General features: G+C 57.8%; 50 protein-coding genes and 2 pseudogenes (2 of these 52 only partly in view). 39 read left to right on the forward strand and 13 right to left on the reverse strand.

Features of this window, described 5'->3' with window-relative positions:
- A protein-coding gene (locus ABOK31_RS29155; RefSeq protein ID WP_349962371.1) for a transporter crosses the window boundary here: on the forward strand, positions 1–234 show its 3' portion. It extends 561 nt beyond the left edge of the window; only the last 234 of its 795 coding nucleotides appear in the window; its start codon lies off the left edge, out of view; its stop codon occupies positions 232–234.
- 44 nt (positions 235–278) lie between these two features.
- On the opposite strand, the gene ABOK31_RS29160 is transcribed toward ABOK31_RS29155, so the two are convergent.
- The 4 genes from ABOK31_RS29160 to ABOK31_RS29175 all read right to left on the reverse strand — a co-directional run bounded on the left by ABOK31_RS29160 (position 279) and on the right by ABOK31_RS29175 (position 4,925).
- Complete coding sequence (locus tag ABOK31_RS29160) at positions 279–1,418, reverse strand: HlyD family secretion protein (RefSeq protein WP_349962373.1); 1,140 nt, start codon at positions 1,416–1,418, stop codon at positions 279–281.
- Positions 1,415–1,720 (reverse strand): DUF3302 domain-containing protein, encoded by a 306-nt coding sequence (locus tag ABOK31_RS29165; protein WP_349962375.1) that lies wholly within the window; start codon positions 1,718–1,720, stop codon positions 1,415–1,417. Before ABOK31_RS29165 ends, ABOK31_RS29160 begins: the two co-directional genes overlap by 4 nt.
- Positions 1,721–1,947: 227 nt before the next feature.
- The gene (locus ABOK31_RS29170) at positions 1,948–3,390 is read right to left on the reverse strand and encodes a DUF1254 domain-containing protein (protein WP_349962377.1); all 1,443 of its coding nucleotides are present in this window, start codon (positions 3,388–3,390) and stop codon (positions 1,948–1,950) included.
- A gap of 41 nt (positions 3,391–3,431) precedes the next feature.
- Positions 3,432–4,925 carry a DUF1254 domain-containing protein gene (locus tag ABOK31_RS29175; RefSeq protein WP_349962379.1) on the reverse strand — a complete coding sequence of 498 codons (1,494 nt, stop codon included), beginning with the start codon at positions 4,923–4,925 and terminating at the stop codon, positions 3,432–3,434.
- A 232-nt stretch (positions 4,926–5,157) separates the two neighbouring features.
- Between ABOK31_RS29175 and ABOK31_RS29180 the strand changes: the two are divergent.
- From ABOK31_RS29180 to ABOK31_RS29225, 10 genes and pseudogenes are all read left to right on the forward strand, one after another.
- Positions 5,158–6,370 (forward strand): annotated as a pseudogene (locus tag ABOK31_RS29180) (alpha/beta hydrolase).
- A gap of 187 nt (positions 6,371–6,557) precedes the next feature.
- Positions 6,558–8,204 carry an arylsulfatase gene (locus ABOK31_RS29185; RefSeq protein WP_349962380.1) on the forward strand — a complete coding sequence of 549 codons (1,647 nt, stop codon included), beginning with the start codon at positions 6,558–6,560 and terminating at the stop codon, positions 8,202–8,204.
- A gap of 68 nt (positions 8,205–8,272) precedes the next feature.
- A complete protein-coding gene (locus ABOK31_RS29190; protein WP_349962382.1) occupies positions 8,273–9,250 on the forward strand; it encodes a MoxR family ATPase in 978 nt (325 codons plus the stop codon).
- Positions 9,247–10,206, forward strand: a complete 960-nt coding sequence (locus ABOK31_RS29195) for a DUF58 domain-containing protein (RefSeq protein ID WP_349962384.1) — start codon at positions 9,247–9,249, stop codon at positions 10,204–10,206. Before ABOK31_RS29190 ends, ABOK31_RS29195 begins: the two co-directional genes overlap by 4 nt.
- Positions 10,206–10,730 carry a DUF4381 domain-containing protein gene (locus ABOK31_RS29200; RefSeq protein WP_350019312.1) on the forward strand — a complete coding sequence of 175 codons (525 nt, stop codon included), beginning with the start codon at positions 10,206–10,208 and terminating at the stop codon, positions 10,728–10,730. Before ABOK31_RS29195 ends, ABOK31_RS29200 begins: the two co-directional genes overlap by 1 nt.
- Positions 10,717–11,706, forward strand: a complete 990-nt coding sequence (locus tag ABOK31_RS29205; protein WP_349962387.1) for a VWA domain-containing protein — start codon at positions 10,717–10,719, stop codon at positions 11,704–11,706. The genes ABOK31_RS29200 and ABOK31_RS29205 overlap by 14 nt, the downstream gene beginning before the upstream one ends.
- A complete protein-coding gene (locus ABOK31_RS29210) occupies positions 11,703–13,250 on the forward strand; it encodes a VWA domain-containing protein (protein WP_349962389.1) in 1,548 nt (515 codons plus the stop codon). The genes ABOK31_RS29205 and ABOK31_RS29210 overlap by 4 nt, the downstream gene beginning before the upstream one ends.
- On the forward strand, positions 13,172–14,545 hold the full coding sequence (locus ABOK31_RS29215; RefSeq protein ID WP_350019313.1) for a BatD family protein: 1,374 nt from the start codon (positions 13,172–13,174) through the stop codon (positions 14,543–14,545). The genes ABOK31_RS29210 and ABOK31_RS29215 overlap by 79 nt, the downstream gene beginning before the upstream one ends.
- Positions 14,546–14,664: 119 nt before the next feature.
- Positions 14,665–15,630 carry a formylglycine-generating enzyme family protein gene (locus ABOK31_RS29220; RefSeq protein WP_349962390.1) on the forward strand — a complete coding sequence of 322 codons (966 nt, stop codon included), beginning with the start codon at positions 14,665–14,667 and terminating at the stop codon, positions 15,628–15,630.
- A gap of 11 nt (positions 15,631–15,641) precedes the next feature.
- On the forward strand, positions 15,642–16,655 hold the full coding sequence (locus ABOK31_RS29225; protein WP_349962392.1) for an HAD family hydrolase: 1,014 nt from the start codon (positions 15,642–15,644) through the stop codon (positions 16,653–16,655).
- A gap of 197 nt (positions 16,656–16,852) precedes the next feature.
- Here the strand turns inward: ABOK31_RS29225 and ABOK31_RS29230 are convergent, their stop codons facing one another.
- The 3 genes from ABOK31_RS29230 to ABOK31_RS29240 all read right to left on the reverse strand — a co-directional run bounded on the left by ABOK31_RS29230 (position 16,853) and on the right by ABOK31_RS29240 (position 19,987).
- A complete protein-coding gene (locus tag ABOK31_RS29230; protein WP_349962808.1) occupies positions 16,853–17,818 on the reverse strand; it encodes a transporter in 966 nt (321 codons plus the stop codon).
- A 120-nt stretch (positions 17,819–17,938) separates the two neighbouring features.
- Positions 17,939–19,651, reverse strand: a complete 1,713-nt coding sequence (locus tag ABOK31_RS29235; RefSeq protein ID WP_349962394.1) for a hypothetical protein — start codon at positions 19,649–19,651, stop codon at positions 17,939–17,941.
- A 126-nt stretch (positions 19,652–19,777) separates the two neighbouring features.
- Positions 19,778–19,987: a hypothetical protein gene (locus ABOK31_RS29240; protein WP_349962395.1), complete on the reverse strand. Its 210-nt coding sequence runs from the start codon at positions 19,985–19,987 to the stop codon at positions 19,778–19,780.
- Positions 19,988–20,265: 278 nt separating this feature from the next.
- Between ABOK31_RS29240 and ABOK31_RS29245 the strand changes: the two genes are divergently transcribed.
- The 11 genes from ABOK31_RS29245 to ABOK31_RS29295 all read left to right on the forward strand — a co-directional run bounded on the left by ABOK31_RS29245 (position 20,266) and on the right by ABOK31_RS29295 (position 28,288).
- Positions 20,266–21,057: a hypothetical protein gene (locus ABOK31_RS29245; RefSeq protein ID WP_349962397.1), complete on the forward strand. Its 792-nt coding sequence runs from the start codon at positions 20,266–20,268 to the stop codon at positions 21,055–21,057.
- Complete coding sequence (locus tag ABOK31_RS29250) at positions 21,054–22,991, forward strand: mechanosensitive ion channel family protein (protein WP_349962399.1); 1,938 nt, start codon at positions 21,054–21,056, stop codon at positions 22,989–22,991. The genes ABOK31_RS29245 and ABOK31_RS29250 overlap by 4 nt, the downstream gene beginning before the upstream one ends.
- 68 nt (positions 22,992–23,059) lie before the next feature.
- Entirely contained in the window at positions 23,060–24,127 is a 1,068-nt protein-coding gene (locus ABOK31_RS29255; RefSeq protein ID WP_349962401.1) for a hypothetical protein, read from the forward strand.
- A 16-nt stretch (positions 24,128–24,143) separates the two neighbouring features.
- Positions 24,144–24,341 (forward strand): hypothetical protein, encoded by a 198-nt coding sequence (locus tag ABOK31_RS29260; protein WP_349962403.1) that lies wholly within the window; start codon positions 24,144–24,146, stop codon positions 24,339–24,341.
- Positions 24,342–24,430: 89 nt separating this feature from the next.
- Positions 24,431–24,679 carry a DUF982 domain-containing protein gene (locus ABOK31_RS29265; protein ID WP_349962405.1) on the forward strand — a complete coding sequence of 83 codons (249 nt, stop codon included), beginning with the start codon at positions 24,431–24,433 and terminating at the stop codon, positions 24,677–24,679.
- Between the two features lie 129 nt (positions 24,680–24,808).
- The gene (locus ABOK31_RS29270; RefSeq protein ID WP_349962406.1) at positions 24,809–25,576 is read left to right on the forward strand and encodes a DUF2092 domain-containing protein; all 768 of its coding nucleotides are present in this window, start codon (positions 24,809–24,811) and stop codon (positions 25,574–25,576) included.
- Positions 25,573–26,193, forward strand: coding sequence for a hypothetical protein (locus ABOK31_RS29275; RefSeq protein WP_349962407.1), 621 nt, complete (start codon positions 25,573–25,575; stop codon positions 26,191–26,193). The genes ABOK31_RS29270 and ABOK31_RS29275 overlap by 4 nt, the downstream gene beginning before the upstream one ends.
- Before the next feature lie 150 nt (positions 26,194–26,343).
- On the forward strand, positions 26,344–26,769 hold the full coding sequence (locus ABOK31_RS29280; RefSeq protein WP_349962810.1) for a cysteine rich repeat-containing protein: 426 nt from the start codon (positions 26,344–26,346) through the stop codon (positions 26,767–26,769).
- Positions 26,766–27,353: an OmpA family protein gene (locus ABOK31_RS29285; RefSeq protein WP_349962409.1), complete on the forward strand. Its 588-nt coding sequence runs from the start codon at positions 26,766–26,768 to the stop codon at positions 27,351–27,353. The genes ABOK31_RS29280 and ABOK31_RS29285 overlap by 4 nt, the downstream gene beginning before the upstream one ends.
- A gap of 297 nt (positions 27,354–27,650) precedes the next feature.
- Positions 27,651–27,908, forward strand: coding sequence for a type II toxin-antitoxin system Phd/YefM family antitoxin (locus ABOK31_RS29290; RefSeq protein WP_349962411.1), 258 nt, complete (start codon positions 27,651–27,653; stop codon positions 27,906–27,908).
- Positions 27,905–28,288 (forward strand): type II toxin-antitoxin system VapC family toxin, encoded by a 384-nt coding sequence (locus ABOK31_RS29295; protein ID WP_169645997.1) that lies wholly within the window; start codon positions 27,905–27,907, stop codon positions 28,286–28,288. The genes ABOK31_RS29290 and ABOK31_RS29295 overlap by 4 nt, the downstream gene beginning before the upstream one ends.
- Before the next feature lie 404 nt (positions 28,289–28,692).
- Here ABOK31_RS29295 and ABOK31_RS29300 read toward each other — a convergent pair whose 3' ends face one another.
- On the reverse strand, positions 28,693–29,592 hold the full coding sequence (locus tag ABOK31_RS29300; RefSeq protein WP_349962412.1) for an AraC family transcriptional regulator: 900 nt from the start codon (positions 29,590–29,592) through the stop codon (positions 28,693–28,695).
- A gap of 174 nt (positions 29,593–29,766) precedes the next feature.
- Between ABOK31_RS29300 and ABOK31_RS29305 the strand changes: the two genes are divergently transcribed.
- The gene (locus ABOK31_RS29305) at positions 29,767–30,720 is read left to right on the forward strand and encodes an aldo/keto reductase (protein ID WP_349962414.1); all 954 of its coding nucleotides are present in this window, start codon (positions 29,767–29,769) and stop codon (positions 30,718–30,720) included.
- Between the two features lie 520 nt (positions 30,721–31,240).
- Here ABOK31_RS29305 and ABOK31_RS29310 read toward each other — a convergent pair.
- The gene (locus ABOK31_RS29310) at positions 31,241–32,395 is read right to left on the reverse strand and encodes a hypothetical protein (RefSeq protein WP_349962416.1); all 1,155 of its coding nucleotides are present in this window, start codon (positions 32,393–32,395) and stop codon (positions 31,241–31,243) included.
- Positions 32,396–32,669: 274 nt separating this feature from the next.
- Here ABOK31_RS29310 and ABOK31_RS29315 point away from each other — a divergent pair, with 274 nt between their 5' ends.
- Together ABOK31_RS29315 and ABOK31_RS29320 are read left to right on the forward strand one after the other, a co-directional pair.
- On the forward strand, positions 32,670–32,852 hold the full coding sequence (locus ABOK31_RS29315; protein ID WP_349962418.1) for a DUF3606 domain-containing protein: 183 nt from the start codon (positions 32,670–32,672) through the stop codon (positions 32,850–32,852).
- 66 nt (positions 32,853–32,918) lie between these two features.
- On the forward strand, positions 32,919–37,283 hold the full coding sequence (locus ABOK31_RS29320) for a hypothetical protein (protein WP_349962420.1): 4,365 nt from the start codon (positions 32,919–32,921) through the stop codon (positions 37,281–37,283).
- 177 nt (positions 37,284–37,460) lie between these two features.
- Here ABOK31_RS29320 and ABOK31_RS29325 read toward each other — a convergent pair whose 3' ends face one another.
- Positions 37,461–38,471, reverse strand: a complete 1,011-nt coding sequence (locus ABOK31_RS29325) for a CBASS cGAMP-activated phospholipase (protein WP_349962422.1) — start codon at positions 38,469–38,471, stop codon at positions 37,461–37,463.
- A 112-nt stretch (positions 38,472–38,583) separates the two neighbouring features.
- Here ABOK31_RS29325 and ABOK31_RS29330 point away from each other — a divergent pair, with 112 nt between their 5' ends.
- From ABOK31_RS29330 to ABOK31_RS29340, 3 genes are read left to right on the forward strand one after another with little or no spacing between them, the layout of a single operon-like run.
- Positions 38,584–39,708, forward strand: a complete 1,125-nt coding sequence (locus ABOK31_RS29330; RefSeq protein ID WP_349962424.1) for a CBASS cGAMP synthase — start codon at positions 38,584–38,586, stop codon at positions 39,706–39,708.
- Positions 39,701–41,386 (forward strand): ThiF family adenylyltransferase, encoded by a 1,686-nt coding sequence (locus ABOK31_RS29335; RefSeq protein WP_349962426.1) that lies wholly within the window; start codon positions 39,701–39,703, stop codon positions 41,384–41,386. Before ABOK31_RS29330 ends, ABOK31_RS29335 begins: the two co-directional genes overlap by 8 nt.
- Before the next feature lie 22 nt (positions 41,387–41,408).
- Positions 41,409–41,825: a Mov34/MPN/PAD-1 family protein gene (locus tag ABOK31_RS29340; RefSeq protein WP_349962427.1), complete on the forward strand. Its 417-nt coding sequence runs from the start codon at positions 41,409–41,411 to the stop codon at positions 41,823–41,825.
- A 28-nt stretch (positions 41,826–41,853) separates the two neighbouring features.
- Here the strand turns inward: ABOK31_RS29340 and ABOK31_RS29345 are convergent, their stop codons facing one another.
- Positions 41,854–42,507 (reverse strand): hypothetical protein, encoded by a 654-nt coding sequence (locus tag ABOK31_RS29345; protein ID WP_349962428.1) that lies wholly within the window; start codon positions 42,505–42,507, stop codon positions 41,854–41,856.
- On the opposite strand from ABOK31_RS29345, the gene ABOK31_RS29350 reads away from it, so the two are divergent.
- The 5 genes and pseudogenes from ABOK31_RS29350 (at position 42,494) to ABOK31_RS29370 (ending at position 47,301) form a co-directional block, all read left to right on the forward strand.
- Positions 42,494–42,964: a hypothetical protein gene (locus ABOK31_RS29350; RefSeq protein ID WP_349962430.1), complete on the forward strand. Its 471-nt coding sequence runs from the start codon at positions 42,494–42,496 to the stop codon at positions 42,962–42,964. The genes ABOK31_RS29345 and ABOK31_RS29350 overlap by 14 nt on opposite strands.
- Positions 42,965–43,152: 188 nt before the next feature.
- A pseudogene (locus ABOK31_RS29355) lies at positions 43,153–43,590 on the forward strand (aldo/keto reductase); the annotation flags it as partial.
- Positions 43,591–43,696: 106 nt separating this feature from the next.
- Positions 43,697–45,346, forward strand: coding sequence for a Mu transposase C-terminal domain-containing protein (locus ABOK31_RS29360; protein ID WP_349962432.1), 1,650 nt, complete (start codon positions 43,697–43,699; stop codon positions 45,344–45,346).
- A gap of 6 nt (positions 45,347–45,352) precedes the next feature.
- Entirely contained in the window at positions 45,353–46,231 is an 879-nt protein-coding gene (locus ABOK31_RS29365) for a TniB family NTP-binding protein (protein ID WP_349962434.1), read from the forward strand.
- The gene (locus ABOK31_RS29370) at positions 46,231–47,301 is read left to right on the forward strand and encodes a TniQ family protein (protein WP_349962435.1); all 1,071 of its coding nucleotides are present in this window, start codon (positions 46,231–46,233) and stop codon (positions 47,299–47,301) included. The genes ABOK31_RS29365 and ABOK31_RS29370 overlap by 1 nt, the downstream gene beginning before the upstream one ends.
- On the opposite strand, the gene ABOK31_RS29375 is transcribed toward ABOK31_RS29370, so the two are convergent.
- Together ABOK31_RS29375 and ABOK31_RS29380 are read right to left on the reverse strand one after the other, a co-directional pair.
- A complete protein-coding gene (locus ABOK31_RS29375) occupies positions 47,246–47,419 on the reverse strand; it encodes a TetR family transcriptional regulator C-terminal domain-containing protein (RefSeq protein ID WP_349962811.1) in 174 nt (57 codons plus the stop codon). The two genes, ABOK31_RS29370 and ABOK31_RS29375, sit on opposite strands and share 56 nt — an antisense overlap.
- 260 nt (positions 47,420–47,679) lie before the next feature.
- Positions 47,680–48,600, reverse strand: a complete 921-nt coding sequence (locus tag ABOK31_RS29380) for a LysR family transcriptional regulator (RefSeq protein WP_349962437.1) — start codon at positions 48,598–48,600, stop codon at positions 47,680–47,682.
- A 133-nt stretch (positions 48,601–48,733) separates the two neighbouring features.
- Between ABOK31_RS29380 and ABOK31_RS29385 the strand changes: the two genes are divergently transcribed.
- The 6 genes from ABOK31_RS29385 to ABOK31_RS29410 form a co-directional block, all read left to right on the forward strand.
- Positions 48,734–49,723, forward strand: a complete 990-nt coding sequence (locus ABOK31_RS29385) for an aldo/keto reductase (RefSeq protein WP_349962439.1) — start codon at positions 48,734–48,736, stop codon at positions 49,721–49,723.
- A 251-nt stretch (positions 49,724–49,974) separates the two neighbouring features.
- Positions 49,975–51,090 (forward strand): aldo/keto reductase, encoded by a 1,116-nt coding sequence (locus tag ABOK31_RS29390; RefSeq protein ID WP_350019314.1) that lies wholly within the window; start codon positions 49,975–49,977, stop codon positions 51,088–51,090.
- Between the two features lie 428 nt (positions 51,091–51,518).
- Positions 51,519–52,424, forward strand: coding sequence for an alpha/beta hydrolase (locus ABOK31_RS29395; RefSeq protein ID WP_349962813.1), 906 nt, complete (start codon positions 51,519–51,521; stop codon positions 52,422–52,424).
- A gap of 392 nt (positions 52,425–52,816) precedes the next feature.
- Complete coding sequence (locus tag ABOK31_RS29400; protein ID WP_349962442.1) at positions 52,817–53,386, forward strand: TetR/AcrR family transcriptional regulator; 570 nt, start codon at positions 52,817–52,819, stop codon at positions 53,384–53,386.
- 40 nt (positions 53,387–53,426) lie between these two features.
- Positions 53,427–54,623 carry an efflux RND transporter periplasmic adaptor subunit gene (locus ABOK31_RS29405; protein ID WP_349962444.1) on the forward strand — a complete coding sequence of 399 codons (1,197 nt, stop codon included), beginning with the start codon at positions 53,427–53,429 and terminating at the stop codon, positions 54,621–54,623.
- A gap of 9 nt (positions 54,624–54,632) precedes the next feature.
- Positions 54,633–57,671, forward strand: partial view of a multidrug efflux RND transporter permease subunit gene (locus tag ABOK31_RS29410; protein ID WP_349962445.1) — the 5' portion only. Its footprint extends 117 nt past the window's final position; 3,039 of the gene's 3,156 nt are visible here — the first part of the coding sequence; the start codon lies at positions 54,633–54,635; its stop codon lies off the right edge, out of view.

The raw sequence follows: 57,671 nt of genomic DNA on the forward strand, positions 1-57,671 counted from the left end.
ATCGGGCAAGGACGGACGATCTCGACCAATATCGACTTTTCGTACGACTGGGTGGCACACGACTACACGCTGCCCGTATCCCTTTCCTTCTCGAAGATCATGAAATTCGGCGAACAGACGGTGAGCGTGTCGGTCGGCGCGAAATACTGGCTCGAAGGACCGAAAGATGGACCGCAATGGGGCCTGAAGGCAGGGCTCGTCTTCCTTTTTCCGCAAAAGACAAGCGGGAGCTAGACGACACCCGCTCCAAAAGTGTTCTGTAAGCGTCCCATCCGCACCTAACGCTCGAAAACGAGATAATTCTCCCAAGCCCTGATCCTCAATAGGATCCTGCGGATAAACGCAAACTCGACCCAGTGATCGGTATAGACTGCAACCACTGCGGTGGCACCGCCGGGCAGATTGAAGCGTGAGACATCATCGACGATATCGACAATCAGCATCACCCGCCCCTGACCGAACGGAGGGCTTGGCGAAAGCAACGTGCCAGAGGGCTCAAGCTGCCCTTCGGCCATATATTGCAAGACATTTTCTACCTTGCCCTTGAAGACACGGCCGGGGATGCCGGCAAAGGAAATTTCCGCCTCATCGCCAACCCGCACCCGCTGCAGCGCAACCTGATCAAAGGACGCAGCAAATATCCTACGGTCCGTATGGATGAACGTCATAACCGGCTTTAAGGGCAACGAGACAGCCATCATCCCAGGATGAAGGAAGACTTGCGTGGCATAGCCATCGGTCGGTGCCTGGTAGACGCTCTGCTCCAGCTCGAATTCTGCTCTGGCAAGTTCGGCCTCCAGCTGGGCAACATTGGTGTCGACACCATCCACTTTGTTGTTGGCGACCAGTTCCGCCTGCTCGGCCTGCGCCTGTGCGGCCGCAAGCGACGCCTCCGCGGCAATGTAGGTGTTGCGCAAATCCTCGACCTGCTCGGTGGAAAATGGGGATCGTGTGGGATTTCGATTGGCGGCCGCGTGCCGCTCATAATCGTCCTTGGCCCTATCCCGGCTGGCAGACGCCGCGTTGACCGCCGCCTTTGCCGCCTTTAGAGCCGCCTGTTGCTCGGCGACAGCCTGTTCTGCCGCTACCAAAGCCGCTTTCTTGCGCTTCACAGCATATTCGAATGGGCGCGGATCGAGACGAAAGAGCACGTCCCCCTTCTTAACCGGCGTATTGGCCGCAACCGGCACGTCTATGACCTGCCCGTTGACAGTAGGGCTGATCGGCGTTGCATAAAAGTAGATACGACCGTCGGTCGAGAACGGATGATTGTAGCTCATCAGCACTATGATCCCACCGACCAGGAAGAAGCCGGCAACCACCGCCGTCGTAACAGTCCACTTTGTCAGGGGAACGCGCAGAAACCGAAACAGCACCACGCAAATGGCGATATAGATGAGGCAGAGCAGCGTCGTCATTCGACGGACGACCTCCGTGCCACTAACTGTTTTTCCAAATCGGCGACACGCGCCTCCAGCTTGGCATGGTCGGTGCCCCAGCCACGATCAGGACGATAGGCCATCGCCCAGATCCAGAGGAAGGGCCAGATTGCATGCAGCGTAAAGAGGCTGACCCATCCAGCCGCCATGATCGCATCCTGATGCGGATGGTTTCTCGACTTGGCGATCTCATAGGGAATGTCGTGGATCGCGATCAAACCATAGACGAATACCAAGATGACGAAGACGAGGATTGCAAGTGCGATATAATCCAGGATCATCTTTGCCGCTCCCGCCTTGGTTCCCGTTCTTGCACGGCAGTGCCGCTCTCAATCGGCAGACAGGACCATGGACCTGCAAGGTCCCATTGACCGATGACATCGCCGATTTGCAGCCTTGGCGCGACTTCGCGCCGGAAGCCACAGCGTCCCTGGCTTCCTGAGCGTTCCATCTCTTCACATGCCCGATCGCAGTGACATGCGACACATCCACGAGCCGACACGGCGGCCTATTTCACCTCGACGAAGTCAGCTGGCTTCCAGGTACCGTCGAAGGCGGGCTTGTCCGGGCCGTAGATACGAATGTAGGCAAACCAGCCTCGTCCGGGAACGGTCTTGATCCACCGGCCCTCCTGGCCCCGAGGGGCTGTCGGTCCGAAGTAAAGATCGACCGGATCGCTGCCCTTGACATCCTTGAGTTCGAACAGCGAGCGGAGCGCTGCCTTGCCCTGGTCCGTCTGAACTTCCGATCGGGTCTGCGCGTCATAGGCTGTGACAGACCAGAAGAGCTTGCCGGGAACAGGCTGCGGGATCGACAATTTGTAAGTCTTGCCACCATCAAGCCAGGCGCCCGATGCGTCACGCGCTCCAAGCCAATAGAGGGAGCCTGCGCCTGCGGTGCGGCGGAACATCGCCGGTGAGGTGACGATCGCCTGCGCAAACCAGCGATCGCGCGCTTCGAGATCGACGCCCGCCGGCGTCTCGAACTGGGCGCTGCCCGGCACCAGACCGACCCATTCCCATTTCCGGTCGGGCCAGGCGATCTTGTCGGCGCGCCGGCTGTCGAAGGCCGAAACAAGAAGCTGGTCGCGCCCGTCTTTCGCAGCCTTTTCGAGGATCGCTTTCATCCGATCGTTGGGCTTGAAGTCTTTGCCCTTTTCGATGCCGAGTGCCTGCAGCAATCCGTACATCGGCAGGAATTTTTCGACGATCGGCTCCTGCTGAATGATGTCATTCAACTTCTGCCAGAACTGGATATTGTCTTCCCATTTGAGAGATGTGCTATCCAGATCCATCTTGGTGGTATCGACGAACTTCAGTCTCTGCTGTGGATCCGCCAAAGGATAGACCTTGATCGCCTCGAGCGCTTTCAATGCCTTGTCCTGATCACCTCCGACAGGAAGAGCACGCACTGCGAGCAGGTTTTTGTAGGTCGGTGTTCGGCCAACCAGATATCCCTTCGGAATCTTGCCCTGATAGTCGGGGCCGACGATCAGGTGTTTTCCGCCCTTACCCGCATCCGGCCCCGGCAATCCCATATCGAGAACCCAGCCCTGATTGTGGTCGTTGACCAGACCGATATAGGCGCCCGGCGGCAACTCCACGACAATGGGTCCCTTGGAGACATCAAGAGTTGCCGAGCCGTAGGGCGTATCGGAATTCAGTGTAAAACCAACCTGTCGCGGGCCTGCAGCGGCGGCGCCCATGGCCTCATTGTCATTGATGCCGACGGCGCGATTTCCATTGAAGATGCCGTCGACCGACACCGTCGGATACCAGAAGCGATAGGCGACGAGCGCGCGCTCAAGGTCGGTGTCGTTTTGCGCCTTGGCACTCGTCTCCGCGGTCGGATAGCCCTGATCGAATTTATAGGTCGCAGCCGTCTCCTGGCCGAAAGCGGCCGAGGCAAGCACCGATGAAAGCAGGAAGGCGGTAACGAAGTTTCGCTTCATGATCGGTCTCCATTCGAACTTTGCGAAAGGGCTTGTTTGCGTCATTTGACTTCGACGAAATCTTCCAGCTTCCAGGACTTGTCGAACCATGGCTTCAGCGGCCCGTAGAGCCTGAAGATGGTGAACCAGGACTTGCCGGGGATCGTCTGTATCCAGTTGGGATTGTCGTTCGGCTTTTCCGGCGACAGAACGATATCCGTCGAGCCATCGGCATTCTTCTTCAGGTTCTTCTCACTGGAAAGGCTCGGGAATTGCTGATCCGTCTGCAGCATCGAACGTGTCTGGGTGTCGTAGACGACAAGCGACCAGAAGTCCTTGACCGGGACATTTGCTGGCACATGCAGACGATAGGTCTTGGCGCCGTCGAATGCATTTCCATTCGCATCGAGGTTTGCGGAGGCATATTGCGAGCCGATGCCGGGCATTGCCACGGCCATGGCGGGCGTGTTGACGGTCGCCGCGTAGTAGAACATCGTCCGGGCATCGAAATTGCGCGCGCCACCCTTCGTCAGCCACTGATAGCTGCCGCCGATGAAGGGCGTGTTCCAGTGACGATCCGAGTAGATGAGCGCTTCGCTTGCGCGGCTGCGGAAATCGATCGAGCGGGCGATCGTATTGCCGACGGCCACGGCATCGGTGAGTATTTTCTTCATCCGCTCGTCCGGTGCGAAGGGCTTGCCCTTGACCAGACCGATGGCGTTGAACAGGCCCATCATGTCGGGGCCGTAAGAATCCTCCGGCTCTTCCTGCACAATCTCGTTCAGCTCTTCGTAGAAGCTGAGATCGTTGGAATGAACCGTATTCATTTCGCGGCCAGAGAGCTCGATAAACTTTGCTTCATGCCTTTGCCCGGCCTGCGACAATGGATAGACGCGCATCTTCTCCTTGATGGTGTCGGCTGCGGTCTTCGGAGAGCCGTTCGTCATGAAGCCGCGGCCGAGAATGAGATTGCCGTAGGTCGGCGATTTGTACGTGAAGTAACCCTTGGGAACCTTGCCTTTGTAGTCCGGCGGAAGGATCAGATATTTGCCGCCCTTGCCCTTGTCAGGCCCGGCATTGCCGAGATCGGTCACATAACGGAACCAGAAATCGTTGACGACGCCGAGAACGTTCGGCGGGCTCTCGATGACGATAGGCCCGTCCTTCAGATCGATCCAGCTTGCGTAATAGATGCTCTCCGTGTTGGCAGTCAGAAAGAGCGACTTGGAGTCCATCAAATCCTGAAAGATCCCGATCGTACCGTTGACGCTGCCGACTGCGCGGTTGCCGTCGCGCAGCGCAACCATCGAAGCGCCCGGGATGCCGTTCAGAAACGCCTCGACGCCGCGGCTGAAGTCGAGCTGATCGTAAGCCCTTGCCGCTGTGTCCGCCGTCGGGACGCCATCGAAGAACTCAAGCTTGCCGATCCGGGTATCGACGCTGCCCGGCGTCGTAATCTGCGCGGGTATTTGCGTGGTCATCTTGTAATCCGCAGCCTGTACGGTACCGGTGAGAACGCAGATGAGTCCAGTTGCGGCAAATACGATCGTCTTCATGCATTCCCCCCGATTTATCGTCAAAACGTGGCCAAGCTTCCGGCTCTTGTCGAAGAACACTTGGGTTGGGCCGTATCGTCTGAGGGAGAGAGGAGACCAACCTACCTTTCGAGGTAAGTACGCAACGGTAAATGGTGGACGACGCCGCGTAAATTGATGTTCGTTTACAGTTGCGTACTTACGCGCGCGCCCGTGATTGCGGATGGTGTCGGCGATCAACGACGGAGCGCCCATGTATCGACGCCTGGCCATCGCGGCATTGCTCCTGCTTTCGGGCTGCGGCCATCCGTCTGGTGTGATGACACCGGTTGCGCTCAGTCCCGGCGCATTGAAGACCTCGCAGGTCGACATGCTGGTCGCAACGACCCGGCAGCCCTCCGGCAATCCGGCGACGCTGTTCAATGGCGAGCGCAGCCCAAAGCCCTATCTGACCGAGATCGCCGTCTCCATCCCGCCGAAGCGGGACCCCGGCACGGTACAATGGCCGAAGCGCCTTCCGCCCAATCCAGGCACCGACTTCGCCGTTACCCGCGTCAAGCAGATCGACACGGTCTTGAAAGGCAGGACGTGGTTCAAGCAGCATGTCGAGGATGGCCACGCCCTGGTCTTCGTCCATGGCTTCAACAACAAGTACGAGGATTCGGTCTTCCGGTTGGCACAGATCGTCCACGATTCCCGGATGAAGGCGACGCCGATCCTGTTTACCTGGCCTTCGCGCGCGAGCCTGTTTGCCTATGAATATGACAAGGAGAGCACCAACTACTCGCGTACGGCGTTCGAGCAGGCGTTGCGCATCCTGGCGCAAGATCCGAGCGTCAAGGAACATCACCATCCTTGCCCATTCGATGGGGACATGGCTTGCCATGGAATCCCTGCGCCAAATGGGCATCCGTGACGGTCACGTCAATGCAAAGATCCGGGACGTCATCCTCGCATCGCCGGATATCGATATTCAGGTCTTTGCCAAGCAATTCGTCGAGATGGGCAGTCCGCATCCCAAATTCACGATCTTCGTCTCTCAAGACGACCGTGCCCTTGCCGCCTCAAGCCTGATCACGGGCCGTGTCCAGAGGCTCGGCGCGATCAACCCGGCCGAGGAGCCGTATCGCTCACGGCTTGAGAAGGCCGGGATCACTGCGATCGATCTGACGAAGGTAAAGAGCGGCGACGGCATGAACCATGGCAAATTCGCCGAAAGCCCACAAATCGTCCAGCTTATCGGCCAACGACTGATGACGGGCCAGACATTGACAGATTCCAACGTTCGCCTTGGAGAGGGCGTCGCCGCCGTCATCGGCGGCACGGCAAGAACGGTGGGAACGGTCGCCGCCACGACGATTTCTGCGCCGCTCACCATCGTCGAGCAGCCGAAGAAACCCCGTTCGCAAACCGATCTCGGTGCGACTTTGACCGAAGATCCGGACTCGAAGCCACTGGCACAATGAGCTCACGGTATTTTACGCCCACATTTACGACCAACAGCACACCCATTTACCGTTACGTACTTCCGTGGCCCTCCATAAAGAAGAAGTCTTTTCCTTGCGTCGACTGACGACGATCCAGATGTGGCGGCATCCTTCCGCCCGACGACAGGGAGACCGTAATGTTCAACGACCGAATGAATAGGGGGGCATGATGACCTCTCTTCCCACGAAGCTCTTTTCCGCGACGATCGCCGTCGCAATGACGTTGACGTCGACGACGTTCCTGACGTCGGCCCATGCGCAGACGGCACCCGCTGGGACAACCGCGCCGGAAAATTCGGCGGGATCCGCCAGGCCAAACATCCTTGTGATCTTCGGTGATGATATTGGTCAGACGAACATCAGTGCCTATTCGATGGGCCTCATGGGCTATCGCACGCCGAACATCGATCGCATCGCTCACGAGGGCATGCTCTTTACCGACTACTATGCCGAGAACTCGTGCACGGCAGGTCGGTCCACTTTCATCACCGGACAGGCATGCCTCAGAACGGGACTGTGCAAGGTCGGCGCGCCCGGCGCCCCGGTCGGCCTCCAGGCTTCCGACATAACGATCGCACAGGCACTGAAACCGCTTGGCTACGCCACCGGCCAATTCGGCAAGAACCATCTTGGTGACAAGGATGAATATCTGCCAACCAATCACGGTTTCGATGAATTCTATGGCAACCTCTACCATCTCAACGCCGAGGAAGAGCCGGAACAGCCGACGTGGCCGAAGGATGACAAGGAGTTCCTGAAAGCCTATTCACCCCGCGGTGTCGTCAAGGCATCCGCCGATGGCAAGATCGAGGATACAGGTCCTCTGACAAAAAAGCGGATGGAGACGATTGACGACGAGACGACCGGCGCGGCGATCGACTTCATGAAGAAGCAGGTACAGCAGGGCAAACCCTTCTTCACATGGATGAACACCACCCGCATGCATGCTTTCACACATGTCAGGGCATCCATGCGCGGTCAAAGTGGCATGAACTACAACGAATATGCCGACGGCATGGTCGAGCATGACGGCGATGTCGGCAAGCTATTAAAAGCCCTCGATGATCTGAAGATCAACGAAAATACCATCGTGATCTACACCACCGACAACGGTCCGAACCAATGGTCCTGGCCTGACGCGGCAACGACACCTTTCCGTAGCGAGAAGGACACCAACTGGGAAGGCGCCTTCCGCGTGCCTGCCATGATCCGTTGGCCTGGTCATATCAAACCGGACCAGGTATCGAATCAGATGGTCTCCGGCCTTGACTGGTTCCCGACCCTGCTCGCGGCCGCAGGCGATCCCGGCGTCAAAGACCGTTTGCTGAACGGCTGGCAGCCGGATGGCGGCAAGACGACGTTCAAGAACCATCTTGATGGCTACAACCAGCTCGATTACCTGACTGGCAAGTCGGACAAGAGCGCGCGCACGGAATTCTTCTATTTCGATGACGACGGCAATCTCGTCGCGACGCGCTTCGACGAGTGGAAGGTTGTCTTCCATGAACAACCCGCTCCTGGAGGCTTTGCCGTCTGGCAGACGCCATTAACGACCTGGCGGGTACCGAAGCTGTTCAACCTGAGGATGGATCCCTATGAACGGGCCGACGTCGTCTCCGACCAGTACAACGATTGGCTCGTGCGCAGCGACTTTCTTCTCGTGAAAGCTCAGCTGAAGGCCGCCGCTTTCCTGGAAACCTTCATCAAGTATCCGCCGAGCCAGCGGGGAGCGAGCTTTAACCTCGAAGGCGTCCGAGCTCAGATCGACAAGGCCATCGATCAATCGTTCAAGGATCGCGGCATCGAAAAGTAAGAACCGATTGTGCGGGGCGCGCCAATGTGCGCTCCGCTTTTTTCCTTCCAACACGAAAAGTCTGTTCCATGGCCGCACGTGACGACATTCTCGCCCTTGGCAAGCGCATCGGCCAGTCCATCATCGGACAGGAAGGCATGGTCGAGCGCCTCCTGCTCGGACTGCTTGCCAACGGCCATCTTCTCGTCGAAGGCTTGCCGGGCCTCGCCAAGACCCGGGCAATCAAGAGCCTGGCGAAAAACCTCAATTCCGAGCTTTCGCGTGTCCAATTCACGCCGGACCTGTTACCGGCCGATATCACCGGCTCGGAGATTTATTTTTCCGAGGGCGGCAAAGGCGAGTTCAAGTTTCAGCAGGGGCCGATCTTTGCCAATCTGATCCTCGCCGACGAGATCAACCGCGCGCCTGCGAAAGTTCAGTCTGCGCTTTTGGAGGCAATGGAAGAGCGGCAAGTCACCGTGGGTGGCAAGAGCTATCGCCTGCCCGATCTGTTCATGGTCATGGCGACACAGAATCCAATCGAACAGGAAGGCACCTATCCGCTCCCGGAGGCGCAGCTAGACCGCTTTCTGATGCATGTCGAGGTCGGCTATCCCGACGAGACCTCGGAAGCAGCGATCATGCGCCTCAACCGCGATGAGGAAAATGCCGCCCACAGCAGCAACGCGGCCGTCGCGACGGAACGCCTCGACCCCAATGTAATCTTCGATGCCCGCAAGGAGATCGGGATGGTCACGGTCTCCGATCCGGTCGAGAAATACATGGTCGCACTGGTCTTTGCGACACGCTATCCGGACCGCTACGACAAGGACCTGGCAAAGCTGCTGCAGGTCGGCGTAAGCCCGCGCGGTATCATTGGTCTCGATAAGGTCGCGCGCTCGCGCGCCTGGTTCCAGGGCCGCGATTACGTGACCCCGGATGATGTCAAGGCCATCGTCAACGACGTGTTTCGCCATCGCCTGATCCTCTCCTATGAAGCCCACGCCTCGAATACGGCAGCCGACCAGGTAATCGATCGCATCACGGATCTGGTGGCGGTCTCATGAGGCCTGCCGAAAGAGCCGTTGAAGACGACCGGATTCACACATCGACCGACAGGCTCGTCGCTCTCGAAAGCCGGGCCCGTGATTTGAGATTCGTGCAGCGTGCCAAGAGCCATCAACAACTCTCCGGCCGCATGCAATCAAACCTGCGTGGACGCGGCCTGATCTTCGAGGAGCTGCGCGAATATCTGCCCGGCGACGATATTCGCTCGATCGACTGGCGGGTGACGGCACGCATCGGAAGTCCCGTCGTCAGGGTCTACGGCGAAGAAAAGGAACGGCCGACGACCATAGTGGTCGATCAGCGCATCAACATGTTCTTCGGAAGCCGCCAGTCGATGAAGTCCGTCACGGCTGCGGAAGCAGCCATTCTCTGTGCCTGGCGTGTTCTTGGCTCGGGTGACCGTGTCGGCGGCCTAGTCTTCAACGATAGCGCAGTCAGCGAGATCAAGCCGCATCGCAGCCGCAATGCGGTCATTGCGCTCGCGGACGCGATCGCCGAACAGAATGCCAGGCTCTGCGCGTCTTCTCCAGACGAGCCCTCCCCCTCAAGCCTCGACGACGTCCTCACGCGGCTTTCAACCGTCGCCCACCATGATCATCTGCTGATCATCGTCAGTGACTTTGACGGCCACGGCGACCGCACACGCGATCTGCTTCTCAGGCTTTCTAGCCGCAACGATGTTATCTGTCTGCTGGTCTACGATCCGTTTCTGTTGGAGTTGCCGAAACGCGGCGAGATCGTCGTCAGTGGTGGCGAGCTACAGGCCCAGCTTGCGCTTGACGAGAGTTCCGTCCGCAGCGCGATCGATGCATTTGCCCGCCAGCGCGGCAGAGGGCTGCGCGCCTGGCAACGGGAACTTGGCCTGCCGATGTTACCCATTTCGGCTGCGGAAGAAACGGCGCCGCAGCTGCGTCGTCTGCTCGAACAGGCCAATTGGCGACAACGGAGGCGATGATGGCGGAGGCAACGGTCAATCCAAACCGGATGGCAAATGTCGCGTTACGCTCGCTGCATGACATTTCCGTGCCGGAGCCGGTTTCCTGGATGCCACAAACCTGGGGCTGGGCCCTTGTTGTCGTCTGCATCCTCCTGGTTCTTGCTGTCTATGGCTTTCGAGCCTTCAGACGCTACCAGCGCAATGCCTATCGGCGCGAGGCGCTGGAGCTGCTGGTAGAGATCGCTGAGACTATCCAGGTCCCAGCAACACGCCAGCAGGGCATTGACGATCTGGCCGAGCTCGTCAAACGCACGGCGCTTGCCGGCTGGAGGCGTGAACAGGTTGCGCCCCTGACGGGGGCCAATTGGAATGCCTTCCTGGCATCAAGCGCGGATAATGACGAGAGTGTTGTCCTCAAGCGATTGTTCGACGACCTCGAATATCATGATGGAACACCCTTTCAGCACTTGCCTTCTTCGGAGCTTACGCAACTGGTGCAGGACGCCAGACATTGGATCGAGGGACATCATGTATCAGCTTGATCTGCCTTGGTTGCTTGTTCTTGTGCCTCTGCCGCTCGTCGTGCGCTGGCTTTTTCCTCCGCATCACGCCACGTCGCCGTCCGTCAGACTGCCATTCTTTGACGAAGTAGCAAAAGCTGCTGGCGTTACCCCGGCTCGTGGGTCGATCGCGGCGAGACGGTCACGATCGCAGATCATCGTCGAAACAATTGCATGGTGTCTGCTTATCCTTGCGCTTGCAAGGCCACAATTCATCGAGCCGCCTCTCGAGAAGCTGGAGCCTCAGCGTGACATCCTCCTGGCGCTTGATCTCTCGCAATCGATGGATACACGCGATTTCCCGGGTGCCGACGGCAAGCCTGAACCCCGTGTCGATGCGGTCAGACAGACCGTATCCGATTTCATTGAAAAGCGCAGCGGTGACCGGATCGGCTTGATCGCCTTCGGCGACGCCCCCTACCCTCTTGCACCCTTTACCATGGACCACGCCCTCGTGCGCACGCTGGTTGCGGGCCTGCTTCCGGGAATTGCGGGACCGCGGACCTCGCTTGGGGATTCACTGGGGCTTGCCATTCGCATGTTCGACAAGACGAACGTACCCGAGAAGGTCCTGATCCTTTTGACGGATGGTAATGACACGGCAAGTAAGATGCCACCGTTGAAGGCAGCCGAGATCGCCAAGGCAAAGGGCATTGTCATCCACACGGTTGGGATTGGCGATCCGAAAGCCACCGGCGAGGAGAAGCTCGACATCTCGACCCTGCAACAGATCGCAGCAAAGACTGGCGGGCGCTACTTTTTCGGCAGTGATCAGGCCTCGCTTGCCACGATCTACAATGTGCTCGATGCCATCACGCCGCAAGACCAGAAGCGGCTGTCCTGGCGGCCACGTGTCGAACTGTTTCAGTGGCCGCTCGCCATGGCGTTTTCCCTCCTATCAGGATGGTGCCTGCTCACAGGGCTTATTGGTCACGCCAGGCGGAGGGTGGCAACATGATCTCCGACCTCCATTTTCTGAGACCATGGTGGCTGATGGCGCTGATCGTGCCACTTGTGGTCATTTGGCTATCGTCGCGAACACTGGATATAAGGCGTCGCTGGAGCAGCATGATTGCGCCCCATCTACTCGACAAATTGCTGGTCGAACCCGATCAACGTGGCAATCTGAGACCCGCCTGGTTGCTTGCGATTGTACTTGGTCTCTCCATCCTCGGTCTGGCCGGTCCGACCTGGCAGCACGAAGCGCCACCTTTCCTCGCCGATACCGCGGCACTGGTCATTGCCGTCGACCTTTCGCCGACCATGGATGCCGTTGACATAAGCCCGAGCCGGATCGAGCGCGCAAAGCTGAAAATCCACGATATTCTGGCGACACGCCAAGGCGCCCGCACGGGCGTAATCGCCTATGCGGGAACAGCCCATCTGGTTGTTCCGCTCACCGACGACAATGCCCTGATCGAGACCTATACGGACGCCCTTGCAACCGGCATCATGCCGAAGCCGGGGAAAGATACGTCGGCTGCGCTCAATCTGGCCGGCGGGTTGATGAAGGCGGAGGGCGGCCCCGGAACCATTCTGCTGCTGACCGACGGGGTCGAGAAGGCAGCTGAGGCAGCAGCAAAGCAGATCGATAGTAATCTGCTGATACTGGGCTTCGGGACGGAGGCCGGCGGTGTGGTCGACTCAGCAGGTGGTCGTGCTTTTTCGCCCGATGGCGGAAAAAGGCTCAATTCGGCGCTCGACCTAGGCGCTCTGCGCGGCACCGCAACCGGGATGGGTGCAGAGGTGGCAACCATGACCGATGACGATGCGGATGTCCGGTGGATCGCTGAGAATATCCAAGCAAATTTCATCCGGCAAAATACCGGGAGCGGTGATCGCTGGCGCGATCTGGGATGGTGGCTTGTGGTGCCAACGGTGCTTGCATTCGCGCTCTCGTTTCGCCGCGGCTGGGTTGTCAAGGTGGCGATCGTAGTCCTCACCATGCGGCTTATCGTGCCGACGGAAGCCCGCGCCGCAGACTTCGCCGACATGTGGCTCACCTCCGATCAGCAAGGGCAACTGGCGTTCGAGCGCGGACAGTTCGAGCGCGCGGCAAGCCTGTTCAAGGATCCGAACTGGAAAGGCGTCGCGCTCTATCGGGCCGGCCGCTACCGACAGGCATCGCAAGCTTTTGCGATGTCAGACACAGCGGAGGCCTGGTACAACCAGGGCAATTGCCTGGTTCATACAGGCGAGTTCGACGAGGCAATCGCGGCCTATCACAAGGCACTGGAGAAGCGGAAGGCATGGCCGGAGGCTGAGGCAAATCTCGCCATTGCCGAACTCTTGAAAAAGAAACAGCAAGAGGACGACGAAGAGGCACAGGAACCGAACGAAAAACCTGATAGCATTCAGTTCGATGACAAGGGCAAGCGCGGCAAGGCTGGCATGATCGATATGGCCGAGCAGACTTCGGAGATGTGGATCAGGAACATCGCCGTCAGCCCAGCAGACCTGATGGCGCGAAAGTTTGCCCTCGAGGATCGCGGGGCGCGGTGATGAGATGGCTGCTATTCCTGTTACTATTGATGCCGGCCCCGGCCATGGCCGCCGATCCATTTGCCCGCGCGCGCATCGAAGACGCGAAGGCCGTCGTACCTGGTCAGCAGGTGCATCTGACGGTCGAGGTCCTTGCACCGAATTATTTCACCTCGCCGCCACAGTTTCCCCTGTTCGACCTGCCGGATGCCATGGTCACCCTTCCGGAAGAGCGCGCGCGTACTGCGGTGCAATCGATCGACGGGACGCAATATTCCATGATCGCGCATACCTATCTGATCGTTCCGCAGGCCACGGGGACATTCGATGTGCCACCAATTCGAATAGAACTTGGCTATTTTGGAGATGGTGTTCCGGTCGAGGCGGTGACAGCAACTCAGCCGGTCTCCTTTACCGTTGCAACCGGCACGAATGTTGCGGATGGGAGCACAGCCGTCGAGTTTGCGGCTCGTAGACTTGAGGTCACCCAGACCTTCGACCGTGATCAGGACCGGTTGAAGACCGGCGATACCCTTGTGCGTACCATTTCGGTGACCGCCGCCGATACCCAGTCGATGCTGATGCCGCCGGTCAACCTCGGTGTTGTTGATGGGCTTCACCAATATGTGAAGCAGCCAGCGCTTGCCGATAATATCGCTCAGGATAGAGGCACGGTGAGCCGGAGAACGGAAACCATCGCCTATACGATGACAGCGGCCGGGAGCTTCATGCTTCCGGAGATCAATTATCCCTGGTTTGATATCAATTCTCACATGTCGGCGGTTGCCAGTTTGCCAGCAAGGACAATCCTCGTGTCACCGGCGCCCGCAGCCACTGGAATCGCCCCCGCATCCCACCGTGAAATACGAGACGTCCTTGAAGAGCGGCGCGCCGTCGCCATTTGGATTCTTGGCATCTTATTAGTGGTCAGTGTCTGTTGGCGTGCACGCGACCTTCCGGAAAAAATCGCCGAGATGACGAGAAATGGCCTCGCGCGCATTTCGCAATCGCGCCGATACCGGCTCAGGCGTCTCAAATCCACAATTGCCTCGGCCGATCTGCCAAAGGTCTACGCCGCACTCCAGCAATGGAGCAGGTCCGAGGGCTATCATACACTTCATGCATGGGCGAATGCGCATCAGCCGGAACTGCGCGGGCATATTCAAGCGCTCGAGGCTAGGCTCTTTGGCGGAAGCCCAAATGATGTCGATCGAAAACGCATTGCAGCGCTTGTCGCAAGAAGACAGACACAACTCTTTGTGCGATCGTCGGGCCGACACCTTCCCGCGCTCAATCCGACCTCGAAGCCCCGCTAGCGGCATAATGGAGCACGTTTGCGGCCGGCTTACGTAAACGTTCCCGCGATTTACTGTTGCGTACTTACGTGTCGACATGAAGCAAAGCAAACATGGCCTCTCATCAACCGGAGGCGACGATGTCACTGGCGTTCGACGGCGTTGAGCAGGAAGGCATAGCCCCTGCCGGCATGATATGGATACCGGGGCAAACCTACAGGATGGGATCGGACAATCACTATCCTGAGGAAGCGCCGGCGCATCCGGTCAAGGTGGACGGCTTCTGGATCGATGAGACGCCGGTCACAAATCGCCGTTTCATGCAATTCGTCAACGACACCGGCTATGTGACGACGGCGGAAAAAGCGCCCGATCCCAAGGATTATCCCGGCGCTCTTCCATCAATGCTGCGGGCCGGTTCGCTGGTCTTTTCGCAACCCAAAGCGATCGACGGATCGGATATCCGGCAATGGTGGGCGTTCAAGTTCGGCGCAAACTGGCGCCGCCCGCTTGGAGGCCTGAGCGACCTTCGCGGAAAACTCGATCACCCCGTCATTCATGTCGCCTGGAGCGATGCCAGGGCCTATGCCGACTGGGCAGGACTGGATCTGCCGACGGAGGCGGAGTGGGAACTGGCCGCCCGCGGTGGACTGGATGACAGCGAATTTGCCTGGGGAGACGAGTTGCAGCCGGGTGGCGAGCTCATGGCCAACACCTGGCAGGGAACGTTTCCGACCCATTCGACCAAACCGAAGGGCCAGGAACGCACCACACCCGTCCGTTCGTTTCCCGCCAACGGCTACGGGCTCTACGATATGATCGGCAATGTATGGGAATGGACGGCCGACTATTGGACGACACGCCACCCCGAACCGGCGGCGCATTCCTGTTGCATTCCAAGCAATCCGAGGGGTGGCAACGTTGAGGCCAGTTTCGACCCTCGACAGCCGAATATAAAAATTGCGCGACGCGTGCTGAAGGGTGGCTCGCATTTGTGTGCCCCGAACTACTGCCGTCGCTACCGACCCGCCGCCCGGCATGCCGAGCCGGAGGACACATCCACGAGCCATGTGGGCTTTCGATGCGTGAGACGAATTAAAGCGTAAGGAGAGGTGCGATGAACAGAGCTCATGATAAGATCGAGGCGGCTCTCGCCTCCTTGATCGCAGGGTTTGCCTTGCTCCTGATTGGCGTGCTCCCCGCTCTGGCGCAGGAGCCATTGACATCATGGAACGATACGGCAGCCAAATCCCGCATCATCGATTTCGTCAAGGCGACGGTGACCCAAGGTGGTGACGGCTATGTCGCGCCCGAGGACCGGATCGCCGTTTTCGACAATGACGGCACGCTCTGGACGGAGCAGCCATATTACGTGCAGCTTGGCTTCATGCTCGACCGCGTCAAGACACTCGCGCCACAACATCCGGAATGGAAGACGAAGGAGCCGTTCAAGAGCATTCTGAATGGTGACCTGAAGGGGTTGGCCAAGGGTGGAGAAATGGGGATCGTCGAACTGGCCACGGCGACGCATTCCGGCATGACGACCGATCAGTTCAACAAGATCGTCACGGACTGGTTTGCCAAAGCGACCCATCCGAAGACCGGCAAGCCTTACACGGACATGACCTATGTGCCGATGCGCGAGCTCCTGGATTACCTGCGTGCCAACGGTTTCAAGACCTATATTGTATCCGGCGGCGGCGTCGAATTCATCCGGCCGGTTACGGAGCGCCTATACGGTATTCCGCCCGAGCAGGTCGTCGGCAGCACGATCGCCACCGAATATGCGATCGTCGGTGACGTGCCGGTCCTCAAACGCCTGCCTAAGATCGACTTCGTCGATGATGGCCGAGGTAAGCCCTCGGGTATCAACAAGTTCATCGGCCGCAAACCAATCTTCGTGGCCGGCAATTCCGACGGCGACTATGAGATGATGCGCTGGGTAACTGCGGCCAAGGGGCCGGGTTTCGCGATGCTTATCCATCATACCGATGCCGACCGGGAATATGCCTATGATCGCCAGTCGGTCTTTGGTAAGCTCGATAAGGCACTGGACGAGGCGCAACGCCGCAATTGGCTTGTCGTGGACATGAAGAGCGATTGGAAGAAGGTCTTTGCCTTTGAGCAATAAGGGCGGTCGAGCCACAAGAAACGATGGGCAATGAGGTTGCGATTGCCCGGTAGTTTTCGAGCTACCGGGCAATCGATATCCATCTGAAACATGGAAACGTGGCATCACTCTGGTGCCGCGTTTGCTTTTGGCCCAACCTGCAATCCGATGCCTGAGGCGCGGCAACCGCGCTCCAGGGAAGGCAGCACCCGGCCCTTTTACTGCGCCGATACCGGCTTGGTGATGGACAATGGCATGGACAGGGTGACAAACACGGCATCACCGTCTGCACGGTTCTTCGTATCAAATTCATGAAAATATTTCAGTCGGGCGGACACCGGCAGCTCTCCGACCTTGAAGTTCCAGCCGACCGTTGCACCGATCGCCATGGTTCGTCCCTTGAAATCTCCGAGCGTGGCTCCCTGTCCGCTGTCGCCGCTTACCTGCTGATAGTAGTAGCCAACCAGGCCAGCGTCGAACTGCTCATTGAAATGCTGGACCGCGGCCCACTCAAAATGAAGCTCGTTGCCGGTCCGATAATTCGTTGCGGGATTTTCCGCATTGAAGGTCATGCCAACCGTCCCCGAAAGATCGAGGCCAATGGCTGGATCGAGCCAGGTCATGGAGGCTGACACGTCCGCGCCCCAATGATGGAACGCAACATTGGCGATTTCGCCATCCTGATAGTCGCCGATCGGCACGTTGACCATCACGCCGGTCTGCCAGTGAAAGTTGCCCGCTTCCCAGCCCAATAGCCCACTGATAACGGGATCCCCAACGGTGAAGACTGTGTCCGTGACGTTGCCCCCAACAGTGCGGCCGCGAGGGCCGGTCAAGGTCACATCGGCCGATGTCTTCATCCAGCCGACCGGCAACGTTGCTGACAAGCCAAACCGCCCTCCTGCGACATCTTCCGGAAGTATCCACAAAATGGTCGGTAGCTCGAAGACCGCGTCGCCCCTGACGCCAACGGCCACCTTACCGCCTACCGGCAGAGATTTCCCCCCACCCAGATCGCCAGAGTAAATATAGATATCATTCTGAAAATAGACACCCGGTGGCGGCGTGATGCCCGCGGCAGGGCCTTTGGATCCGAGGAGATAGAAGCCAGTCCCATTTTCCGCTGCCTGGGTTGCGGCACCCGATAACAACAAGGAAATACTTGCAGTCACCACGCGGGTCATATGATACAACTTCATGCGTTTCCCCTCAAACACATCTACGCGTAGAACCCCTACAATCGACGGCAGGATGGGGCGGGTGGGCACTCCGTACAAGTACGCAACTGTAAATGTTGCGGTAAATTACGGCTGACCATTGCTGGCGACAGCAGTGAAATTAGCACCGGCCTTGGAAAGTCCGGTTTCGAGATCGGCCACGATCTGGGGCTGCATGCGCACCGTCGCCATTCTTTGATGAAAGAGACGTTCGAAGTCGTGATCGCGTCCCCTGGCGTCATCGAGACGAGCATTTGCATCCGGCGCGCCGAGCTGGCCCAAAGCTGCCGCTCTGACGGCGCGAACCATGAAGTCGGAGCAATTGACCTGTTCCGCCAGCAGCGACGCCTTGGACCAGTTGCCGTTTCGATAGGCATCAAGTGCAAGGACCAGCATAGCGTCGCGAGGCGGCACATCACTTTCGTCGCTGGCCGTCCGCGCAAGATCCACGCCCGCTTTCCAATAGCCCGATGAGAACAATACCAGGCCCATCGATGCTGCAACTTCGGGGCTGTTCGGATTGAAAGAGATGGCACGGTTGCCCGCCTCGATCGCGACATCCGTCCGTCCTGCGAGAAAATGTACCGTCATCAGGGCCGTCTGCGCCCGATCTGAAAGCGGGGCGAGCGAGGCAGCCCGCTTGGCCAGTTCGAGGGCGCGATCGCGTATGGCGGCATTAATCGTATGACCACGCGGCGATACCAGGATGCGGGCGAGCAGCGCGTTGGCATCAGGATCGTCAGGCACACGGGCAAGCGTGCGTTCCAAGCAGCCGGCAGCGGCGGCACTCTCAGCGCTGCCCCCTTCATCCAGGGCGAACTCTGCGCGAAGGACACAGGCGTTGCCAAGCGCGTCCTTCGGGTTACGTTGCATTTCGATCGTGTTGACGATCCCACGGGTTGCCGCGATGCGCCTTGCCAGTATCCCCACCATCTCTTCCCGCACGGTCCCAGCGCTTCGGCCACTGGCCTCAACCCTTTCGACACCTGATTTCAGGAGGTCACCGGAGGTACGGTCGACGATCTGCCACCAGACGCTGCGATCATCGTTATCGCCATAATATTTGATTTCGATATCGTAGCTGCGATTAGTACTGCTCGCACGCACGCTGGCGAAGGTTGGCTTTGCCACCACCACGGTCTGAAACTGCGTCAGCACGGTGAGTAGCAAGTCACGCGCAAGGCTGGCTTCACCAGCCATGTCGGGCGATACGGCCGACATGGTCACAGTCAATGTGGGTTTGGTCGTCATCGTCGGAGACAGATGCAGGAGACCTATTCCGGCTAGCAGGACAACAAGGACAAGGACTGCCGCTCCCACGCCGATCCAAATGCTGCGGCGTCCCGCGGATATAGCCATTGCGGCTTCCTGCACGGACATAACCGTCGACGCAGGGGTTGCATCTGTGATAGCGGAGAGCTGATACCCTCGAACGAACGGCACTTTCAGGAACAATGTCAGATAGCTACCCTTGGGGATATGTATCGTGACACCTAGCTCCGCGCCAAATACGCCATAATAGCTTTCGAGACTGGTTCGCAAACGGCTGATCTCGATACGAACAATGGGGTCGTTTGCTGCATCGAATCCGCTTGGACGACCGAGGACGTCAAGGGCAATCGAATAGGCCTTCACACCCTCTTCACATCCCGAGAGCCGGCGTTCGGCCAAATAGCGGAGAATGTCACGTTGCCGATCGGACACACGAAACCGGTCATCGCCGAGCAGCCGCTCAAGCTCAGCTTTGGCGTCGTCGAGCGAGACTTCGCGTTCCCCAGTCTCGTGCGATTTGATGCTCATATCCCCAGCCCCACATGCGCAGATACACTAATGTAGGAATACGATATATATGACTATATAATGGAGGGTTGCAATACAGATTGCGAACAAAACTAATGCGCGTTCAATCCTTTCAATTTCGACGTCTCAATCTGAAACGTCAGGCCCGGCTTGAAGGATGTGCTGGATCACGTCCGCTTCGATATCGCGACAGACGACCTCGTATTCCTCGACAAGACGACTGCCCTTGCCCTCCCGCTGAAATCGCTCGAGCGCATGACTTGCTTCCTCGTAGGCTTCGAAAAGATCGTCGAACTGCCTGCTCCTTGCCGCAAGGATCTGGAGACGTCCTCTCAAGGCCGGCAGCTTGAGCATGAGACGCCATAAACCGCGTTGTGCCGCTTTGCTCGCATGACCGGCTCCGCTGTCCCGCCTATCCATCGTAACGACGACCTTCCCCAAGGAGGTTATCGATCGAGTATGAGATCACGTGCCCGAAAACGTAAGTACGTTACCGTAAACACCTTGAAATGGGTGCCGTACCGGCATCGTTTACACGAAGATTTACCGTTGCGTACTCGCGCGCACGACGCGAACATGACTTCATGCCAGCAGCTTGTGTGGAGGCTGCGCGGATGAAGGCTTGGATATCAATCGCATGTGTTCTTTCGGCGGGGGCTGCGGCTGCTCAGGAACATACCGATGTCAACGAGGCCAACAATCCTTTGACACCGAAGATTACGATCAATCTGCAGGATTACTACCTACCGAGCTTCATCGACACGCCTGGCGACCCGAAAGCAAACCAGTTTCTTCTGCGCGGGCTTGTGCCGTCGGATCTCGGCGGTCTTCCGCAATTGTTCAGGTTCACGCTACCCGTCGCCACCTCCCCCGACACGCCGAGCGGTTATGTGACCGGCCTTGGCGATCTCACCTTGATGGACATCTTCGTCTTGCCGAAAAAGGGAGAGATAACCTTTGGCGGCGGACCGCTGATCGTCTTGCCGACGGCAACCGATACGCAACTGGGCAACGGCAAATGGCAGGCGGGCGCGGCCGGTATCGTGGTCGCCCCGCAGGACTGGGGACTGCTGGCGGGACTGATGACCTATCAGGCCTCATTTGCGGGCAAGGAGGATCGTGAAGACGTCAATCTCCTGACTTTTCAGCCGATTGTGAATTTCAACCTGAAGGACGGCTGGTACCTACGCTCTTCGGCGACCTGGAATTTCAATCTGGAGAATGGCAGCAGTTACATTCCGATCGGCTTTGGCGCCGGCAAGGTCATCCCGCTTCAAAACGGCGCGACGATGAATGCTTTCATCGAGCCGCAATATACCGTTTGGAACGATGGCCCGGGGGCGCCGCGCTGGCAGATTTTCGCGGGCCTGAATTTCCAGTTCCCGATCAGAAAGCCATCGCAATGAGCTGGCTGTCGGTCCGCGCATTCCTCGCTGCCGGTGACCATACGGGAGCCACCGCGGGCCTGGCCCAACAACAGAAGATCGATGATCTCGTCAAGCTCCTTCGGGACCCGGATATTCGCAGCTGGCTGACGACGCAGTCGGCAGCAGTTCCCCCTGCCCGGTCTGCCGGGGTGGCGCCGACCGGAGGCCTGGCGGGTTGGGAGGCCTCCACCCGAACCCACGTCAATGAGATCATCTCTGCCATTCCCTCCGTACCGTCGGAGATTCTCTCTGCCTCCTTACGGGTACGCCAGGATGCGATAGCCCACGGCTTTGCGCCCGTCTTCCTGATCTTTGCCGGGCTTGTCGCTTTGGGCCTCGCGGCCGAATGGTTTTACAGGAAAGCTCACTTGTCGGACGAAGGGCTGGCGGCGCGACTTGCCCCCATCTGCGTATTCGCCTTGGGCATTGCCGTCGTCTTTTTCGCCGTCGAGTGGCCGCCACTCGCCCGTCTCGTCCTTCTTGCCTATCTTACGGGTTTCGTCGTCTTTCGCGTCTGCTCGGCGCTGATCGGCATTACTGTCTCCCAATCCTCGCTTCGCCTGCGAGGCCGCATTCTCGCAGCGGTCTTGTCGTTCGCCGTCGCCGGCGCCGCATTGGCGCAGCCGCTCGGCGTGGTCGAGCCCGCCGCCGACGCAACCTCTATCGGCTTCTCACTCCTCGCGTTGGCGCTTGCGACAGAGGCCATCTGGACATCGTGGCAGCGCTCGACAAATTCGAAGGCAGCCATGGCGCTCATCTTTGTCATTGTCTGGTGCCTGTGGGCGTTCGGTCTCAAGGCCCTGTTCTGGCTTGGCCTTTATGCGGTCGCGCTGCCCGCGCTCTTGTCGGGCGTTGGCCGTGCCGCTGAAAGTGTGGTCCGGAGTGACGCCTCCGGCATCAGACGCGTGCTCGTGGTTCGCGGCGCGCGCGCGATCGTTGTTGCAGCTGCCACGAGCTGGCTTGCCATCGTCTGGCAATTGAACCCGCAAGGACTTGGTCATGACAATCCCGTCGTTACGGCAATCTTCTACGGGCTTCTGAAAAGCGTCCTGATCCTCCTCCTTGCCGATCTCGTTTGGCAGCTTGCCAAGAACTGGATCGACCGCAAGCTGGCTGCTTCGTTGGACACATCGGCTCTTGCCCCGGCCGATGCCGCCCGCCAGGCGCGTTTCCGCACCCTACTGCCAATCCTGCGAAACGGGCTTGCCGTGGCGGTAGCCGTGATGGCCGGCCTAATTATCCTCTCCGAGTTCGGCGTACAGATCGGCCCCTTGATCGCCGGCGCCGGAATATTTGGCGTAGCCCTCGGTTTCGGCTCGCAAACACTGGTCAAGGACATTATCAGCGGCGTTTTCTACATGTTCGACGACGCCTTCCGGGTCGGCGAATATATTCAGGCGAAGAACTACAAGGGTACGGTCGAAGGGTTCAGCCTGCGCTCCGTGCGGTTGCGCCACCATCGAGGTCCGGTCTTCACCGTGCCGTTCGGCGAGCTCGGCGCGGTTGAAAACATGAGCCGCGACTGGGTGATCGACAAGTTCCGCATATCCGTCGGTTTCGACACGGATGTCGAGAAGGCCCGTAAACTCACCAAGCAGATCGGCACCGAGCTGATGGAAGACACCGAACTGGGTCCATTGTTCATCCAGCCGTTGAAGCTGAAGGGCGTGGAGGAGTTCGGCGATTATGGGATCGTGCTGAGCTTCGGCATGATGACCGTGCCGGGAATGCAGACCTATATCCGTCGAAAGGCATATCTGAAGATCCGCGAAGCCTTCAAGGCGAACGGCATCGACTTCGCCCAGCCCATCGTCAACGTCGGCGGCGACGACAAGAGTAACGGCGCGGCCGCGCCCGCTTCGATTCTCGCCAGAAAAGCCAGGACGACCGAGCCGACGGAGGGGCCAGGTTGAATTCGGGTGACGACGGCAACAGGATCAGGATCATGCATGGAGGCCCCTTTTGTCGGCTAACTTCGTGCATGGGGATGCGCAAACGCGGCTGGAGGGCCTTCGTACTCGCGATATTGACGGCGGTCGTGCCGCTTCTGATGCTGCTTTCGACCGGGGGTGCCTATCTCGCGGGTCTGTTTCTACAGGATTGGGGAGCCTGGGCAAAATTCCTGATTGCGCCCGTGCTGCTGACATTGGCGGAAAAGTCGATCGCTTTTGCGATCGACGAATGTACCAGCCTCCTGTTTCGAGTGCCCCTCGTCGCAGCCATATCGAAGGCGGATGCGACGAGAGCCGTAGAAAGCGCGAGAAGACGTTCGACATCCGGCGTCGCGGAAGCGATGTGCCTGCTGGTCGCTCTCGCTGCCTCGGCCGCAAATGCCTCCAATTTCCTGAGCGGCGGCGCGCCACCATGGGCAACATCGCAAAATTCACTCACCGTCGCCGGGATATGGTGCCTGCTGGTCAGCAACACGATCTACTGGTTTCTGCTTGTCAGGCTAGTCTGGAAACATCTCGTCTGGTCAAGCTTTCTTGCCGATATCGCGGATTGCCGCTTGCGACTGGTGGTCACGCATCCTGATGGTCATGCCGGTCTGGGCTTTCTCGGCCTCTATCCCACAGGTTATGGTCTCTTCACCCTGGCCGTCAGCTGTGTGGCCGCTGCTTCCGTCGGTCATGTCATGCAACGCGAAAATATGACTGCAACCGTCTTCACAGCGATCTGCGCAGGCTGGCTCATCGTGGTGACGCTTTACTATGCGCTTCCGCTCGTCGGACTTGGCGCCAGAATCACGCGGCTGAAGAAGAAAGCGATGCTCGCAGCGATGGTGAGGGCGACGGACTACGAACGCTGGAGCGAGCAGTCAGCGCTTGGCACCAATATCTGCGACGACGAGAAAGACGAGAAATTCGTCGAGCTCCACGATGCCAAGCCGATCTGGATCGCCTCGACGAAGATGTCAGCCTTTCTGATCAACCGTGGTAACCTCTGGCCACTGCTTGTACCAGCTCTTCTGCCGCTGCTTCTGGCAGGAGCTTCATCTCTGCCGTATTCGCAGCTTGGTCCGATGGTGAAGCGGCTATTGCTTCTTTGAGAGAAGGACTTATCCGATGTGGTTTCCCATTGTCGTTCGCGTGCCCTTCGCGATTGCCGGTATCATCTCCGGATGGTTCTTCGCGGAAGGTACCCTGCGATACGACATGGTCCAGCTGGCGATCTCGCTCCTGATGCTCGCGGCATCCATTGCCTGCGTGATCTACGGACCAAGAATCCTCAGAGGCTTACGCTCCCGAAAAGATAAAAGCTGATAAAGGCGTCATCCGACCTCATGTTGCTGCAACTTTCCGCAGCTTCCTTTCGTACGATCTTGGATCGTAGTGCCGAAAGGAAGCGGGACATGTATGACGCAAAATGGCAGGCCCCCGTTGTCATCGATCTATCGCACCCGCACGGGCGCCAGACCATCACGACGGTTCGAGAAGCCGCCGACTGCCTCATGGACATCTGGCCGGAGCCGGACCACAGCGTTGAGCGCGACGAGGCTCTTCGCATCTGCCTTGAAGTCTTCGAGGGCAATGCCAGCGCCGACGATGCGAGAGACGCTTTCCTGGCCGCCGCGAGATCAGCGGGACTTTCGACATCATGACATGATCGCAACCGGGCGATTTACGCGTGCGTTTACGTCCGTGTTTACCGTTGCGTACTTCCTCGACATGATCTCAAACGCCTAGCCTTACCTTGTCCCGATCCATGCGGGGGAAAGGAAGGCAATGCGATGCTTCATTTGAAACGGTCGCGCCTCTTGCTCGCGACAATAGCACTGCTCATTGCTGCAAACTGCGTGAGCGCGCAGGAGCAGCATGCAAGGGAGCCGCGCATCGAGCCAGAATCCATCGAGGCCCTCAAAAAGATGGGCGAGCATCTGCAATCGCTGCAAATCTTCAGTCTGAAGGCAACGACGACGGCGGACGTCATCCTCGATACCGATCAAAAGCTCGAAATTGGCGGCACGGCGACCTACGAGGTCAAGAGACCCGACCACCTGCGCATCGATCTGACGACGGACGTCGTTCACGGCGAACTGGTCTATGACGGCAAGACGCTTATCTACGCATCGCCTGACAAGAATGTTTACGCTCAGGTACCGGCACCGGCCACCATCAAGGACACGCTGGAGCAGGCCGCCCAAAAATATCATCTGACTTTCCCGCTGGCGGATCTTTTTTCCTGGGGAACGCCCGACGCACCGATCAATCTGATCCGCGAGGGCTTCTTCGTCGGCCATGCCAATATCAATGGCAAGGAAACCAATCACTGGGCGTATCGGGGACCGGATCAGGACGCGGAAATCTGGATCGCCACGGAAGGGGCGCCCCTTCCCCTGAAGGTTTCCCTTGTCGACCGCGAAGATCTTACCCGGCCGCGGATCACCTCGATTCTCGAATGGACGGAAAACGCGACGATCCCGGACGACACGTTCGCCTATAAGCCGGCCGAAGGCGCCCAGAAGATCAAGTTCCTCGGCGAGGAGGACAAGAAATGAAAAAGCCCGGCATCCTTCTATCCGCGCTTCTGGTCACGGCACTCGTTGCGCCTCACATCGCCGAAGCGAGAGGCGGCTTTCGCGGCCGCATGCCTCGCATGAATTTTGGCGGCGGCGGTCTCCATGGCGGCTTTCATCCGGGCGGCGGCGGCTTTCGCGGCTTCAACGCGCCAGCGCATTTCCAGCCGCGTTTCCATCCAGCGGTGGCACCGCATCCCGCGCATGGGCCGCGGCCAACGCCTCATCCCGCTCCGCATCCAAATCCGTCCGGGCTGCATCCTCACCCACCGACGCCAACACCGCACCCGAACCCGCATCCAGGGCCTCATCCCTATCCCGGCCCAGGCCCGATTCCTCCCGGGCCGCACCCTGGACCCTATGGGCCGGTTCCACCACCGGCGGGGCCCTATTGGCCGGGATATTGGGGGCCGGCACCCGCAGCGGTATGGGGAGCGGCAACGGCAATCGCCGTTGGAACTGTGATCGCAACGCTTCCGCCGGCCTGCACCGCAGTCGTCGTGAAGGGCATCTCCTATCAGGACTGCGGCGGGAACTGGTTCGAACCGCAATATAGCGGCCACGCTGTCGTCTATGTCGCGGTGAAGGACCCGAGATAGAGGAAAGGCGAAGCCGATCGGAGCGGCAATCGACACAGGAAATACTCGTTTATGTCAATGCCGACGGCAAGGGACCGTGATGTCGACAGCCATTCAACGGTCCCTTCTCCGAAAGCGCCAAATCGCTGCACTTTGGGAACAAGGGAGATAATGATGAGGAAGACCGGAAGGCTATTTTGTGGATTGCTATTGGCGGGAATGGTCTCCGCAGGCATCGCGAAGGCTGAGACCGTCAGCTATGCGGATGCGATCTCGATACTTGCGAAGGATTGCGGCGCTGACATCAAGAAGCTCTGCAAGGGGATCAATCTTGGAAATGGCCGCGTCGCGGATTGCCTGAAAGAGAATACGACGAAGGTGTCCCCCACCTGTACCGCATCTCTTTCCAGCGTCGCGACGTCGATCCAGCAGCGCGAAGAAGCACAGGCAGCTTATGAAAAAGTCTGCGCCCATGACATGGCGCAGCATTGCCGAGGTGTCAAAGGCGACGGTTACATACTCGCCTGCCTGATAAAGACGCAGCGCCTCGTCGGCGACAAATGCAATCAAGCAATCACTGATGCCGGATGGAGATGAAGCCGATGAACATCAGAGCAAACATCATGACCGTCTTGGCATTGACCCTAGTCGTTCCGGCCTATGCATCAGCGCAGCAGGTGTCGGAGCAGCGGATTGTCACCGGCCTCGACAAGCTGACGAATGCGGCGCCGATCGTCGATGTCGAACTCCTTCGTCAAGAGGCGATGAGCGCCTCGGGCAAGGATATGGCCGGGCTTCCCAATTGGAGCAAGGTCGTCCATCTGCCGCAGATGGTCGTGGAAGTCGATTTCCAGAACGACTCGGTTGCGATCGAGCCGGAATCCTACCGCACGCTTGGCATGATCGCCGATGCCCTGCATCATCCAAACCTCTGGGATTACAAGTTCCTGGTTGTCGGCCACACGAGTTCGACCGGAAGCGACCAGCACAATCTCGACCTCAGCCAGCGGCGCGCGGACGCGATCAAGGAAATCCTTGCGACAACCTTCGCGGTCGCGCCTAATCGTCTCTTTTCAGTCGGAGTCGGCAAATACTTCCCGATTGCCGGCTCGAAATCTGAAGCAGCCGACAACCGTCGTGTTCAACTCTTCAATCTTGGCGTTCTTACCAGAAAGCCCTGAAAATCAGAGTGACACGCATGAAGGATGCCGATTGGGAGCCAACCAGATCATGTCGTTGTTTTTGCTCTTGCAAGGAATGCGGACACACAACCTATATTTTCAAGTCATAAATAGCTGGAATCATTGTTCCTTCTCATTCAAGTGGACTTGATCCAGAAAAATGTGAAGATCGCGACGCAAGTGAACATGATGTCAAAACTCGCCCTGCGGCTCTACCTCCCGCCATACCCTTGACTTAGACCAAGTCATAGACCATTTCTTGGAAGAAATACCGAAGGATTTAAAGGAGCCTGGGCTATGCGCGTGTCTGTTAGTGAGGCTAAAGGGCAGCTCACCGAACTGGTGAAGCGAGCCGAAGCCGGAGACGAAGTCATCTTGACCCGTCGAGGCCATGAGATCGTGCGCCTGGTCGCTGTCGCAGCCGCACCTGGCCTTAAGGGGCGGCGCGCACTGATGGAGAAAGTCAGGGCATCGGCAGCAACCAAAGTGCTTCCAGGGCCAGCGGCTGCACGCAGCCAGGACTTTCTTTATGACGATAACGGGATGCCAGCATGATTGCCGTTGATACATCGGCACTCATGGCAATTGTATTCGATGAGCCGCAGAGCGAAGCCTGCATGATGGCAATAGAAGAGGCCGATGGGCTGTTGATTTCCGCCGGCACCGTTGCCGAGGCCCTGATCGTGGCCTCACGGCGCAATGTCGGCGAAGAAGTCAGCGCGCTAATTTCAGGTCTCGGCTTCGAGATCGTGTCTGTGACAGCAGCCTCTGCCCGTCGAGTCGCCGACGCCTATGGTCGATGGGGCAAGGGCGTTCATCCGGCCGCATTGAACTATGGCGATTGCTTTTCATATGAAGTCGCAAAAGAGCATGATTGTCCGCTGCTTTATGTGGGTGAAGATTTCCTGCAGACCGACGTGCGCCCAGCTCTTTAGCAGCTAATGTCAACCGAAACGGAGCGAACCGATGGGTTAGATGCCCCGTCCGTTGAATGGTTCAGCAGGATCGGCTCCATGGCGTCTCGTAAATGCCAGTTATATAAAGATCGTTCCCCTTCAATATTATTTCACGAGAAAATCTATCGAGGCTTCAGGTCCATGCTCTCGAGAAGGGATTGAACCGACGACCTTGCTATTACAAAGGTGCTCCACCTCAAATTTTTCAATAGCATACATCAGCTTGACTTCTATGGAATGACCGGTTCGCTGCCGAAACCGGACCGGCGGCTTCTGGTGCCGGCGGGAGGGATTGCGCAAGCGCACTCTTGTGGATGCGTTCTCGTTGATCACCTCTGGATATTTGGGCTAAACGTTGGTGCGCCGACTTATGTAAGCTGAATTCAAGCGAGCACTGCCAAGCCCGGCGAAGCACGCAAGCGGGCTATGTCGCGCGCCGGCGGTTCTCCAAAGTGGCGCCGATATTCGCGAGTGAACTGCGACGGGCTTTCGTAACCCACGCGGAAGGCGGCGGTCGTAGCGTCGATGTCCTGGACCAACATCAGGCTGCGCGCGTCCTGGAGCCTTAGCTGCTTCTGGAATTGCAGCGGCGTCATCGCCGTCACAGCGCGAAAATGCTCGTGCAGGCTCGATGGACTCATGCCAACTTCCGCGGCAAGCCGCTCTATGCTGAACCGCTCCCGGAAGTTCTGCCCGATCCACGCAATGGCGCGGCCAACTTGGGCAACCCTCCCCTGGCTGGAGGTAATCTGCCGCATCCTGGCACCATCCGGACCGGCGAGCAGGCGATAGAGAATTTCCTGCTCGACAAGTGGACCGAGTACGGGCAGCGCTGCCGGTTCGTCGAGCAAAAGCAGCAGGCGCAGCACCGCATCGAGCAGACTGGCACCGGCGTCGGACACCGTCTTGCCTATGGGCCGAGTGGGCGCTCCCGTTGGCGGCGACACGTGCAACCCCAGCTGTCCCAGCATGACTGGATCGAAATCGAGGAACAGGCAGAGATAGGGCTTGTCGGGTGTTGCCTCGACCACCTGGCCGGTCACCGGCAGATCGTAAGTCACGATCCCATAGCGGCCCGGCGCATATCTGAACACGCGGTCGCCCAGAGTGACCTCCTTTTGCCCCTGTGCGACAAAGCACAGTTGCGGCCGGTATACGTTCGGCATCGGCATCGTCACCGTAGAGGATCGAGCAAGCATCACCCGTTCGATAGGGGTGGCATGGAAGCCATCCTTCGAGACGTGCCGAGCAATCGCCGCAGAGATTTCGGTCAATGTTTCCATGCCTCGAACCATCGCACGCGTACGGGAGGGCAGCAAGGCGGATCGACGCGGCTTCTGGAGGATTGGGCAGTAAACGCGGTGCATCAGGCTAACGGTTCGGCGTCGGCGCGCATCATAGTGTCCGCAGTGCCTGGGTCAAAGTGAGCCTGGCTGCAGAACAAGCTTGGAGCGAACATGACAATCGATTCTCTTAAGGTTCCCACAGTCGCATTGGGCACTTGGCCCTGGGGCGACAGCGGAGAGACCGGCGATGGCTACTTCGGCAGCAGCCTCACTCAGGCTGGTCTGGAAGAACTCGTGGAAAAGGCGCATGCGGCCGGATTCACACTATGGGATACCGCCGTGGTCTACGGCATGGGCCGTTCAGAGACCGTACTCGGGAAGGTACTGGAGCGCTACGCTCGCGGCGACTACCAGCTCTCCACGAAGTTCACCCCGCAGGCGGCAGGGACCAGCGATGATCCTGTGGCAGACATGCTGGAGCAGAGCTTGGTGCGCCTCGGCACCGACTACATCGACGTCTACTGGATTCACAACCCGGCCGATGTGCCGCGGTGGACTCGGCACCTAATCCCGTTGCTGAAGAGCGGAAAGGTCAGACATATCGGCGTCTCGAACCATAACCTGAGTGAGATCAAACTCGCCGACCAGATCCTTGGAGAGGACGGGTTCCGGGTCGAGGCCATCCAGAATCACTACAGTCTCCTCTACCGCAGCTCCGAGCAAGCTGGCATTCTGGACTACTGCCGCAACCAAGGTATCCCATTCTTCGCCTACATGGTGCTTGAACAGGGCGCCCTGACCGGCAGGTACAGTCCGGAGAACCCGCTGCCTAAAGGAAGCAGCCGGGCGGAGACTTACAATGGCATGCTACCTCGGCTAAAGGCGCTGACAGACAAGCTCGCCTCGATCGGCCGAAAGCAGGGTGCGACAGCATCCGATGTCGCGACGGCATGGACCATCGCCAAAGGCACGACGCCGATCATCGGCGTCACCAAACCCCATCATGTCGAAAGCCTGGTCCGAGCCCGCGGCATCACCCTCCACGATAATGACATTGCGGAGCTGGAAACCCTCGCTGACGCCGCCGACGTGAACACCCGCGGCTGGTGGGAAAAAGAGATGTAGATCTGAAGACTAGCCGTACGACGTCGTCAGACCGCCGTTCCGAACAATACGGCAGGCGATCATCTCAAGTTTGCCTCTGGCACAAAAGCCGCCGCGCCTAATTGCGCCAGATGACCGCTTCCGGGATATGCCTGCCGCCTGCCCAATGACCAAAAAAGAAGGCGCAAAGCTGTCGCCCCGCACTTGGCTGCAGCGCCACTTTTAAAGATCACGACCCACCGTCAACAAATCGGATCCATTGATGTGAACGGAATCGAACCCACGTCCCCGCTATTGCAAAATGTCGTCAACCTTAAATTTTTCAATGGCATGCATCGGCTTGACCTGGATGTAGTAGCCGATTTGGGGCCTACGAGAATTTCGCAGGTTTTGGCCGATAGCAGGGAGAACCCACCCTTCACCCTCCACGAACATTTCTGACGGTCACGACTCAAAAATCGATTGGCCAGAGGCCGCTGCCCTGTAACTTCCTGAGACAGGCTTGAGTTAGTAGCGCGACGACGTTTAATTCAAGATGTATCTACCTAAAGAGCTCCATAGGAATAAAAATTTCATTTTCCCCATGCGTCTTGGCCTCGAAATCAATCGGGCCGCAGCCTACTTCGCCGTTCGGCATGCGCCTCACAATCAAAGCCAATTTTTTCAAAGTCATGCTATCGTAGCAGAGCCAGCGAAGAACTTTATCTCCCCCCTCCTTTATTTGCGCCTTGTCCTCGCCAAGCGTTTCCATACTAGTGAGGACCTGCGCGATTGTGCCGGCGGCTATATCCGCGGTACTGAGAAGGTCGAGAAACTCGAACGCCTTTGGTGTGAATGGCCGAGCCCCACCCAAACGACTGAAAGGCTTGGTCGTGTATAGCGGAAGGACGCGGTAGAGAACCTCAAGGAGCTTGGTATGCTTTTCCGGAGTTTCTCCGATCGCGTCATGATCGGTCATCCAAAAAATCTTCTGTCCGGGCTGCCCCAACAGCGCAAGGAGATAAGCTATACAATGCAATATCCGGAAGAGCTTCTCGCCAGCTTGCGGCGCAATGGTGCCGTAGCCATTCTGGTCCAACGCGTCGGCAATGTGCCGGATAGGCTCGGCCTCGTTTGGCCCGAACAGGGACGGGATTGTTTTGTCGATAACGAGGGTGAATAACAACCCATTGATATAGCTGTCGCAAAGCCGCAAATAATCTGGGAGCATTCGACGTAGCGGGCCATAGCGAAAGTCCTTGAAGGCAATCTCTTTCTTTCCAAGGCCCGATTTGGCCCGAAGGGAGGCCATCTTCTGTTTAAAGGGATCTAAGGATCCGAAGGCGCAAACCATAAAGGAATAGGTGAAGAAGTGGCTCGACTGATCTTCGCCGCCATAGTCGCTGAATATTCCGACGGTCCGATTTGCCAATGCACTGAGATTGGGGAGCAAAAGCTTTCCATCAGCGTCGCGGGCCTTGAAGCCCTGTTCAAGGAAATGTGCCAAACCAGGCAATTTCGAGCGATTTTCCTCGGAAAGAACATTCAGGTTTGGCGAGCGCAAAGTCACTAAGCGGGCACGTTCAATTTGCTTTGGATCGAAAGTAAATCGCTTGCGATACATGTCGGTCTGGCCCATTCGACATAAAGGGATTTTCACCGCCGCGGCGCTTTTAGGTCCGCGCCGGAATGAGCATGCAAACATACTTTTGGTCAAGATCGATGTCCGCCTTGAATTGTCTGACCAAAGTCGGCTTACAACCGTAACGCCGGCGCGCTGCAGATGGAAGGGGCCGATAGCGGTCGAACGCCTCCAATGAGTATGCGAGCTATCGGATGTCCGTGCCCCATAGAGTTCACCCGTAGCCATTTTCCTGCGATTTAGCCCCGTTGCGGCATAATTCAGCACTTGCAACCCAGGCGGATGTAGTGGGAAAAGAATTGCGCGTGTCGTGATTGTAATTTTACATTAATGAAGCGAGGAGCGGCAAATGGCGGACGACAAGAAGAAAACGGGTGTGCCGGACAGCAAGACTATCAACATGTCGGAAGACTGGGAAAAAGAATACTGGAAGAAGAAGTTCGACGTGTCCGGTCAAGCTCTAGCTGGCGCGGTGAAAGCGGTCGGAAAATCGGCTGCGAAGGTCGAGAAGTACCTAGAAGATAAGAAGTAAAACCTAGACTTCGAATACGCGAGAGTACGCTGCACAGCAAACGCGGCGCGGACGGTGAGACCTCGAGTGACAATAGACGCAACAAATACCGACCGTGTCCAACGGACCTTTTATCGGCTTACAAACGAGGAAGTCGCCGATCTGGAAACCGCCATCTCAGTTGCGCGGCGAGGGTACTGGCGAAAAGAACTAGGTTGGGACGAACTGCTCAAATTCCGGCGCGTGCTTATCGTGTCGGAATCCGGCTCTGGCAAGACGTATGAATGCCAAGCCCAGCAGAGACGACTTTGGAGAAATGGCGAGGCGGCGTTTTTCCTCGACCTCTCCACACTCGCAACCGATCCAATCAGCGACATGCTTTCGTTTGAGGAACTGGACCGGCTAGACCGTTGGCAGCGATCGCAATCCGATGTGGCTACGTTCTTCCTGGATTCGATCGACGAGCTCAAACTAACCAGGGGAAAGTTCGACACTGCCCTCAAGAAGCTCCGGAAGGTAGTCGACGGACAGTTGGGAAGAGTCCGCTTAATTGTCACCAGCCGACCGGTGCCAATCGATCGCCAACTGATGATAGAACAGTTTCCCATTCCAAAACCCGACACCGTCGTAGCGTCCGCTGATGCCTTCGCCGACATCGCTATGCTGGGCAGCCGGGCCCTTAACCCTGACAAGGATGATCGTGAGAGTGGCTGGGCAAATGTCGGTCTGTTGCCTCTCTCGACGAGCCAGATGCGCGCGTTGGCGGAGTCTCAAAATGTCTCCAACCCTGACGAATTGCTTCGTGATATTGTCAAACGTGACGCCAAAGAATTTGCCGAGCGTCCGCAAGATCTGGTGGAGCTCTGTGCAGACTGGCGTAATCAGCAACGGATAAGAAGCCATCGTGATCAGGTCGAGTCCAACGTCGTAGCGAAGCTGAAGCCAAACGCCGAGCGCGAAGAACGCACAACACTATCGACAGATACGGCGCGATCATACGCCAGTCGGTTAGCTTTGGCGGCCATCTTGATGCGAAAGCTTACTCTCCGCTATGACGCCAGCACTGACGACGTAGAAGCAAGTGAATCCGCTTTGGATGTATCGCGGCTGTTGTCAGATGCCAATCCCGACGAACAGAAGACACTGCTTGAACGCCCGCTTTTTGGATTCGCAAGCTATGGCCGGGTTCGATTTCACCATCGGTCCGTTGTTGAGTACTTGGCTGCCGCTCGGCTCGAGACGCTTTTGGCAAGAGGCGTGCCGATTAAGTCTATCAAGCGCCTTCTCTTTACCGAAACTGCGCAGGGATTGCCTATCGTGCAGCCCTCGATGCGACCGGTCGCAGCTTGGCTGGCCCTGACCCGTGACACAATTTTCGAGGAAATTGTTAGCCGCGATCCGTCAGTTGTGTTGGATTTTGGCGACCCTCAATCACTGCGGCCGGAACAGCGCATTCTCGCCCTTGAAGCCTTTATAACGCGCTACAAAGATGGCGAATGGCGTGGGCTTAGCATTCCCCATGTGCAAGTTCGCCGCTTTGCATCCCTGGAACTGGGAGAAACTATTCAAAGGCACTGGAAGGCGGGCATCGCCAACCACGAGATCAGGGATTTGATCCTCGACCTAATCGCTGCAGGGCCAATTTGCGCCTGCGGAGATATTGCTTACGAAGTAGCGCTCGATCAAAAGATGCCTTCCCGGTTAAGAAGTAGGGCTGTCAGCGTTCTGGTTTCGCTTGCGGATCGTCGCGTCCCGGAGATTGCTGATGCGCTTGCGACGTTGCCAACCGAGTGGGATGAGGATGTCACTCGAAGAGCATTCTTGCATCTCTTCCCCAAGCATCTGCCGCTTCCAACGTTGTCCAAAATTCTCGCGCGGATTCGTGAGGGGAAAAGCACGGTCGGCAGTCTTACATACCATTTGCCTCAGATGATCGAGGAGGTGGCAGCCGACGACCTCGACCTTGATGCTCTCAGGGACTTGCTCACCACGCTCGTTCGAGTGGGAACATGTTGGCAGCCAAAAGATCACCCCCACCTCAAAACCGACCGTCATGATTTGCTCGACGCGCTTCTAGCGGTTTGTCGCCGCCAATGTGATCTCGATGTTCGAACGGCCCCTTGGATATCGTCGACTTTGCTCGCACTACGGCTCAATGACAGGCACCAACGGGATAATGAAAGGGTGAAGGTGCTAGAGGCAGCCATTGCCGATTTGCCCGCCCCCGCCCGGGAGTTAGCTTTTTGGGCCGAGCACGCATTTTTGTCCTCCATGTCGCAGCCCGACGATCCGTGGTCATGGCTGTATACCATCGTCAATGATGGTGGCCTGCCACTTTCTGCCGAAAAGGACGAAGTGTGGGTTCTACGGCGGTTAGCAGATCCCAATGAGCTGCTGTTCCACCGCCAAATGATGCTGTGGACCGTAATGACGGGTCTTATCTGCCGCACGCACGGGAGCCTAACGACACTTCGTGACCTCCTGGTCCTCGTCGCGGATTCGACCGTGCTCACCCAGACCGTCGAAGACCGAATGAAGCCAAGCCCACGCAGCGAGGAGATGCAACGACAGGAACAGCAATTCGCGAGGCGGCAAATGGTTGAAGAGCGTAAAACCGCTAAAGCGCGTGCAAGCTGGGTAGAATTTTGGAAAGAGATAGCTGCTAACCCCGACGAACTCTTCAAAGACGAAAGAGCGCCGGGAACGGCCTGGAATTTATGGCGCGTGATGGAGCGCACAGGATCGGAGAGCCGCTCAACTGGGTGGAACAGGGAATATATCGAGAGCCAGTTCGGCAAGGCGGTTGCAGATAAACTTCGAGCGGCCATGCTTAAGGTCTGGAGAAATGACCGCCCAACACTCCGTAGCGAGCGCCCTGAAGGAGAAAAGGGCACATTTCTGACACGTTGGCAGTTTGGCTTGGCAGCCATTGAGGCAGAAGCGGAAGATGCGGATTGGGCGAAGAAGCTTACTCCCGACGAGGCCCAGCTGGCCTGCCGCTACGCCCCAATACAACTGAACGGCTTCCCCTTCTGGCTCGAAACTCTCGCGGCATCGCACCCCAATGCAGTTGAAAAGGTGCTCGGTGGAGAACTCACGCTCTCCCTTGGCGAGAACGCTGGAGAAAACCATTCGAGCGCATTGCAAGATATCCAGCACGCATCGCCCAAGGTTGCTGGCCTTTTCTTGCCGCGGATTCGCGAATGGGTGGAAACGATGCTGAAGCCAGATACCAGCGTCGTCGCGTCAGATCTGCTGGTCGATCAGGCTATCGACATCCTTATGAAATTTGGCAGCGAGCATGATCATTCGTTTATCGAGCAAGCGGTCGCCCGATTTCTTCAAGGCGGCCTTGAGGTCAAAGGAGCGCGGATTTGGCTTCCGCTTCTCTTTAGGCTTAACGCAATCCGTGCAACTGAAGTTCTCGAGGCCGGCCTGGCGGGGATCACACCGGGCAAAGAAACGGAAGCCGTTGCATGGTTCGCACGGTTGTTTGGCCGCGATCATGACAGCAACGCCGTTTACGTCAAGGGAGCGGGATTCACACCAAGCGCGCTACTCCGCCTTACCCGACTAGCCTACATCCATGTTCGGCCTACAGACGACACGTATCATGAGGGCACCTTCACGCCTGACACTCGCGATAACGCCCAGAATGCGCGAAATGCTTTGTTAGGCGCGATCCTCGATCTGGGTGGAGCGGACGGCTGGGCGGTAAAGATGTCGCTGATAAACGACCCTCTTTTTGCCCACTTCGCGGACCGAGGACGAATTCTCGCCGAAGAAAAAGCAGCGGAAGAAGCAGACGCGGTAAGCGTGACAGAGGCTGATTTCAAAATGCTTGATACTTACGGTGAGGCGCCGCCCAATACACGTGACACAATGTTTCAACTGATGCGTGATCGCCTTGAAGATATCGACGATCTCTTGCTTCAGGATACATCGCCTCGGGAAAATTGGGCGGTAATTGAAGACGAACGCGTTTTGCGTCGTGCGCTTGCCCATGAGCTGAACAGCAGAAGCAATCACCTTTATACAGTCGATCAAGAGGCAGCGACAGCCGACGAAAAAGAGACGGATATCAGATTACGATCCACTTCGTCGCCCGAGCAAGGGACGATCGAGCTCAAGATCGGCGAGAAGCCACGTTCAGCCGCCGAATTGCGCGGTGCAATGAAGGACCAATTACTTACCAAGTATTTGGCGCCAGAGCGCACCCGTTCAGGCTGCCTCGTAATTAGTGTGGCCACCGACAGAACATGGCTACATCCAGATACCCAACAGAAGATGGGATTGAACGAGCTTATTGAGTTTCTAAACGTCGAAGCACGGAAGCTTGAAGCCGAAACCGGTGGGTCCGTACGGCTTATGGCGAAGGGGCTCAATCTGCGCCCTCGGCTGGCGACTGAGCGTGACACTGCAACGGCGAGCAAGGCTTTGTACAAGTCTTAAAGGCATAGTAATCTGGATGGCTCGGTCGGAAAACAACCCCAGTCTGGTCGTGTGCAAGGCCGACAATAAACGGCAGTTTTTGGGAAAATTGCGATTCAACAATCCCGAACACGGGTCCGGAGACCGTTCCAGCGACTACCTTGATCCTATCTCTCGACTTTTTTCATGTGTTGGACATTAGAGATTTCGCAGAGAAGTTGCCTTTCCCGGGAAGTCGGGAGCGGGAGCACGATGCTGGAAGAAATCCCGCAACGCCGAGCTATTGATGTTTGCGTTGACCGTAGCCATCGCCAGTCCCAAGATTGTCCTCTGGGCACTTGCTGTGGCAACGTCCAACGCCAAATGCTCAGTCTGATCGGGAGACTGCTCACTGTCGAGGCGGAGGTATCGGTCTTTCAACCGATGCTTCAACATGTAATCCGAGACCTTCTGCTGAGAAGCAAGAATGACGCTCACCAATCTCTGATCTCGAGCCCAACCGAATATACCCAACTCTCGTCCGCTAGCGTCGGCGAATGAAAAGCTCGAGGTTGTGGTGCCAATGCTCATCACGTGCACATCACTAGGTTCGACGCCGAGGAAGTGCTCAGCTTCGTGAACAGCCAGAAAGTCGGGCGAGTTGGCGAACATACCTCCATCGGCATAAAGTGAGTGTTCCACTTCGGCGATGGGAAAGTAAGTGGGGGCGGCCGAGGTGGCCATGGCTACGTCTACGAGACGGAGGCGCTGATCGCGGGTGAAGGTTTCATGATGAGGTGTCTTGAAAACCTGCGGGCCGCCCTTGGTGAGATTGACCGCCGGCACAAGAACGCGATGCTTGAGATCACCGATTTTCGTTTCTTCCCCGAGCATCTTGGTAATCGTCGACCGCAGATGGTCAGGATTGTATTTCGGCTTGTTGATGTAGCGCCAGATGTCCCTGAATTGCCCAACCCAACCCTTCGGCACTGGCCTGTTGGAGAAGATGGAGGGCCCTTCGCGCTCGAAAGCCTCCTGGATGTCCTTCGCTTTTACCTCATGCGCCAAGCCAAGCGCGATGATGCCACCTATCGAAGTACCGGCGATCAGATCGAAGCTAGATGCGATCGGCCTACCGAGATCTTCCTCGAGCTGCGCCAAAACGGCGACGGTGTACAGCCCCAGGTACCCGCCACCGCTAAGAGAAAGAATGTTGAATCTTTTGGTCATGAGCCCCCAAAGCGCTTGCGACGGATTAGTTAAAAATTGGTAGTGCTTACCCTTTTAAACGAAGCTTGGCATTACTACATTTGCGATAATAGCGGCCAAAGGGAATCAATATATGGCAAATGTTTCGAAGCTTTTGCACAATACAGTTGACGATAATTACCTTGCCAATTTGAAAGCTGACGAAACCTCCCTTAGGAACGCTCGAACCAAAATCCGGGAACGCTTGAGAGATGCGTTTGCGAGATCGAGCGCGGAAATATTCGGCGTTCCGGTCCGACCGAAATTCTTCACCCAAGGCAGCTTCGCATACAAGACCCTCAACCTTCCTGCGTTTCCGCCCGATCAGCAGAAAGACCTCGATGACGGTTGCTACCTGCCCCTCTCTTTCGTAAGGGGCGAGCGACCATCGCAAGCTGCATCGGCATTCTTCGCCTTCGTGGAGACTGCTTTAGCCGGCCTAGCAGAAGAGGAAGGTTGGGTGCTCATCAAAGAGAAAGCTACATGCGTGCGGCTTGTGATCAGTCGCGACGGCCATATAGACATACCCTTGTATGCAATTCCCGACGGCGACTTCCAGCATCTGGAAGAGGCGCGAAACGTCCAGAAAATGCATACCGCCGATGCGAAAATCGACTCTTGGGACGCTTTGCCGTCCGACGCCGTCCTTCTTGCCCATCGCGAGAAGGACTGGGTCGAATCGGATCCCCGCAAAATCCACGATTGGTTCATCGACGCGGTCGACCTCTACAAAGAGCGCCTCCGTCACGACTCTCGCTACATGAAAGCCTGGCGCGACCACCATCGGCTGGATGAAGATGGGTTGACCTCCATCAACATCATGGCCTGCGTCTGGAAGGCGTACGAGGCCATCCGCGGTCCGTTCCTTCCGGATCGTGCTGACGAACGGCTTCTGCGCGTGGTCGAAAAGATACAGATGTACTTGGTAGACGATGTTCGTATTCCGCCGTGTGGTGACGAGAATATCAACCGCATGACGGCCACCGAGCGAAAGAGGGTGATCGGAAAACTGCAGGAGCTTGAGGCAAGTCTCCGAGAGATCGTGACAAAGTGCGACAACGAGAACCGCGCCATTGAGCTGCTCAGGGCAGGCTTCGGTCCACGCGTTCCATTCCGCCCGGACCTGGTCATTATCCAGGCCACGCCTGCGGTGACTGTCCTGTCTGAACCGAAGAAAAAGGTTCCAGCGCCTGAGGTGGGACGTTCGATTAGTGGCTGACGCCGACGATTTAGCACGACTCGAGGTCCACGCGGCCCTCGGTGACCTCGGGTTTGAGCGTGACTATCGGCGCTCCGGCAGGTTTGTCTACACGGGAACACTCGACAGAACGGGTCTTTCGGTGCCGGTCTCAATTGAAATCACCGATTTCGACTTCGTCGATTATCCGACCATCAAGATCACACCTCAGTTTGCCTTGCCCGATCGCAAGCTGCCTCACGTCCTCGGAGTTGATCGTACCGTCTGTTATTATGCAAAAGGTGCAGTCATTCTCGATCGCTACGATCCCGCCGGCACGGTTCTGCAGTGTCTGAACAAGTGCGAAGACGTGATCCGAAAAGCGTTGGGCGGCAAACTGAATGACGACTTTGCCGAGGAATTCGGTTCTTATTGGTCTATGGTGAACTCACTCGTCGATCTGCCGCCAGGTGCCACCGGCAAAGCAAGCGTGAAGTACATCCGCCTTCATCCAACAAAGAAGCCAGTGCCGGTACTAGCAAAGGACAGCTCATGGCTTTGGTCTCGCGATCCCGTGAAGGGCGGCAAAGACCAGGGCGAGTCGGCATTCATCGTCCGAACTAATGCGGCTCTCTCGATCAACCCCAATGCAAAATGGCCTCCGGAGACCCTTACGGAGCTTGATCTGTGGCTCGGCTGGAACGACGGCGCACTGATGGGAAAAATCCAGGAGGCAATCGCCAAGAGCAAAAATACCGTAGCCATCCTCGCGATCCGGGCATCAAACGGGCTGTTTCTCTGCCGCGCCTCTATACCGGTGGCGTATCAGACCACGGAACTGCTAAAGACCCGTCGAGAGAAGCTTTCCAAGACCCTTACAAAGATCGGATCAAAGATTTCGATAGAGCGGGTCAACTCCGCGCCTGCTGACGCGGACTACGTCTTTGGCAGAAACCTGGAAGGCAACTCAAACCTTGCTGGAAAGCGAATTCTGTTGATCGGCTGCGGTACTATCGGCAGCTTTCTCGCGCAACAGCTCGCGCAATGCGGAGCCGGTTTCAGAAATGGTGAGCTAACCCTCGTCGACCCTGAATTGCTTTATCCGGCGAACCTCGGCCGTCATCTACTGGGAGCACCGTTTCTCTACGAGAACAAGGCAAATGCTTGCGCCGAATTCATCAAGGGCCAGCTACCACCGTTGAATATCCGTCCTGTGGCGAACTATGCTGAGAGCGTCGAAATTGGTCCGAACCATTACGATCTAGTAATCGATGCCACGGGTGAAGAAGCGCTCTCGATCGCATTAAACCATCACGCCGTCAATAAACGGCCAAGATCGCCACCACATTTGTTTGTCTGGCTGGAAGGCAATGGTGCCGTAGCTAAGTCGATTTTGACTGGTGATCCCGACCACGCCTGCCTCAAATGCCTGAAGCCTCGTCTTGCCAAAGACCCTCGGCACAAGACATTGAAATCAGCGGAGGATATCGTCGTAGAGAGAAACGCCGCATGCGGAGATGGAGCATACGTCCCCTTCCCTGTTTCCCGTTCGGTTGGAGCAGCAGCGCTAGCGTGCGATCATGTGCTCGACTGGGCCAATGGCGTTCACAACGACCGATTCAGAAGCCGGACTTTTGACAATGCGAAAGCCTACAATATTGCCGACAGCAGCCCAAAACGATCTGCTGACTGTCCCGCTTGCGGGAAGTCTAGCGCTTGAGTGGCAGCCTCAACGGTATGTCTTGATCCATCCCTATTGCGTGGAAGCGATGTTGCACTACACCCAAGGACAGGAACTCGGCCGCGAGGCGGGGGGCATCTTTCTAGGTAGCTACCGCGGCGTACATATTGAGATCACGGCAGTAACACGTCCGCTGCAAGGAGATCGCCGCGAGCGCTACCGTTTCGACCGAAACGATCCTGGTCATCAAGCCGCAGCGAAAGCAGCTTGGGTAGAATCCGGTAAGACGACCACATTCACGGGAGAATGGCATACCCATCCGGAGAGCAATCCGCTTCCCTCGCCTCGTGACCTTCAGACTTGGAGGGAAATGATCGCCAAAGCAACCGATCCCCTTCTGTTTATCATTCTGGGTTGGTCGAGCAACTGGTATGGCGTCGGCTACCGAGGACAAGTTCATCCGGCTAAGCCCATTTGAAAATCGTCGTAGCACTTCGCGCCGTTCCTTACGGAAGCGGATGTTCAGTTTCGCGAATATTTTTACGCGCGGCCTCCGCAGACGCGAAGCTATCGAAAAGTTCCGATCGGCGGTCGAATAGATCAATGGAACCGCCGGTCTCCCGGTCTGTCCAGTAATGTCCGCTGAGCCGGGTCACCGGCGAGCCGATGACTTTATATCGGAAGCTTCCATAATGGATGGCGGTCACCTCCTTACGATCAGATATACTCGGGACGCCCTGATACACTCCATACAGATAGGTGGTTCCGTCGTCGTTGATGTCAAAGCTGCTTGCGACGAGGAAGGACTCGTGCTCGCCCGCAGTCATCAGCCGCACAGAAAGCGAGGTAAATGTCTGTCGGATCGCGATATACGCATCTATGCGCCCCTTAGGTTCTCGCGTTTCTGGATCTCTGTAGGTAGACTGGAGCGCGACTTTCCACATGCCATTAAGATTCGGTGTCCGAACAAATAGCCTGCACGGCCACTTCCGCCACAGGTATTTGTTGAACAATGTCCAGCCGCCAGTGAGAACCGCCAGAGTCAGTGAATAGGGCTTTGCGTGCTCCCACGTGAGCTGGATGCCTAAAAACCATAAAAATGCTCCCCACGTGATGACAGCGATGATAAGTAGGACCGATATCGAATTGCGTGTAAACAAGATGGCACCCGGTCAAAACGCCGAACTTAAAGCGAAACTATACAACCTGCAGCGTCAGCCACTACCGTTTCATCCGCTGATACTCGTGTTTTCCACTGGCCGCATCTCCACCAACGAGTGTGTGCCAATGGCTAGGGAGCCGATGCCGGCCGTGGGTTCGCCTTTTTCCGACGAGATAGTCTCCGTAATCAAAGAAGGTACGCGCCTAAATCCAAGCGTACACGATGGGGCAATCATCTTTACGCGCGGAAAAGAAGAAGAAGAGTATCGGCTGTCCGCATGGTCGATGCGGATCATTAGCAAAGGAATTCCAGATTACACCGAGCCCAATGTAGGGTCTGCCCATAATAGTGCCCAGTCGCTGTCACTGTCACCGACAGTCGACCTTTGCGCGATCATTTCAAGTGCTGGCGTTGCCATGTTTGAGAAGGGTCGAATTTCAAGGGCCACGCCTTAACAGCGCTATCGTCACCTGCACCGCGGTCTCCAAGTGGAGTTCGCGTTCGTCGTTTGCTACCGACGAGCCGATTCTCGCTCTCTGGGTGCGACTCGGAAACACGGCAGGCCTTTGATCTCACCTATCCTCCGAGGCTGTAGGCATGATCGTCATGTGGGCGCGATCAGCAACATCTTTCCGCATCGTCCATCCGCGCAGCGGGCCTAGCGCGCGAAGAAATCTTTATCACCACGAAGCTCTGGAATGACGATCAAGGCTACGACGCGACGCTGCGCGCATTCGACGACAGTCTGAAACGCTTGGGCCTCGACCACGTCGATCTCTATCTTATTCACTGGCCGTCTCCGGGCAGGGGCCGGTACGTTGACACCTGGAAGGCCTTCATCCGATTGAAGGAGCAAGGACGTGTTCGCTCGATCGGCGTGTGTAACTTCGGATCTGAGCATCTCAGCAAGATCATGTCGGAGACGGGTGTCACGCCGGCAATCAACCAGATTGAACTCCATCCACGGTTTCAGCAGCGAAAAGTACGTGGCTTCAACGCGAAGCACGGGATTGCCACACAATCATGGAGCCCGCTGGGGCGAGGAACATTGCTTACCGACCCAACAATCGCCTCGATCGCTGTGGCTTTTACTTTACGATTTCAAACGGGAAAATGTCATACGATGGTTAGGTTTAGCTGATAGACGAAGGGCGATTTTCCGCTAACGATTTCAGCGAAACGTCCCTTTGCCAAAGCGATTTCAAGATCGAACACCAAGGTCGGCTCGCGCGATTGCTGGAGAGCAGTGGTCGGTGGCGCGTCACGTTGCGCGTGAGTTGGACAAGATACTCGACGGTGACGGCTCGAGGCAGGCCGCCGTCATACGCGCGGCTACTGAACTGCAGCTGACGACCCGACAAATCTACAATCTCCTCGCCCGCTATCGTACGGAGCGGACAGTGACCGCCCTGCTGCCTCGCGCCGCCGTCAGCCGACGCAAGCGACTGCCGGAAGCCGTCGAGGAAATCATCGGCGCGACGTTGCGCGAGCAATGGTTGACGCTCGAGGCGCCTCCCCTCGCTCCCGTCGTCGCCGAGATCCGCGCCCGCTGTGAGGAAGCGGGTCTTGCCTTACCGTCCTATGTCACGGTTGCTCGGCGCATACTGGCTTTGTTTTCGCCGGAAGAGATCGCGAAGAAGCGCTCGGCCAACCCCAAGCATCTCCTGCGGCTGAAGCCACGGCCCGGCTACATCCATGCGCCGCACCGGCTCGACGTCTGTCAAATCGACCATACCCCAGCCGACATCAATTTCGCGGAGGTTGTCGATGGGGCGGGTGTATTCGTTGGCCGTCCATACCTGACGATCGTCACCGATGTGGCGACACGGGCCATTCTCGGGTTCTGCCTTACCTTGGAAAAACCGTCGGTCCTGTCTGTCGGGCTTTGCCTCGCCCAAGCCATCTGCCCAAAAGACGCATGGCTTGCCGCGCGCAATCTCAATCATACCTGGCCGATGTTCGGCCGGCCGCGGCTGCTGGTCACAGACTCGGCCAAAGAGTTCAAGGGGCATGCGTTTCAACGCGGCTGTGACGATTATGGCATCCGCATCCGGTATCGTGATCGCGGCCGGGTCCATCACGGCGGCGTGGTCGAGCGTCTGCTGGGCAAGCTCAATGGCGTGCTCGCGACATACCCCGGCTCATCGGGGCGCTCGGTGAGCGATCGCGACGAATATCCCTCGGAGCAACGCGCCTGTCTCAGCTTCGCCGACCTTGAGCGCTGCGTGGCGCTGGCGGTCATCGATCATAATTTCCAAGAAAATCCGAAGACCCTAAAGGTGCCATTCACCGAGTGGCAAGGCAACAGCGCGGCTCCGCCGGACTTTGGCGACGATTCGCAACGCGTGCTGTTGTCGTTTCTACCGGGCGCCGAACGCCAATTGTCGCCGCAGGGAATCAGCATGTTCGCCCTGCACTATTACTCGCCGTGGCTCGGAGTCTTCGTTCCCGAGCGCGATCACCTGGGAAAGTTGGAGGTGCGATACGATCCACGTGACATCAGCCATGTCTACGTCCGCGACCCGGAAACACGACTGTTCCGACCGGTCGCGCGACGCGACGGCCGCGTCACGCCACTGACCCTGTGGGAACACCGGGCCGGGCGCGTGCATCAGCGCGCGATGAATCAGCGCTCCAGCGTCGAGAAGGTAGCATTTCGCCGTGAGATCGCCGCCATTGCCGAGACCGCCAAAGCTTCCAAGCGCCAGTTACGCGACGCCGTGCGCAGTGCCCATGCTGTTGCAGCAAAGCCTCGCGCAGTGACGGATACGCAGGCGACAACTCCCGCCGAGCATCCGGCACGCCAAAAGAACCGGCTGCCGGTGGAGGACTGGTAACCGGGCATGTCGGAACATTTGCTTGACCACGTCCGACCTTATCTCGATCGCAATCGCGAGGAACGGATCACCTATATTCGTGCGCCACGATGGATCGGTCACCACGTCGCCAAGGACAGCCACGGACGGCTTGCCGATTTGCTGTCACGACCTGCATCATTGCGAACCGAAGGCCTGATGTTGGTCGGCCCTTATGCCAATGGCAAGACGATGATCGCCGAGCGGTTCGCCGTCGAACACCTCAGAAGTTCGCCTGAACAAAAAGTATGGATCGTCCAGACACGTGAAGGCGCCGGCCTCGGCCATTTTTATGCGAGCATTCTCCAGGCGCTCCGCGCGCCTGGCGGCGATCTATGGGATGTCGGCCGCAAGGCCGAGCAGCTGGATCACCTGCTGGCGACCCTCAAACCGAGGGTGCTGATTTTCGACGAATTCCACAATGCGTTGCGCGGCCGCGCCCGCGATGTTGAAGCTGTCTTCGCCTTTCTGCGGCGGATCGGCCGGCAATACGATATTTCACCGGTGCTGATCGGCGAAGTTGCCATCCACGATTTTATCAACGCCACCAGTGAGATGGCGAGCCGCTTCGACTTGATAGCAGTCCCTCGGTGGCAATATGACGAAACCTATCTGATGCTGCTCGACAGCCTCGAGGCGGCTTTGCCGCTTGCCCGAAGCTCCGACTTATCAAACCAGCCTTTGGCGCGCCGAATCTACAGCCTCTCGGAAGGCTTGATCGGTGAGATCGTCGCCATCGTCACGAAGGCGGCGGTAGCAGCGATCAGGTCTGGAAGTGAGCGCATTACCAAGACTATCATCGACGAACTGTGGCACGTGCCGATCTCGCACCGGCGCAACTCGCCTCTGCGTGAGAGCCTTCTGTGATGGCGATTGATCCCCTCGCGCCTGCAATCAGCATTCGCGAGCGATATGGCGACGTCGCTTCCGACCGATGGCCGGTCATTGTCGAACCCCAGCAGGATGAGATGCTGTTAAGCTGGCTGCATCGGCTCGCATACGCGAATGGCGTTGCGCCTCGTGCCTTTGCCCGCGTACTCGGGCTGACACCGGGAATGTGGTCCGCATCCCTTGATCTTAGGCTTCCAGGCGACATCGCAAGACAGCTCTGTGCAAATACCGGCGTTTCGCCCGATCAGCTCGCAGCGATGACATTGTCACATGCCCTTCCGAAGCAGCTCTTGTTGCCGCTTCGCAACAGCGGACGGCGCGATCGCTCGACCTGGCTACAATTTTGCTCGCAATGCCTTACCGAGGATTCTCAGCCCTATTTTCGAAGAAGATGGCGACTAGCGACCAGAGTTTCATGTACAAAGCACGGCTGCAGGTTACGCGATCGATGCCCCTGCTGCCGCAGCCGCATTGCGGTCTTCAACGGGCGTCGCCTCGTGCCGCAACATCGCTGTGCCTACTGCGGCTGCGACCTGCGTCGCGCATCGATCATCACCATCGGTCCAGGGGCAAAATGGTTCGACCGCTGCATCGACGATATCTGTCGGCCGGAAGAACTGACCAGTTCACCGACAGGCCGTGCGCTCATGCGGCGTCTCTTGAACATGCCTGGCCTCGTGTGCCTCTATTCGGCCAGCATCCTGACCAGTCTGTCCACTGCCGCACGTACGCGCTGTGTCGAAAAGCTGACATATCATCTGAGTGACTGGCTGATGGACGATGAGGATATAAGTTTTAGCGAACGAGGATATTCATATCTTCCATCCAGCAATAGCAGCAGGATTGTCGAACTGCTTACAGCCGCTCTCACCCGAAAAATAGGGCGGCCGATTGCAGCAAACCACCGCCAGCCGGCCGCCACCGACACAGAGTTGCTCAAGGCCTATGTACAGACTTCGCCCGGCTTATCAATTCACCATCACATGAGGTTTAATGGGTCGGGATCGTTTCGCGATGTGGTGAAACAAGAAGCGATTTTAAGATGACTTCCGTGAATTCGTTGAGGGGAACGTCGCTCTTCTCCACCCACAACCGCAGCAGCGCACCTTCCCAACTGTTCAGAAGAAACTGGACGAGCGGCGGCGCCGGCAGTGGATTTTGGATTGCCCCTTATTCTGGCCCTGGGCAATGCAAGCTTCGAAGAGACTGCTGCATGTTCTGAAGTGCATCACGAGCCGGTCACGGATCGTGATGCTGTGATCGGCCACCTCAAGGCTGAGATTGCCCGTCAGGCACCTACGCACATACACGCTTGCAGTTGTCTTCAGCTGTCGCCACGCAAATCCCTCCCGCTCAATACCTCCATGATCTTTGCGCCAATCCCTCGGCTGCTCGGCTTACACCAAAAGCAGACACATCAGACATTATCCAGTCGCTGAGGTAGGACACAACGCCGGTCGCTGCCGGAGTTCTTTTAGCAACACGGTGAACGCCGGCGACGGATGCCGACGATCTGGGTAGTAGAGGTGATATCCGGAAAACGGCTGACACCATTCATCGAGAACGCGGACGAGCCTGCCTTCGGATAGTGCACCAAGCACCTTGTCCTCCCATACCATTGCGAGACCATGCCCTTCTATTGCCGCCTGGATACCAAGCGATTCATCGGAGAAGACAAACGGTCCGTCCACGCGGACGTTCAACTCGTGACCTTCCTTCTCGAACTCCCAAGAATAGAGGCCGCCAGTCGTGGGAAGGCGCACATTCACGCATTGGTGTCGCGTCAAGTCGTGCGGTGTCTCCGGAATGCCCCGTTGCGCGACGTACGCAGGTGAACCGACGACGATCAAACGAAGATCCGGTCCGACGCGAACTGCGATCATGTCCTTCTCGACCTGCTCGCCTAGACGTACCCCTGCATCGAAACGTCCCGAGACAATGTCGGTGAATGATGCTTCGATCGAGATCTCGACCTTCACCTCGGGATAGGCGCGGACAAGGCGCGAGATCGCAGGCCATAGGATCGTTTCCGCCGCGTGACGCTCCGCGGTCAGGCGGATGGTGCCTGACGGCTTGTCCTTCAACTCACTTAACCTGGCAAGCCGCGCCTCGACATCAGAGAGTGCTGGCTTGAGGGTCTCGATGAGTTGCTCGCCCGCCTCGGTCGTTGCCACGGACCGAGTCGTGCGGGTGAGAAGCCGCATCCCAAGACGCTCCTCGAGACGTCGAACAGTCTGGCTCAACGACGACTGCGATTGACCCAGCCGCGCAGCGGCCTTCGTGAAACTCTGCTCCTCTGCAACAGCCAAGAACACATTGAGATCGCCAAGGTCGCTGCGTCGCATTTATTACCTCACATTATAAGCCCAAGCACAATTAAGCATCTAATGCAGGATATATCACGATGCTAAATTGATCATCAAGCCATTCGCAGCCCGCTGCGGACTGATGTCGAACGCTTGAAGAGGCTTGGAAATAATGAGAACACGCATGCTCGGCGCGTTGGCCGTGTCCGAAATCGGCTACGGAACGATGAGCTTCACCTCGATCTATGGCCAGTCTCCAGACAAGGCGGAATCCATCCGCATCATCCGCGGTGCTCATGACCTTGGCATCACATTGTTTGACACCGCCGAGGCCTACGGGCCATGGACGAACGAGGAACTCGTGGGTGAGGCGCTTGGGCCGATCCGCGACCAAGTCGTGATCGCATCCAAATTCGGCTTCGATCTCGAGGGCGGATTTGGTGCGGCCGGACCTGCTACGAACAGCAGGCCGGAGCGCATTCGCGCCGTCGTCGACGCCATGCTGACACGGCTTCGCACGGACTACATCGACCTGCTCTATCAGCACCGCGTCGATCCCAACGTTCCGATCGAAGACGTCGCCGGTACGGTGAAAGACTTGATCGAGGCTGGCAAGGTCGGCCATTTCGGCCTCTCCGAAGCGAGTGCGGCGACCATCCGCCGCGCTCATGCGGTTCAGCCTTTGGCGGCCATCCAAAGCGAATATTCTCTCTGGACCCTTGAGCCGGAGGCCGAAGTCCTGACCGTGTGTGAGGAATTGGGGATCGGCTTCGTGCCGTGGTCTCCCCTCGGACAAGGATTCCTGACGGGGACGATCGATGCCAGCACCACAATAGGTGCGAACGACTTCCGTGCGTACCAGCCGCGATACACCGAAGAGGCCCGCGCCGCCAACCAGGCATTGGTTGATCTCCTGCGCCGTGTAGCTCACGCCAAGGGCGCCACGCCTGCACAGATCGCGCTTGCCTGGCTGCTGTCGCGCAAGCCGTTCATCGTACCGATCCCAGGCACCAGGAAACTGGAGCGCATCAAGGAGAATATCGCCTCGGCCGATGTCGATCTTTCACCCGTCGATCTCTGGGACATCGGCATCGCGCTCGAGCAGATAGAAATCAAGGGCGCTCGGCTGAGCGAAGAACATCTGAAACTGACCAACGGCTGATTTCGCAAGGCCGACGAGCGCGGGTGCTTTGCCAACCGGAGGATGCGCTCCCTTTGATCGGCCGAGCACTCGCGCCCAAGCAACCAATCCTTTTGAAGCCAAACAAGATCCATGGAGCAACCAGTATGTCCGATGCCGACGAGAAAAGATCTATCACTTCGGAATCAATGACGATGAACCGGCGCCATGTCCTCCTGTCCGGAGCTGCGCTGGGAGGCGCGGCACTGCTGTCATGCATTCCAGGACAGAGTATGATGGCCAGCGAAGTCAAACCAGGCTCCAACAGCGCGACAGGACGCAGGAGACTTGGGACTCTCGAAGTGTCGCCCATCGGACTGGGCTGCCAGTGGCTGCCGGGACCGAAAGCTGGCACCGTGACCGATTTCTACACCAGCACGCTCGATCGCGGCGACGCAATCCGCCTCATTCGGTCTGCGGTCGACAGTGGCGTGACCCTCATCGACACGGCCGAAATGTACGGCCCTTTCATTTCGGAGGATATTGTCGGCGAGGCCCTGCAAGATATTCGCAACCAGGTGTCCATCGAGACGAAGTTCGGTGGCGACATCGACCCTGATACAGGTAAGATGGGACCGCGCGGCATGGACAGCCGTCCGGAGCATGTGCGCCGGGCTGTTGAAGGCTCGTTGAAGCGTCTGCGCACGGATCGCATCGACCTGCTCTATCAGCATCGTGTCGATCCGACTGTCCCGATCGAGGATGTTGCCGGTGTCGTGAAAGACCTGATGGCCGAAGGCAAGGTCCTCAACTGGGGCCTTTCGGAGCCTGGCATCCAGACCATTCGCCGCGCTCATGCAGAACAGCCCCTCGCAGCCATTCAGAACGAATACTCGATGATCTGGAGAGGGCCGGAGACGGAAGTGCTTCCCCTATGCGAGGAGCTCGGCATCGGCTTCGTCTGCTGGAGTCCTCTCGGAATGGGCTTCCTCTCGGGCAAGTTCAACGCCGATACGAAGTTCGGCACCGGCGCCACTTTCGATCTACAGGCAGGCGCTGGTGCTTTCGACTTCCGTGCGCTTGTGCCGCGGTACTCTCCGGAAAACCTGAAGGTCAACATGGCGCTCTATGCAGTGGTGTTGAAGTGGGCGCGACAAAAAGAAGTAGCGCCCGCGCAGATCGCGCTTGGTTGGCTGCTCGCGCAAAGGCCTTGGATCGTTCCCATCCCCGGAACAACCAAGATGGAACACATGAAGCAGAACGTCGGTTCGGCATCGGTGACGTTCACTGCCGACGAGCTCAAGGAACTCAATGGCGATATCGCTGCCGTAAAAATCGCCGGGGCTCGTCTCCCGGCGGAGGAGGAACATGTGGTGGGCGCCGACACTCCACCGAAGAAGGGTCGATGAAAGAAGCGAACCCCGACTCCTCCAGGCATGGCGATCCCTGATCGAGTGGCCGGCCCGCCTTACCGCACCCTGCTTTCCAATCCACGAAGCAGGGTGGACGGGATCAGGCGAGCGTCATGACGCTCTAGCTCGGCAATCGCACCGCCTTATGGGCGGAGTCCAATTGACCACCTCAAATGACCCGGATCACCCCGCGCATGGGGCGCTGACACGAACGCGCGCCTAAAGCTCGCGACGAGATCCCATACTGACAGAAAATCATTCCTTATACGAAGGATTCGCCAATGAACGACGGCAATGAGAAGATCAATCTATCCAGACGCAACGCAGCCAAGCTCGGGCTGTCCCTCGGGGCGCTTGCAATGCTGCCGCTCGCTTCCCGTGCATTCGCCGGGGAGCCTCCTGAGACCGCATCCAAAGGAAATCAGATGGACAAGGTTCGTTTCAACAATCACATCGGCATCAGTGTCGCGGGCAACGTTCATTATCCGACAGGTTTCGACAAGTCGAAGACCTACGCCGCAATTGTAACGGTCGCCCCTGCAAGCGGCACCAAGGAGCAGACGGCAGGTCTTTATGCGGAGAAGCTCGCGCAGCAGGGTTTTGTCGCCATTGCCTTCGACGCCTCGTTTCAAGGTGAAAGCGGAGGAGAGCCGCGGTATCAGGAAAATCCAATCGCGCGCGTCGAGGATGTTCGTGGCGCGGTCGACTACCTGGTGAGCTTGCCTTTCGTCGATAGCAATCGCATCGGCGTTCTCGGAATCTGCGCAGGTGGTGGATATGCCGCCAGCGCGGCCATGACCGAACGCCGCATCAAGGCAGTCGGCGTGGCCGTTCCGGTCAACGGCGGGGCGGAGATGCGCGCCGGCGGACGCGAAGCGACGATATCCTCGCTGCAGGAAATTTCCCAGCTTCGCGCGGCTGAAGCTCGCGGGGCCGATCCAATGATCGTACCGTGGATTCCGGACGAGTATAAGGTTTCAGAGGATACCGATCTCCGTGGCGCCTACGACTATTATCGAACCCCCAGGGGTGCTCGCCCGAACTGGCAGAACAAATTGCGGTTCTCGACGATGGATGCGGTCATGGCATTCGATGCCTTCGCCTTGGCGGACATGCTGCTTACCCAGCCCCTTCAGGTCATCGTTGGAAGCAAGCCCGGCGCCTATAACTCCAACCGTGATGGCCACGAACTATACAAATTGGCTGCGTCGACGAAGAAGGACCTCCAGGTAATGGACGGCGCCTCTCACTTCGACATGTATGACAATCCTCAGTACGTCGACAAAGCCGTTACCAAGTTCACGGAATTCTACAGGACGAACCTGGCATAGATCCAACAAGCATTTCCAATCGCTGAATAGCGCTGGCCGCTGTCGTGGCGGCCTTCATTCCCGTGACCGTCGTTGTGACAATCACGCATATCGCAGTCTCGTCCCGTACGCTCGTTCAGTAGGCCAAAAGCACGGAGGTTCTCTGGTCCATGGCCTTCTATCCGTTGGTAAAGGCGGGGCCGCCCGCACCGGTGGGAATTCCAGGCGACCGGAGCGGCTGCAGTCGCATCTTGCCTGTCCGCCTTGCCGCGTTCGCCGCGGAATGGATTCCAATCATGATAGGTCGAAGCTGCGGCTAGATACACGAAGAGCCCCAGGCACGTATTTTTTGCGAACGTTCGTTTCGTTACTTGAATTCATATACGATCGTTCGTAAATGGAGGCATCGAGAATTGGAGACCGACGTGGGCCGCATCCGTAAGATCATGAAGGACGACATCCTGGACGCAGCGGAAAGGGTCGTGCTTAAACTTGGCGCATCCGGGCTGTCGATCGATGCCGTGGCGCAAGAAGCAGGAGTGAGCAAGTCGACGGTGGTCTACGACCACAAGTCAAAGAGCGCACTGCTCGAAGCATTGATAGACCGTCGGCTGACAATGGAACTCGAACGCCAGAAGCAGTTTGTAGCTGAATCGGCCAACACCCCCCACCCGGAACTCTATGGTCGCATCAAGTCCGCCGAGCGCGTCGCGAACGAGACCGAACGCGCCGTCGCAATGGCGATCAGCGCTTCGGTCTCGCATGAAGAGAAGCTCCAGCAGCAGATGCGGGACTGGACCTTGGATGACCTGAAGGCAATGACAGACGGTCCCCGTCCAAAGGCGGCGCTGATGGCCTATCTTGCCTTGTCCGGATTCTATTTCACTGAGCTCTTCGCCGTCCACCAGTGGAGCGAAGACGAACAATCACAAATCCTCGAAGGTGTGCGCACGATCTACACGTCCTACCCGGAAGAGAAATAATCCGCCCCTGAGGGCATAACCACATATTGAAGGAAGTACCATGCAACGCTGCAGACAACTGCCGCGCCTAAAGGCGTGCCTTATCGCCAGTTCCATTTTGGCGCTGACGGGAACGTCGAGTTTCGCTCAGGAGGGCCAAGCGATGCCCCCCGCCGCCGTTAGCGTCGTCGAACTCAAGTCGCATCCCATTCCAGTCGTCAGCGAGCTACCCGGGCGCATCGCGGCAACGCGCATTTCCGAAGTCCGGGCGCGCGTCTCCGGTATTCTCGAGGAGCGCGTCTTCGAACAGGGCGCCCTCGTCAAGGAAGGCGATATCCTCTATCGGATCGACCCACGCCTGTTCAAAGTCCGCATTGCAAGCGCCGAGGCTTCGCTACGGCGCGCCGAGGCCGCCCGCGACAATGCCAAAGTGCAGCTCGAGCGTCAGAAATCGCTTCGGGAGAAGAACATTGCCAGTGGCGTCGACTACGACAACGCCGCGGTCAACCTTGCCCAAGCAGAAGCAGACGTAGCGCTGCAGCAAGCATCGCTCGATGAAGCGATGATCAACCTTGAATACACCGAGGTCCGCGCTCCGATCACCGGCATCATCGGAGGTGCGCTTGTCACCGAGGGTGCACTCGTAACGGCGGACGGCGCGTCGAACCTTGCCCTGATCCAGCAGATCGACCCGGTCTATGCAGACTTCACCCAGTCGGCACAGGACTTGATCGCCCTGCGCCGTGCCGTGAGCGAAGGCAAGCTTGCCAGCCCGGCACCTGGACAAGCAAAGGTCGAACTCGTCTTCGATAGTGGCGGCGTCTATCCCGAAAAGGGCAAGCTTCTTTTCTCCAGTGCCAACGTAGACACCACGACGGGTCAGGTAACGATCCGCGCCGAGTTCCCCAACCCGAATGGCGACCTGCTGCCCGGCATGTATGTCCGGATCAAAATCGAACAAGCAGTGAGGCAGAAGGCGATCACGGTTCCTCAACGCGCAGTGCTGCGTACCCAAGACGGCGGGGCGCAGGTCTACGTCGTCGAAGCAGACGACACCGCAAAACTTCGAGATGTCGAACTCGGTCAGGCGCTCGATCAGGAATGGGTCGTCGAAAAGGGGCTTTCGGCCGGCGACAAGGTGGTCGTCGATGGTGTCCAGAAAGTGCAGCCTGACGCCAAGGTCGCGCCGGAACCCTGGCAACCCGGCACGCAGCAGCACTCAGCCGCGAAAAACGCCCCAGCCAGTTCAGCCCAGTAAGGTAGTATAATGGCACAGTTCTTCATTAGCCGCCCGATCCTTGCATGGGTGTTTGCGTTATTCATTTCGATCGCTGGCATCATCGCCCTGCCCTTCCTGCCCATCGCGCAGTATCCGAAAGTCGCGCCGCCGCAGCTCACTATCTCGACCTCCTATCCGGGTGCGTCTCCTCAACAGATCTATCAGGGCGTCACCCGCCTGATTGAGGAAGAGCTCAACGGCGTGAAAGGGATGATGTACTTTGAATCCACATCCGATACGACCGGGGCGATCAGCATCAACGCCACGTTTGAAGCCGGCACCGATATCAATCAAGCTTCAGTCGACGTGCAAAACGCAATCAGGCGCGTCGAGTCCCGTCTCCCGTCAGCCGTGACTTCACAAGGCATCACCGTCGAGGAAGCGGCTTCTGGCTTCCTGATGCTGGCGACCCTCACTTCGACGGATGGCAAATTCGATGAGGTCGCGCTCGGCGACTACTTGAATCGGAACGTGCTCGGCGAGATCCGGAGACTGGACGGGGTCGGACGCGCGCAGTTGTTTGCAGCGCAGCGAGCCATGCGCGTCTGGATCGATCCCGACAAGATGGTGGGGCTACGCCTCGCGGCGGAAGATATCCGCGCAGCCATTGCGGCACAGAATGCACAAGTTGCGGCTGGCCAGATCGGCGCGGCACCGAATCCCGTGACCCAGGACCTGACTGCGACCGTGCTTGTCCAGGGACAGCTCAGCGATCCGAAGGCTTTCGGCAACATCATCCTGCGTGCCAATGCGGATGGGAGTTCCGTGCTGTTGAAGGACGTAGCGCGCATCGAACTCGGTGCCGAGAACTACAATTTCTCCAGCAGGCTCAATGGCCAGCCAACGGCAGCAGTCGGCATCCAATTGTCTGCCACCGGCAACGCCGTGGCGACCTCGGCGGCTGTGAAAGCCAAGTTGCAGGAACTGTCAAGATTCTTCCCGAAGGGCGTTGAATACGCCACTCCCTACGATACCAGTCCGTTCGTCTCGGCATCAATCGAGAAGGTGTTGCACACGTTGATCGAAGCAGTCGTGCTCGTCTTCATCGTGATGTTCGTCTTCCTGCAGAATCTCCGCTACACGGTCATTCCAACCTTGGTCGTCCCCGTGGCGCTCCTTGGGACCTGTGCGATGATGTTCGCGACGGGCTTTTCAATCAATGTGCTGACCATGTTCGCCATGGTCCTGGCTATCGGCATCCTCGTTGATGACGCGATCGTCGTAGTGGAGAACGTCGAGCGCATCATGGCCGAGGAAGGCCTGTCACCGAAGGCTGCGACCCGCAAGGCGATGAAGCAGATCACCGGTGCCATCCTGGGCATCACGCTCGTGCTGTCATGCGTCTTCGTTCCCATGGCCTTCTTCCCCGGCTCGACGGGCATCATCTATCGTCAGTTTTCTCTGACAATGGTCGTTTCGATCCTGTTTTCGGCGTTTCTGGCGCTGTCGCTAACGCCTGCGCTCTGCGCAACATTCCTCAAACCGATCCAGAAAGGTCATCACGAGAAGAAAGGACTGTCGGGCTGGTTCAACCGCAACTTCGAAGGCCTGACCAATGGCTATGTGAAGGTCGCCAACGGCATGGCTCGACGTGCGGGCCGCATGATGGTCATCTACCTCGCGCTTCTGGTGGGCCTCGGCTACCTGTTCGTCAGCCTTCCGTCTGCATTCGTTCCGGGCGAGGATCAGGGCAACCTGATCGTCGACATCCAGGGACCGCCGGAGGCCAGCGCCAACCGCACGCAAGCGTCGATCCGGCAGATCGAGGAGATCTTCAAGGGAGAGCCGGCCGTGAAGGACGTTATAGCCATCCAGGGCTTCAGCTTTTCCGGAAGCGGTGCCAATGCGGCCCTGATGTTCGTGACCCTGAAGGATTGGAGCGAGCGCGGCAAAGGCAACTCCGCCCAGGAGATCGCCGACCGCGTCAACATGGCGCTGTTCGGTCTGAAGGATGCAACCAGCTTTGCACTGTCACCGCCCGCAATTGAGGGCTTCGGCTCCACCGGTGGTTTCGCCTTCCGTCTCCAGGACAGAAACGGCATCGGCCAGGAGAAACTCGCCGCGGCGGCAGCCGAGCTTATGGCCAAGGCAGGCCGGAGCCCTGTTCTGACAGGCATGCGTGTCGAGGGCCTGCCGGACGCGGCGCAGGTGATGCTTGTGATCGACCGCGATAAGGCAAACACCTTTGGTGTCACCTTCGCGGACATCAACAACACCATCACGGCGAACCTGGGTTCTTCCTATATCAACGACTTCCCCAATGCCGGACGCATGCAACGCGTCATCGTCCAGGCGGAGGATCGTGACCGACTTCAGACCGAAAGCCTTCTGAAACTCAACGTGCGAAATGCGAGCGGCGGCATGGTGCCGTTGTCATCCTTTGCAATCGCACAGTGGCAGAAGGGATCGCCGCAGATCGTCGGCTACAACGGCTATCCGACAGTGCGCATAGCCGGTGAGGCTGCTCCTGGGAATTCGTCCGGTGCCGCGATCGCCGAGATGGAACGGCTTGCCGCGGAAATGCCTGACGGTATCGGCTTCGAATGGACTGGCCAATCCCTTGAAGAGATCAAATCCGGATCACAGGCTCCGTTCTTGTTTGGCATAAGCATGCTCTTCGTCTTCCTGCTGCTTGCGGGTCTCTACGAAAGCTGGTCGATCCCGTTCTCCGTAATCCTTGTGGTTCCGCTCGGTGTCATCGGCTGCGTTCTTGCCGTAATGGCGGCCGGAATGTCGAATGACATCTACTTCAAGGTCGGTCTGATCGCGATCATCGGCCTGTCGGCAAAAAATGCGATCCTGATCATCGAGTTTGCGAAGGACAACTTTGCTGAAGGCAAGCCTCTGCTCGAATCCGCAATCGAGGCCGCAAGACTCCGGTTCCGGCCCATCGTCATGACTTCGCTGGCATTTACGCTCGGTGTGGTGCCCCTCGCAATTGCCTCAGGCGCGAGCGCAGCCAGCCAGAACGCGATCGGCACCGCCGTGCTCGGCGGCATGATCTCGGCGACGATCCTTGCGGTGTTC

The organism is Rhizobium sp. ZPR4, from assembly GCF_040215725.1.
In the GTDB taxonomy this organism is placed as follows: Bacteria; Pseudomonadota; Alphaproteobacteria; order Rhizobiales; family Rhizobiaceae; genus Rhizobium; species Rhizobium rhizogenes_D.

Excerpts from the sequence above, each read along its gene's own strand:
- ABOK31_RS29265 (WP_349962405.1), top strand. The coding sequence starts at position 24,431 with ATGTATGACGCAAAATGGCAGGCCCCCGTTGTCATCGATCTATCGCAC.
- ABOK31_RS29175 (WP_349962379.1), bottom strand. The coding sequence starts at position 4,925 with ATGAAGACGATCGTATTTGCCGCAACTGGACTCATCTGCGTTCTCACC.
- ABOK31_RS29385 (WP_349962439.1), top strand. The coding sequence starts at position 48,734 with ATGAGAACACGCATGCTCGGCGCGTTGGCCGTGTCCGAAATCGGCTAC.
- ABOK31_RS29255 (WP_349962401.1), top strand. The coding sequence starts at position 23,060 with ATGGGGATGCGCAAACGCGGCTGGAGGGCCTTCGTACTCGCGATATTG.
- ABOK31_RS29325 (WP_349962422.1), bottom strand. The coding sequence starts at position 38,471 with ATGACCAAAAGATTCAACATTCTTTCTCTTAGCGGTGGCGGGTACCTG.
- ABOK31_RS29160 (WP_349962373.1), bottom strand. The coding sequence starts at position 1,418 with ATGACGACGCTGCTCTGCCTCATCTATATCGCCATTTGCGTGGTGCTG.
- ABOK31_RS29225 (WP_349962392.1), top strand. The coding sequence starts at position 15,642 with ATGAACAGAGCTCATGATAAGATCGAGGCGGCTCTCGCCTCCTTGATC.
- ABOK31_RS29275 (WP_349962407.1), top strand. The coding sequence starts at position 25,573 with ATGAAAAAGCCCGGCATCCTTCTATCCGCGCTTCTGGTCACGGCACTC.
- ABOK31_RS29300 (WP_349962412.1), bottom strand. The coding sequence starts at position 29,592 with ATGGAAACATTGACCGAAATCTCTGCGGCGATTGCTCGGCACGTCTCG.
- ABOK31_RS29170 (WP_349962377.1), bottom strand. The coding sequence starts at position 3,390 with ATGAAGCGAAACTTCGTTACCGCCTTCCTGCTTTCATCGGTGCTTGCC.
- ABOK31_RS29250 (WP_349962399.1), top strand. The coding sequence starts at position 21,054 with ATGAGCTGGCTGTCGGTCCGCGCATTCCTCGCTGCCGGTGACCATACG.
- ABOK31_RS29195 (WP_349962384.1), top strand. The coding sequence starts at position 9,247 with ATGAGGCCTGCCGAAAGAGCCGTTGAAGACGACCGGATTCACACATCG.
- ABOK31_RS29230 (WP_349962808.1), bottom strand. The coding sequence starts at position 17,818 with ATGACCCGCGTGGTGACTGCAAGTATTTCCTTGTTGTTATCGGGTGCC.
- ABOK31_RS29285 (WP_349962409.1), top strand. The coding sequence starts at position 26,766 with ATGAAGCCGATGAACATCAGAGCAAACATCATGACCGTCTTGGCATTG.
- ABOK31_RS29245 (WP_349962397.1), top strand. The coding sequence starts at position 20,266 with ATGAAGGCTTGGATATCAATCGCATGTGTTCTTTCGGCGGGGGCTGCG.
- ABOK31_RS29190 (WP_349962382.1), top strand. The coding sequence starts at position 8,273 with ATGGCCGCACGTGACGACATTCTCGCCCTTGGCAAGCGCATCGGCCAG.
- ABOK31_RS29205 (WP_349962387.1), top strand. The coding sequence starts at position 10,717 with ATGTATCAGCTTGATCTGCCTTGGTTGCTTGTTCTTGTGCCTCTGCCG.
- ABOK31_RS29390 (WP_350019314.1), top strand. The coding sequence starts at position 49,975 with ATGATGGCCAGCGAAGTCAAACCAGGCTCCAACAGCGCGACAGGACGC.
- ABOK31_RS29260 (WP_349962403.1), top strand. The coding sequence starts at position 24,144 with ATGTGGTTTCCCATTGTCGTTCGCGTGCCCTTCGCGATTGCCGGTATC.
- ABOK31_RS29395 (WP_349962813.1), top strand. The coding sequence starts at position 51,519 with ATGGACAAGGTTCGTTTCAACAATCACATCGGCATCAGTGTCGCGGGC.
- ABOK31_RS29370 (WP_349962435.1), top strand. The coding sequence starts at position 46,231 with ATGGCGATTGATCCCCTCGCGCCTGCAATCAGCATTCGCGAGCGATAT.
- ABOK31_RS29330 (WP_349962424.1), top strand. The coding sequence starts at position 38,584 with ATGGCAAATGTTTCGAAGCTTTTGCACAATACAGTTGACGATAATTAC.
- ABOK31_RS29290 (WP_349962411.1), top strand. The coding sequence starts at position 27,651 with ATGCGCGTGTCTGTTAGTGAGGCTAAAGGGCAGCTCACCGAACTGGTG.
- ABOK31_RS29270 (WP_349962406.1), top strand. The coding sequence starts at position 24,809 with ATGCTTCATTTGAAACGGTCGCGCCTCTTGCTCGCGACAATAGCACTG.
- ABOK31_RS29295 (WP_169645997.1), top strand. The coding sequence starts at position 27,905 with ATGATTGCCGTTGATACATCGGCACTCATGGCAATTGTATTCGATGAG.
- ABOK31_RS29315 (WP_349962418.1), top strand. The coding sequence starts at position 32,670 with ATGGCGGACGACAAGAAGAAAACGGGTGTGCCGGACAGCAAGACTATC.
- ABOK31_RS29280 (WP_349962810.1), top strand. The coding sequence starts at position 26,344 with ATGATGAGGAAGACCGGAAGGCTATTTTGTGGATTGCTATTGGCGGGA.
- ABOK31_RS29210 (WP_349962389.1), top strand. The coding sequence starts at position 11,703 with ATGATCTCCGACCTCCATTTTCTGAGACCATGGTGGCTGATGGCGCTG.
- ABOK31_RS29220 (WP_349962390.1), top strand. The coding sequence starts at position 14,665 with ATGTCACTGGCGTTCGACGGCGTTGAGCAGGAAGGCATAGCCCCTGCC.
- ABOK31_RS29305 (WP_349962414.1), top strand. The coding sequence starts at position 29,767 with ATGACAATCGATTCTCTTAAGGTTCCCACAGTCGCATTGGGCACTTGG.
- ABOK31_RS29380 (WP_349962437.1), bottom strand. The coding sequence starts at position 48,600 with ATGCGACGCAGCGACCTTGGCGATCTCAATGTGTTCTTGGCTGTTGCA.
- ABOK31_RS29185 (WP_349962380.1), top strand. The coding sequence starts at position 6,558 with ATGATGACCTCTCTTCCCACGAAGCTCTTTTCCGCGACGATCGCCGTC.
- ABOK31_RS29165 (WP_349962375.1), bottom strand. The coding sequence starts at position 1,720 with ATGATCCTGGATTATATCGCACTTGCAATCCTCGTCTTCGTCATCTTG.
- ABOK31_RS29200 (WP_350019312.1), top strand. The coding sequence starts at position 10,206 with ATGGCGGAGGCAACGGTCAATCCAAACCGGATGGCAAATGTCGCGTTA.
- ABOK31_RS29235 (WP_349962394.1), bottom strand. The coding sequence starts at position 19,651 with ATGAGCATCAAATCGCACGAGACTGGGGAACGCGAAGTCTCGCTCGAC.
- ABOK31_RS29365 (WP_349962434.1), top strand. The coding sequence starts at position 45,353 with ATGTCGGAACATTTGCTTGACCACGTCCGACCTTATCTCGATCGCAAT.
- ABOK31_RS29405 (WP_349962444.1), top strand. The coding sequence starts at position 53,427 with ATGCAACGCTGCAGACAACTGCCGCGCCTAAAGGCGTGCCTTATCGCC.